Origin of the sequence: Caldalkalibacillus uzonensis (assembly GCF_030814135.1) — a bacterium.
Taxonomy (GTDB): Bacteria; Bacillota; Bacilli; order Caldalkalibacillales; family Caldalkalibacillaceae; genus Caldalkalibacillus; species Caldalkalibacillus uzonensis.
In genome coordinates this window covers 403,571-460,781 of the sequence record NZ_JAUSUQ010000001.1, presented here as the reverse complement: position 1 = coordinate 460,781, position 57,211 = coordinate 403,571, and the positions used below count along the sequence as shown (strand labels likewise).

At 47.4% G+C, this 57,211-nt stretch carries 62 protein-coding genes and 2 riboswitches (1 of these 64 only partly in view); of the genes, 56 read left to right on the top strand and 6 right to left on the bottom strand.

The annotated features are described in order from the left end of the window. The first annotated feature begins 191 nt into the window (after nucleotides 1-191). From J2S00_RS02340 to J2S00_RS02295, 10 genes are all read left to right on the top strand, one after another. Entirely contained in the window at nucleotides 192-1,046 is an 855-nt protein-coding gene (locus J2S00_RS02340; RefSeq protein ID WP_307334975.1) for a DMT family transporter, read from the top strand. A 135-nt stretch (nucleotides 1,047-1,181) separates the two neighbouring features. After that, on the top strand, nucleotides 1,182-1,445 hold the full coding sequence (locus J2S00_RS02335; RefSeq protein WP_307334973.1) for an HAD family hydrolase: 264 nt from the start codon (nucleotides 1,182-1,184) through the stop codon (nucleotides 1,443-1,445). A 143-nt stretch (nucleotides 1,446-1,588) separates the two neighbouring features. Then, complete coding sequence (locus tag J2S00_RS02330; protein WP_307334972.1) at nucleotides 1,589-2,500, top strand: DMT family transporter; 912 nt, start codon at nucleotides 1,589-1,591, stop codon at nucleotides 2,498-2,500. After that, on the top strand, nucleotides 2,497-3,738 hold the full coding sequence (comGA, locus tag J2S00_RS02325; protein ID WP_307334971.1) for a competence type IV pilus ATPase ComGA: 1,242 nt from the start codon (nucleotides 2,497-2,499) through the stop codon (nucleotides 3,736-3,738). Before J2S00_RS02330 ends, comGA begins: the two co-directional genes overlap by 4 nt. Further along, a complete protein-coding gene (locus tag J2S00_RS02320) occupies nucleotides 3,719-4,792 on the top strand; it encodes a type II secretion system F family protein (RefSeq protein WP_307334970.1) in 1,074 nt (357 codons plus the stop codon). The genes comGA and J2S00_RS02320 overlap by 20 nt, the downstream gene beginning before the upstream one ends. A 61-nt stretch (nucleotides 4,793-4,853) precedes the next feature. Next, a complete protein-coding gene (gene comGC / locus J2S00_RS02315; protein ID WP_307334969.1) occupies nucleotides 4,854-5,216 on the top strand; it encodes a competence type IV pilus major pilin ComGC in 363 nt (120 codons plus the stop codon). A 26-nt stretch (nucleotides 5,217-5,242) separates the two neighbouring features. After that, the gene (gene comGD / locus J2S00_RS02310; protein WP_307334968.1) at nucleotides 5,243-5,698 is read left to right on the top strand and encodes a competence type IV pilus minor pilin ComGD; all 456 of its coding nucleotides are present in this window, start codon (nucleotides 5,243-5,245) and stop codon (nucleotides 5,696-5,698) included. A gap of 4 nt (nucleotides 5,699-5,702) precedes the next feature. Further along, nucleotides 5,703-6,071, top strand: coding sequence for a prepilin-type N-terminal cleavage/methylation domain-containing protein (locus tag J2S00_RS02305; RefSeq protein ID WP_307334967.1), 369 nt, complete (start codon nucleotides 5,703-5,705; stop codon nucleotides 6,069-6,071). Nucleotides 6,072-6,136: 65 nt separating this feature from the next. Then, a complete protein-coding gene (locus tag J2S00_RS02300) occupies nucleotides 6,137-6,496 on the top strand; it encodes a ComGF family competence protein (protein ID WP_307334966.1) in 360 nt (119 codons plus the stop codon). 6 nt (nucleotides 6,497-6,502) lie between these two features. Continuing rightward, complete coding sequence (locus tag J2S00_RS02295) at nucleotides 6,503-6,913, top strand: hypothetical protein (RefSeq protein WP_307334965.1); 411 nt, start codon at nucleotides 6,503-6,505, stop codon at nucleotides 6,911-6,913. A 29-nt stretch (nucleotides 6,914-6,942) separates the two neighbouring features. Here the strand turns inward: J2S00_RS02295 and ilvA are convergent, their stop codons facing one another. Further along, complete coding sequence (gene ilvA, locus J2S00_RS02290) at nucleotides 6,943-8,151, bottom strand: threonine ammonia-lyase (protein ID WP_307334964.1); 1,209 nt, start codon at nucleotides 8,149-8,151, stop codon at nucleotides 6,943-6,945. Nucleotides 8,152-8,300: 149 nt separating this feature from the next. Here ilvA and J2S00_RS02285 point away from each other — a divergent pair, with 149 nt between their 5' ends. Continuing rightward, nucleotides 8,301-8,837 carry a shikimate kinase gene (locus tag J2S00_RS02285; protein ID WP_307334963.1) on the top strand — a complete coding sequence of 179 codons (537 nt, stop codon included), beginning with the start codon at nucleotides 8,301-8,303 and terminating at the stop codon, nucleotides 8,835-8,837. Between the two features lie 52 nt (nucleotides 8,838-8,889). Next, entirely contained in the window at nucleotides 8,890-9,114 is a 225-nt protein-coding gene (locus J2S00_RS02280) for a YqzE family protein (protein ID WP_307334961.1), read from the top strand. Nucleotides 9,115-9,195: 81 nt separating this feature from the next. Here J2S00_RS02280 and J2S00_RS02275 read toward each other — a convergent pair whose 3' ends face one another. Then, nucleotides 9,196-10,008, bottom strand: coding sequence for a YqhG family protein (locus J2S00_RS02275; RefSeq protein WP_307334959.1), 813 nt, complete (start codon nucleotides 10,006-10,008; stop codon nucleotides 9,196-9,198). Then, entirely contained in the window at nucleotides 10,005-11,711 is a 1,707-nt protein-coding gene (locus J2S00_RS02270; protein WP_307334957.1) for a DEAD/DEAH box helicase, read from the bottom strand. Before J2S00_RS02270 ends, J2S00_RS02275 begins: the two co-directional genes overlap by 4 nt. 137 nt (nucleotides 11,712-11,848) lie before the next feature. Continuing rightward, nucleotides 11,849-11,940: riboswitch (glycine riboswitch) on the top strand. A gap of 2 nt (nucleotides 11,941-11,942) precedes the next feature. Next, nucleotides 11,943-12,090, top strand: a riboswitch (glycine riboswitch). Nucleotides 12,091-12,218: 128 nt separating this feature from the next. Between J2S00_RS02270 and gcvT the strand changes: the two genes are divergently transcribed. The 4 genes from gcvT (at nucleotide 12,219) to lipM (ending at nucleotide 17,137) form a co-directional block, all read left to right on the top strand. Continuing rightward, nucleotides 12,219-13,322, top strand: a complete 1,104-nt coding sequence (gene gcvT / locus J2S00_RS02265; protein ID WP_307334955.1) for a glycine cleavage system aminomethyltransferase GcvT — start codon at nucleotides 12,219-12,221, stop codon at nucleotides 13,320-13,322. Nucleotides 13,323-13,412: 90 nt separating this feature from the next. Next, nucleotides 13,413-14,768 (top strand): aminomethyl-transferring glycine dehydrogenase subunit GcvPA, encoded by a 1,356-nt coding sequence (gene gcvPA / locus J2S00_RS02260; protein ID WP_307334954.1) that lies wholly within the window; start codon nucleotides 13,413-13,415, stop codon nucleotides 14,766-14,768. After that, a complete protein-coding gene (gene gcvPB / locus J2S00_RS02255; RefSeq protein ID WP_307334952.1) occupies nucleotides 14,761-16,236 on the top strand; it encodes an aminomethyl-transferring glycine dehydrogenase subunit GcvPB in 1,476 nt (491 codons plus the stop codon). Before gcvPA ends, gcvPB begins: the two co-directional genes overlap by 8 nt. Before the next feature lie 61 nt (nucleotides 16,237-16,297). After that, nucleotides 16,298-17,137, top strand: coding sequence for an octanoyltransferase LipM (gene lipM / locus J2S00_RS02250; protein ID WP_307334950.1), 840 nt, complete (start codon nucleotides 16,298-16,300; stop codon nucleotides 17,135-17,137). Between the two features lie 89 nt (nucleotides 17,138-17,226). Here the strand turns inward: lipM and dat are convergent, their stop codons facing one another. Beyond that, nucleotides 17,227-18,102, bottom strand: coding sequence for a D-amino-acid transaminase (dat, locus tag J2S00_RS02245; RefSeq protein ID WP_307334948.1), 876 nt, complete (start codon nucleotides 18,100-18,102; stop codon nucleotides 17,227-17,229). Nucleotides 18,103-18,490: 388 nt separating this feature from the next. Between dat and J2S00_RS02240 the strand changes: the two genes are divergently transcribed. Both J2S00_RS02240 and J2S00_RS02235 read left to right on the top strand, forming a co-directional pair. Further along, nucleotides 18,491-21,061, top strand: coding sequence for a vitamin B12-dependent ribonucleotide reductase (locus J2S00_RS02240; protein ID WP_307335221.1), 2,571 nt, complete (start codon nucleotides 18,491-18,493; stop codon nucleotides 21,059-21,061). 203 nt (nucleotides 21,062-21,264) lie between these two features. After that, nucleotides 21,265-21,744 (top strand): PCYCGC motif-containing (lipo)protein, encoded by a 480-nt coding sequence (locus J2S00_RS02235; protein ID WP_370875812.1) that lies wholly within the window; start codon nucleotides 21,265-21,267, stop codon nucleotides 21,742-21,744. Nucleotides 21,745-21,821: 77 nt separating this feature from the next. Here J2S00_RS02235 and J2S00_RS02230 read toward each other — a convergent pair whose 3' ends face one another. Next, a complete protein-coding gene (locus J2S00_RS02230) occupies nucleotides 21,822-22,223 on the bottom strand; it encodes a hypothetical protein (RefSeq protein WP_307334945.1) in 402 nt (133 codons plus the stop codon). Nucleotides 22,224-22,361: 138 nt separating this feature from the next. Between J2S00_RS02230 and J2S00_RS02225 the strand changes: the two genes are divergently transcribed. The 33 genes from J2S00_RS02225 to J2S00_RS02065 all read left to right on the top strand — a co-directional run bounded on the left by J2S00_RS02225 (nucleotide 22,362) and on the right by J2S00_RS02065 (nucleotide 52,108). Continuing rightward, entirely contained in the window at nucleotides 22,362-22,547 is a 186-nt protein-coding gene (locus J2S00_RS02225) for a DUF2768 family protein (protein WP_307334943.1), read from the top strand. Between the two features lie 24 nt (nucleotides 22,548-22,571). After that, a complete protein-coding gene (locus J2S00_RS02220; protein WP_307334942.1) occupies nucleotides 22,572-23,300 on the top strand; it encodes a YphF family lipoprotein in 729 nt (242 codons plus the stop codon). Between the two features lie 263 nt (nucleotides 23,301-23,563). Beyond that, nucleotides 23,564-25,042, top strand: coding sequence for a stage IV sporulation protein A (gene spoIVA / locus J2S00_RS02215; RefSeq protein ID WP_307334941.1), 1,479 nt, complete (start codon nucleotides 23,564-23,566; stop codon nucleotides 25,040-25,042). Between the two features lie 199 nt (nucleotides 25,043-25,241). Then, a complete protein-coding gene (gene hbs, locus J2S00_RS02210; RefSeq protein WP_307334938.1) occupies nucleotides 25,242-25,514 on the top strand; it encodes a non-specific DNA-binding protein Hbs in 273 nt (90 codons plus the stop codon). A 127-nt stretch (nucleotides 25,515-25,641) separates the two neighbouring features. Further along, nucleotides 25,642-26,271 carry a GTP cyclohydrolase I FolE gene (gene folE, locus J2S00_RS02205; RefSeq protein WP_307334936.1) on the top strand — a complete coding sequence of 210 codons (630 nt, stop codon included), beginning with the start codon at nucleotides 25,642-25,644 and terminating at the stop codon, nucleotides 26,269-26,271. A gap of 41 nt (nucleotides 26,272-26,312) precedes the next feature. Continuing rightward, a complete protein-coding gene (gene mtrB, locus J2S00_RS02200; RefSeq protein WP_307335219.1) occupies nucleotides 26,313-26,537 on the top strand; it encodes a trp RNA-binding attenuation protein MtrB in 225 nt (74 codons plus the stop codon). 145 nt (nucleotides 26,538-26,682) lie between these two features. After that, the gene (locus J2S00_RS02195) at nucleotides 26,683-27,213 is read left to right on the top strand and encodes a hypothetical protein (protein WP_307334934.1); all 531 of its coding nucleotides are present in this window, start codon (nucleotides 26,683-26,685) and stop codon (nucleotides 27,211-27,213) included. 53 nt (nucleotides 27,214-27,266) lie between these two features. Then, a complete protein-coding gene (locus tag J2S00_RS02190; RefSeq protein WP_307334932.1) occupies nucleotides 27,267-27,980 on the top strand; it encodes a heptaprenyl diphosphate synthase component 1 in 714 nt (237 codons plus the stop codon). A 22-nt stretch (nucleotides 27,981-28,002) separates the two neighbouring features. Then, nucleotides 28,003-28,737: a demethylmenaquinone methyltransferase gene (locus tag J2S00_RS02185; RefSeq protein ID WP_307334930.1), complete on the top strand. Its 735-nt coding sequence runs from the start codon at nucleotides 28,003-28,005 to the stop codon at nucleotides 28,735-28,737. A gap of 33 nt (nucleotides 28,738-28,770) precedes the next feature. Next, nucleotides 28,771-29,730 carry a heptaprenyl diphosphate synthase component II gene (gene hepT, locus J2S00_RS02180; protein ID WP_307334928.1) on the top strand — a complete coding sequence of 320 codons (960 nt, stop codon included), beginning with the start codon at nucleotides 28,771-28,773 and terminating at the stop codon, nucleotides 29,728-29,730. A 92-nt stretch (nucleotides 29,731-29,822) separates the two neighbouring features. Further along, nucleotides 29,823-30,272: a nucleoside-diphosphate kinase gene (gene ndk / locus J2S00_RS02175; RefSeq protein WP_307334926.1), complete on the top strand. Its 450-nt coding sequence runs from the start codon at nucleotides 29,823-29,825 to the stop codon at nucleotides 30,270-30,272. 85 nt (nucleotides 30,273-30,357) lie between these two features. Then, nucleotides 30,358-31,134, top strand: a complete 777-nt coding sequence (locus J2S00_RS02170) for a CheR family methyltransferase (protein WP_442319985.1) — start codon at nucleotides 30,358-30,360, stop codon at nucleotides 31,132-31,134. 114 nt (nucleotides 31,135-31,248) lie between these two features. Then, nucleotides 31,249-32,421, top strand: a complete 1,173-nt coding sequence (gene aroC / locus J2S00_RS02165; RefSeq protein WP_307334923.1) for a chorismate synthase — start codon at nucleotides 31,249-31,251, stop codon at nucleotides 32,419-32,421. Continuing rightward, nucleotides 32,421-33,530: a 3-dehydroquinate synthase gene (gene aroB, locus J2S00_RS02160; RefSeq protein ID WP_307334921.1), complete on the top strand. Its 1,110-nt coding sequence runs from the start codon at nucleotides 32,421-32,423 to the stop codon at nucleotides 33,528-33,530. The genes aroC and aroB overlap by 1 nt, the downstream gene beginning before the upstream one ends. A gap of 306 nt (nucleotides 33,531-33,836) precedes the next feature. After that, the gene (trpE, locus tag J2S00_RS02155; RefSeq protein WP_307334920.1) at nucleotides 33,837-35,417 is read left to right on the top strand and encodes an anthranilate synthase component I; all 1,581 of its coding nucleotides are present in this window, start codon (nucleotides 33,837-33,839) and stop codon (nucleotides 35,415-35,417) included. After that, entirely contained in the window at nucleotides 35,410-36,438 is a 1,029-nt protein-coding gene (gene trpD / locus J2S00_RS02150; protein ID WP_307334918.1) for an anthranilate phosphoribosyltransferase, read from the top strand. Before trpE ends, trpD begins: the two co-directional genes overlap by 8 nt. Further along, the gene (trpC, locus tag J2S00_RS02145) at nucleotides 36,431-37,210 is read left to right on the top strand and encodes an indole-3-glycerol phosphate synthase TrpC (RefSeq protein WP_307334915.1); all 780 of its coding nucleotides are present in this window, start codon (nucleotides 36,431-36,433) and stop codon (nucleotides 37,208-37,210) included. The genes trpD and trpC overlap by 8 nt, the downstream gene beginning before the upstream one ends. After that, complete coding sequence (locus J2S00_RS02140) at nucleotides 37,197-37,913, top strand: phosphoribosylanthranilate isomerase (protein WP_307334914.1); 717 nt, start codon at nucleotides 37,197-37,199, stop codon at nucleotides 37,911-37,913. The genes trpC and J2S00_RS02140 overlap by 14 nt, the downstream gene beginning before the upstream one ends. Next, nucleotides 37,897-39,117 (top strand): tryptophan synthase subunit beta, encoded by a 1,221-nt coding sequence (trpB, locus tag J2S00_RS02135; protein ID WP_307334912.1) that lies wholly within the window; start codon nucleotides 37,897-37,899, stop codon nucleotides 39,115-39,117. The genes J2S00_RS02140 and trpB overlap by 17 nt, the downstream gene beginning before the upstream one ends. After that, nucleotides 39,117-40,001: a tryptophan synthase subunit alpha gene (gene trpA / locus J2S00_RS02130; protein WP_307334910.1), complete on the top strand. Its 885-nt coding sequence runs from the start codon at nucleotides 39,117-39,119 to the stop codon at nucleotides 39,999-40,001. Before trpB ends, trpA begins: the two co-directional genes overlap by 1 nt. Nucleotides 40,002-40,064: 63 nt before the next feature. After that, a complete protein-coding gene (gene hisC, locus J2S00_RS02125) occupies nucleotides 40,065-41,156 on the top strand; it encodes a histidinol-phosphate transaminase (RefSeq protein ID WP_307334909.1) in 1,092 nt (363 codons plus the stop codon). After that, nucleotides 41,153-42,262, top strand: a complete 1,110-nt coding sequence (locus tag J2S00_RS02120) for a prephenate dehydrogenase (RefSeq protein WP_307334907.1) — start codon at nucleotides 41,153-41,155, stop codon at nucleotides 42,260-42,262. Before hisC ends, J2S00_RS02120 begins: the two co-directional genes overlap by 4 nt. A gap of 58 nt (nucleotides 42,263-42,320) precedes the next feature. Further along, on the top strand, nucleotides 42,321-43,667 hold the full coding sequence (aroA, locus tag J2S00_RS02115) for a 3-phosphoshikimate 1-carboxyvinyltransferase (protein ID WP_370875811.1): 1,347 nt from the start codon (nucleotides 42,321-42,323) through the stop codon (nucleotides 43,665-43,667). 202 nt (nucleotides 43,668-43,869) lie between these two features. Then, nucleotides 43,870-45,129: a tetratricopeptide repeat protein gene (locus J2S00_RS02110; RefSeq protein WP_307334903.1), complete on the top strand. Its 1,260-nt coding sequence runs from the start codon at nucleotides 43,870-43,872 to the stop codon at nucleotides 45,127-45,129. Between the two features lie 117 nt (nucleotides 45,130-45,246). Next, on the top strand, nucleotides 45,247-46,320 hold the full coding sequence (locus J2S00_RS02105; RefSeq protein ID WP_307334901.1) for a hypothetical protein: 1,074 nt from the start codon (nucleotides 45,247-45,249) through the stop codon (nucleotides 46,318-46,320). 85 nt (nucleotides 46,321-46,405) lie between these two features. Then, nucleotides 46,406-46,960, top strand: coding sequence for a ReoY family proteolytic degradation factor (locus J2S00_RS02100; RefSeq protein ID WP_307334900.1), 555 nt, complete (start codon nucleotides 46,406-46,408; stop codon nucleotides 46,958-46,960). Between the two features lie 78 nt (nucleotides 46,961-47,038). Next, on the top strand, nucleotides 47,039-47,494 hold the full coding sequence (locus J2S00_RS02095) for a DUF2487 family protein (RefSeq protein ID WP_307334899.1): 456 nt from the start codon (nucleotides 47,039-47,041) through the stop codon (nucleotides 47,492-47,494). Nucleotides 47,495-47,647: 153 nt separating this feature from the next. After that, nucleotides 47,648-48,166 carry a QcrA and Rieske domain-containing protein gene (locus J2S00_RS02090; RefSeq protein WP_307334898.1) on the top strand — a complete coding sequence of 173 codons (519 nt, stop codon included), beginning with the start codon at nucleotides 47,648-47,650 and terminating at the stop codon, nucleotides 48,164-48,166. Nucleotides 48,167-48,169: 3 nt separating this feature from the next. Continuing rightward, entirely contained in the window at nucleotides 48,170-48,841 is a 672-nt protein-coding gene (gene qcrB, locus J2S00_RS02085; protein WP_007505605.1) for a menaquinol-cytochrome c reductase cytochrome b subunit, read from the top strand. 33 nt (nucleotides 48,842-48,874) lie between these two features. Then, the gene (locus tag J2S00_RS02080) at nucleotides 48,875-49,669 is read left to right on the top strand and encodes a menaquinol-cytochrome c reductase cytochrome b/c subunit (protein WP_307334895.1); all 795 of its coding nucleotides are present in this window, start codon (nucleotides 48,875-48,877) and stop codon (nucleotides 49,667-49,669) included. Between the two features lie 116 nt (nucleotides 49,670-49,785). Next, entirely contained in the window at nucleotides 49,786-50,403 is a 618-nt protein-coding gene (locus tag J2S00_RS02075; protein ID WP_503128581.1) for a DUF1405 domain-containing protein, read from the top strand. Between the two features lie 93 nt (nucleotides 50,404-50,496). After that, nucleotides 50,497-51,348, top strand: a complete 852-nt coding sequence (locus tag J2S00_RS02070) for a sporulation protein YpjB (RefSeq protein WP_307334891.1) — start codon at nucleotides 50,497-50,499, stop codon at nucleotides 51,346-51,348. An 85-nt stretch (nucleotides 51,349-51,433) separates the two neighbouring features. Continuing rightward, nucleotides 51,434-52,108 (top strand): zinc metallopeptidase, encoded by a 675-nt coding sequence (locus J2S00_RS02065; RefSeq protein WP_307334889.1) that lies wholly within the window; start codon nucleotides 51,434-51,436, stop codon nucleotides 52,106-52,108. A gap of 108 nt (nucleotides 52,109-52,216) precedes the next feature. On the opposite strand, the gene J2S00_RS02060 is transcribed toward J2S00_RS02065, so the two are convergent. Then, a complete protein-coding gene (locus J2S00_RS02060; RefSeq protein WP_307334888.1) occupies nucleotides 52,217-53,080 on the bottom strand; it encodes a YitT family protein in 864 nt (287 codons plus the stop codon). A 100-nt stretch (nucleotides 53,081-53,180) separates the two neighbouring features. On the opposite strand from J2S00_RS02060, the gene dapB reads away from it, so the two are divergent. The 5 genes from dapB to J2S00_RS02035 form a co-directional block, all read left to right on the top strand. Further along, nucleotides 53,181-53,981 (top strand): 4-hydroxy-tetrahydrodipicolinate reductase, encoded by an 801-nt coding sequence (dapB, locus tag J2S00_RS02055; RefSeq protein WP_307334886.1) that lies wholly within the window; start codon nucleotides 53,181-53,183, stop codon nucleotides 53,979-53,981. 24 nt (nucleotides 53,982-54,005) lie between these two features. Then, the gene (gene mgsA, locus J2S00_RS02050) at nucleotides 54,006-54,410 is read left to right on the top strand and encodes a methylglyoxal synthase (protein ID WP_307334884.1); all 405 of its coding nucleotides are present in this window, start codon (nucleotides 54,006-54,008) and stop codon (nucleotides 54,408-54,410) included. Nucleotides 54,411-54,462: 52 nt separating this feature from the next. Beyond that, nucleotides 54,463-55,197: a bacillithiol biosynthesis deacetylase BshB1 gene (gene bshB1 / locus J2S00_RS02045; RefSeq protein ID WP_307334882.1), complete on the top strand. Its 735-nt coding sequence runs from the start codon at nucleotides 54,463-54,465 to the stop codon at nucleotides 55,195-55,197. Further along, nucleotides 55,187-56,338 carry an N-acetyl-alpha-D-glucosaminyl L-malate synthase BshA gene (gene bshA / locus J2S00_RS02040; RefSeq protein ID WP_307334880.1) on the top strand — a complete coding sequence of 384 codons (1,152 nt, stop codon included), beginning with the start codon at nucleotides 55,187-55,189 and terminating at the stop codon, nucleotides 56,336-56,338. Before bshB1 ends, bshA begins: the two co-directional genes overlap by 11 nt. Nucleotides 56,339-56,558: 220 nt before the next feature. Next, on the top strand, nucleotides 56,559-57,211 hold the 5' portion of the coding sequence (locus tag J2S00_RS02035; protein WP_307334878.1) for a CCA tRNA nucleotidyltransferase. Its footprint extends 562 nt past the window's final position; 653 of the gene's 1,215 nt are visible here — the first part of the coding sequence; the start codon lies at nucleotides 56,559-56,561; its stop codon lies off the right edge, out of view.

Here is a 57,211-nt window from a genome sequence, read left to right as displayed (position 1 = left end):
TTGACATGATTATACATATTTTGTGTTAACCAATGGTGAAAGCATGGCGAAATAATGCAGTTTTTGCGCTTGCTCGGGAAATATTCCATATGTTTTACTAATGAATGTGGTTGCCTTTAGACGAAGCAGGCAGTGGTCGTGATTTCTGCATAAATATATGGTCTCAGTATAGATTAGGAAGGGTTTTGCAGATGTGGTTCGTTGCTGCTTTGTTAAGTGCTCTCATTTTTGGTTTAGCCGGATTCACCATGAAATTTGGTTCCACCCGCCACGCCGCTTTGAACCATCTATTATTTGGACTGTATCTAAGCGGAAGTATGGGCTTTGCTTTCATCATGGCGGTTGATGGGAAATTCAGCCTCAACGGCTGGCTGATCCTTGCTGGCCTAGTGGTTGGTATTGGTTCAACATGGGGGAATTGGTTGTTTATGAAAGCCCTGGAGCTGGGCCCGGCCAGTTTAACCTCACCCTTCGTAAATCTGAACATTGTCTGGGTGGTCATCATGTCCGTTTGGGTTTATGATGAAGTGTTATCCGTGTTTGAAGTGGCCGCCATCTTGCTGCTGGTCGTGGCCGTCAGCTTGCTGCCCCTTGATCCACAGGAGTCCCTGTCTATCAGAGACAGGAGGTGGTATGGGCTGGTCTTCCTGGCCACTTTGCTTTTCTTTTTACGGAACGGGGGATTAAAAATAACGGAAGAGTGGGATTTAAACAACACGCTGGTTCTCTTTTACGCTTACTTGTTCGGTACCTTGTGGTCGTGGTGGATGATGAAGCGGGAACAAAGGGGATTTGACGATGATAACCGGCTCACACGGTTTGGTTTTTATTGTGGTATGGTGGCAGGCATTTTTTCGTTTGCAGGAATGCAGTTATATGCCCATGCCTTATCCACCGGACCGGCCAGCATTGTATCTCCTGTGTTTGCCACCAACAGCATGGTTGTTGCTATTTTATCCGTTTGGTTATTAAGAGAGCGTTTGTCTCTGCTGCAGGTTGGGGCTCTAACCTGCGTGATGGCAGGTATAGTCATGTTAAGAGTATGACCATCGGCTGGCATGTGTCGTTTCAAATCTCAATAGGAAATGTGATAACATTTATGGTAACTGTTACCTAGTAAAAGAACCTATAAGAATATCCCATTTACTTGACAAAATTAATTGGAAAAAGGAGAGAGGAATATGAAATATCGTCTTATTACGTTTGATGTTTTTAGTGCTCTTGGTGATATTCAAGGTACTTTTCTACCAATGATGCAAAAAATTGAGGAACTCCATGGTAAAGATTTAAGATCCATATTTCAGACATGGAGAAGTAAACAATATGAATACATGATTATTCATAATTCATTAGAAAAAGAGTTCATAAGCTTTGAAGAAATAACAAGGAAAACTCTGGACTACGCATTATTTGTAAATGCAAGTACATTTCGGTATTGCTTTTGATTATATTTTTTCAGCTGAACAAGTAAGAACATATAAGCCGAGTCCAAAAATTTATGAACTAATACTTTCCTTCCTTTAATTTGAAAAAAAACACCTCTATCATTGAAGCCGATCGTTATTATTGAAGAATGAAGGTGAATCTCATGAGCGATAGAGCTATAGCATATTTCAAAGTGATGACTGCTATGGTTATTGTTGGCAGCTCAGTTGTGGCAGGAAAAGTCATGGTACAAAGTATCCCTATATTTATTGCCTCAGAATTAAGGTTTTTAGTTGCATCAATCATACTAGTTCCATTATTGATTGTAAAAGAGGGTATTCCCTTGGTAAATAAGAATGATTTATTCATTCTCTTTTTACAATCTCTAACAGGTGTATTTTTATTTAGTATTTTTATGCTTTATGGCTTGAAGTTTACAACGGCAATGGAAGCAGGCATCATTACAAGTGCATTGCCCGCTATTGTTGCTCTTTTGAGTTTGCTAATTCTAAAGGAAAAGCTGAATAGTCATACTGTCATTGGTATTTTGTTTGCTGTTTCCGGAGTGTTGATTCTTAATATTTCTGATGTTTTTACAGAATTAGAACGGGGGGCACTCCCAATCTTGGGTAATACCCTTATTATCGGTGCCGTAATTGGAGAAGCTTTATTTATTATTTTAGGTAAATCAGTTTCACAGAGGTTAAGCCCGCTAGCAATTTCTACGTATGTATCCGTTTTTGGGACTATCCTGTTTTTTCCATTGGCTCTTTATGATATTAATCGGACAAATTTTTATAATATTTCTTTTAAAGAGTGGGGGCTTATCCTTTATTTTGGTATTATTGTAACCGTTTTGGCTTTTATTCTTATGTATCAAGGCATTGAAAAAATACCTGCAAATAAAGTGGGTGTACTAACGAGTGCATTACCTATAAGCTCGGTCATTCTTTCGGCTTTTTTTTTAAAAGAAATTTTTTCATATTACCATCTAATGGGGATAGGATTTGTATTAATTGCTATTTATTTAACGACAAAGGAAGAAAAATTACCGGCTAATGCAATGTCTAAGTGAACTACTCTCCTTTTGTCGAAAAATATTGTGGAAAAAATTTAAAAAATATACGAATTGTTGAAGGAAAATGGGATTATGCGTCGAAAGAACTATTTTTAGTACAGTCAGGAAGGAGGGATGGGGATGGAGTAGATATTAGTCATGCCGTCAACAAGATGCTGGATATGGCTATTCGGCGCAGGGCAAGTGATATTCACCTGCAGCCTCAGGAAAATCAAGCGCAGATCAAGTTTCGGATTGACGGCCGTTTGATCTTTTGGCAAAACATCACGCTAGAGCAGTTGAAAGCCATGGTCACCAGACTGAAATTTATCGCCGACATGGATATTGGTGAAACAAGAGTTCCCCAGGATGGTGCGTTGTATCATACTTTTAACCAAGACCGGCTTCAGCTCAGATTATCCACCATGCCCACTATTTATGGCGAGAAACTGGTCATCCGTATTTTTCCTCTGCAGCAAGAACGCCTCGCCTTAGCTCACCTGGGATTTACACCTCAGCAGTATGAACACCTTAAGCGTCTCATTCAGCTTCCACATGGTCTTTTTCTAATTACCGGGCCAACGGGATCGGGAAAAACCACCACTTTGTATAAAATCCTTGAAGTGTTAGCGGAGCAAAAAGACAAGAATATTTGCAGTCTGGAAGATCCGGTGGAAATGCGAATTCCGGGCTTGACACAAGTGCAAGTCAATCCTCACTACGGTTTGACTTTTGCCAAAGGGTTACGGGCTATGTTGCGCCAAGATCCTGATGTGATCTTTGTGGGCGAAATCAGGGATGAAGAAACAGCAGAAATTGCGGTTCGTGCCGCCCTTACAGGTCATCTCGTCCTGTCCACGCTTCATACTTATGACACCGTGGGAGCAATTGTCCGCTTGCTGGAAATGGGTATCAAACCTTATTATGTGGCTAGTGCTCTGATTGGCGTAATTTCCCAACGATTGTTTCGGCTGCGGTGCTTAACTTGCTATGGCCAAGGCTGTTATCAATGTTTTTATACAGGTTACTATGGCCGCAGGGGGGTTTTTGAAATGCTCCCAATTTTAAAGGAAATCAGAATAGTCATCCATCAAGGGGGAGAAGAGGAGCGTCTGCGCCAGGCTGCTGCTCAGCTAAAAATAGCATCTCTTGGGCAGCAATTGATCCGTTATCAGGCCATAGATTTGACGACAACAGAAGAGTGTTGGGGATCCTTGTTAGCAGATCAACATTTTCATGGCACGTTTCAAGTGTGAGGTGCGGGACATGTTTGCCAGGAATGATCAACGTCTTTCCTTAAAGGAGCAGGAGAGACTTTTAACCCGTCTGGGGCAATTGCTGAGTCAGGGTTATTCCTTTTTGCAAGCCTTGGATGTTATGTTTTCTTCATGCCAAGGTAAGGAAAGGGATGTCATCAAACGGTTAGAATACATGATCTCAGCCGGGATGTCTTTAATGGAGGCGTTTCACAAAAGTTCATTTTCCACAGATGTGGTGTTGATGATTGCCCAGGCAGAGACACATGGCAACTTAGCTCATGCACTTGAGAAGGCCAGTGAGTGGAAACGGCGTCAACTCCGGTTTAAAGCTGAGCTGCGTAAAGCATTAACATATCCGTTTATCTTGTTTGTTGTACTCCTTTTAATTGCCTATCTTCTCTTTCAAGTGGTCATTCCACAATTCTCATATATGTTTGATGTCTATAATATTGACGTGCCCATGTCTACCACAATCATCCTCTCTTTTGTCGGCACTGTGGAACAGCATTTTGTTCCTATTATTTTCAGCCTGTTGCTTGTTTTCAGTGCTGTGCTGATCAGCTGGAAAAAGGGAGTGGTACAAGACAGAATGGCCCAGGCCGTGGCCCGCTGTCCAAGGATCAAGCGCTGGTCAAAGATCTTTTTTACCATTATGTTTTGCAGCCAGCTAGGTTATTTATTGCAAGCCAATGTCCCTCTTTTTCATGCTATACACAAAGTGATACATACAACAAGTTCACAACACCTTAAAACAACACTGAAACACATTGAGGAAGCATTGATGCAGGGAAAACGCTTGTCTGAAGCTTTGAAACAGGAAAGTTTGTTTGTTCCGGAGTTAAGTGCAGTTGTCTATCATGCGGAGAAAAATGGACAATTGGCCCAGCAGTTGGTTACTTACGGACAATATTTGGAATCGGAGGTGCTTGACCGTTGGCTGGAGCAGCTAAAGTGGATTGAACCTGTATTACTCTTAGTGGTTGGCTTGGTGACCTCCTATTTGTTTCTGGCTTTGTTTAGACCTGTCTTTCAGTTAATAGAAGCCTTGTAAAGTGAAAGGGAGTTAATCTTAATCTAGCTATTTCATTAAGAATCAATGGGAGTGTTGAGAGATGAAATTGAACAGAATCGGTTCAAGGCATAAGGAAGGGGGGTTTACCTTAATTGAGATGTTGATCGTTTTGTTTATTATTGGTGCCTTGTTGCTGGTTATTATTCCCAACTTAACCGATTCAGGTGTCCAAGCCCAGCAAAAGGCATGTGATGCCAATAAGCAGATGATTGAAGCACAAGCAGAGACGTACTATCTGGAAAATAATCATCAGTATCCTTCGGTGAATGATTTGGTTCAGAGCAATTATCTTAAAGAAATTCCCAGATGTCCGCTTAAACCGGAAGATACGACGGCTTACTCCATTAACGAGGATGGAAGCGTAACGTGTGCATATCACGATAAGTCAACTAATGGCGAATAGATTCAATCGGGGGTTAAACGATACCCATGCTTAAAGCAAGACCTTTATCCCAGGACGGTTTAGCCCTAGCGGAGATGTTGATGGTTTTGGCTATTTTTTCAATCCTTATCATGATGGTTATTCCGGCGTATCATTCTCCCCACCAGCGTCTGGAGAAGGAAGAATTTTTTCAACAGCTGGAGAATGACTTGGTACTCGCCCAACAGGCAGCGATAACAGAGCTGCGTGTTGTTGAATTGGAGTTTAACCCGGTGAACAGGCTTTATCTTGTTCGCTATAGGGATGGGGATACCATTGTTGTGCGCAGATTTCCAGATGGGGTTTCCTTAAGCACCAATTTTTCCCGCAATCGTTTCCATTTTAATCGGCATGGACACATCAGCCAGGGAGGACGGTTGTTTTTCCACTATGAAACGCCAAACGGGACGGAAACAAGGACATATATTTTTCAACTGGCCTCGGGGCGTTATCGGGTGGAGTAAGCCGGTGGCGCGTCGCCAACAGGGTTTTTTTCTGGTTGAAGTGATCATCGCCTTGTTCGTTTTTTCCCTAGTCTGTGCCATGCTGTTTCCGATGTGGCAAGTTTTGCAGGAAAAAAGAATCGAACAGCAGCACAAGAGTTTAGCACTTGATATAGCCCAAAATGAGATGGAGCGTTTTCGAGCTGGTTTTATTGATGACGAGGAAACAGAACGGGAGATTATACTTCAGGAGCATCAGTTTCAGGTTAGGTGGCACCTGGACAAGCAGGTCAATTGGGAAGAAGGAAAGGTAGAGATTGAGTGGACTACGCTGGGAGAGGCAGGGAACAAGAACAGGTTAGTGTTTGTTGTCTGCAGAAACAGCAAGGATTAACCTTAATTGAACTGATGGTGTATATGGGGTTGCTTGGCATTGTGTGTCTATTAGTATTTCCAGTGTTGAATTATTTTCTTGCCGTGTCCCAATCATGGCAGAGTGCATTGCCTTTAGAAAGGGAGGCCCAAATTTTCTTTCAGCAGTTTGAACGGGAAGTACAGCAGGCACAGGAGTACAGTATAGAAGGTCAGCGTATACTTTTCTTCGATGAAAGTGACCGGATCACTTATGAAAAGCATGGTGATGTGATCAGACGCCAATTAAATAGTGAGGGGCATGTTGTGATGTGTCAATTTGTCAAGCAAGTTTCATTTTCGCCGGTTAACAACCAACTCTTTAGCATTGATATAACTCTAGAGAAGGATGGACAGCTGTTTCACACCCAACGCTGGATAGGATTACGAGCGGTAAAAGGGGAATGAATGACAATGGGAAGTGTGAGCTGGAACAAGGAAGAAGGTTATGCTTTATATTGGGTCATGGTCGCTTCCCTGTTCTTGTTTCTTATTCTCACCCATCTGCTTAGTACCCATGTTTATCAAGCGCAGATCATCCGGGCTAAGGAACTGGATGTGCGAGCGCAAAATATGGTTTTATCAGCAGTGGTGATCTGGACAGCGGAAGAGCGTCAAAATCAAGCAGGTAATAGCACAGCAAGGATAACGGAGAGGGTCATCGATCTGGAAGATGGCACAGTAACCATTAATCAAGTAACAGAGATTGGTGAGGATGTGGTCCTCACCGTTGAAGCACAGGTCAAAGACAGTGACGTCAAAAGGAGAGTGAGAGTGACTGTTGATCTTGGAACAGGGGAAATCACCGCCTGGCGAAATTTGTAACACAGAACTAAATGAGGTCAACTCATCCATTATACTTTCTTTATGAAATGATAGCCACTTTCAGTAAGCTTAGTCTCGATCGCCTTGATATGCTTATGGTCCCTTGTCTCCATAGCGATCTCAATTTCTGTTTGGCCAGGTTTGAGACGGGGGCTGATACGATAATGGTTAACGGAGATGACGTTTGCTTTCAGGTCCGCCAACAGGGTCAGCAGGCGGCTCAGGTTTCCGGGCCGGTCCGGTACAACTGTAACAATACTGAGATAACGCCCCGCTTCAATCAGTCCCAGTTCAATTATCCGGGAGACAAAAGTAATATCCACATTGCCGCCGCTAATAATCACAGCCACTTTTTGTTGCTTTAGGTTGAGCTTACCGTTTAACAGGGCCGCCAAACTCACCGCACCGGAGCCTTCAACCAGTAATTTGCTCCTCTCCAACAAATACAGCATGGTACGGGCGATCTCATCTTCACTTACGGTCACCACATCGTCTACATATTGTTGTACAAGGTCAAAAGTTAATTTCCCAGGTCTTTTGACTGCGATGCCATCGGCGATCGTCCCTTGGGTGGTGACTTGCACAAGCTGCTGGGCATTCAGTGACGAGAGCATGCTGGGACACTGGGCTGCTTGGACACCGTACACCTTAATGTGAGGATGAGATGCTTTTACCGCAAGGGCAATACCCGCAATAAGCCCTCCGCCTCCAATGGGGCAGACGATGCTGTCCACATTGGGAAGCTGCTCCAAAATTTCAAGTCCAATGGTTCCCTGACCAGCGATGACGTGGGGGTCATCGAAGGCGTGAACAAACACAGCGCCTGTTTGTTGCTGTTGCATCTGGGCAAAAGCAAGGGCTTCATCAAAGGTGTGCCCATGCAAAATCACGTTAGCCCCGTAGTTTTTAGTGGCTTCCACCTTGGCCAAAGGGGCACCTTCCGGCATCACTACCGTACAGTTGATTTGAGCCCGGCTGCTGCTATAGGCTACCCCTTGAGCATGATTGCCGGCTGAAGCAGCCACCACTCCCCGTTTTTTTTCCGCTGCTGTCAATGACATCAGTTTGTTGTAGGCCCCTCGGATCTTGAATGACCCAGTTTTTTGTAAATTTTCCAATTTTAAATAAACCTCGTTATTGGTCAATGTGCTGTATGTATGTGAAAAATCAAGGGGGGTCGTATGGGCAATGGCACTCACCACTTGACGGGCAGTTTTAATATCCTCTTGGGACAGCACAAGGGATCCCTCGCAATCCTTTACGTTTTTTTATTTTTACTTTATTAATATTATCGGATCTGTTATAGATTACTCAAGAGGCACTTTTGGGGTTCAAAAAGACGAGGGCCTATCACCTGTCCGCATGGCCCAGGAAAAGGGGTTTTGTTATGAACTGTATGACTATCTGGGGATTTATGGGAGCTGGCAAGAGTACGATCGGCCGGGCCTTGGCCCAAAGATATGCCTGGAAATGGATTGACAGCGATACGGAAATTGAAAAACAAGCAAAACTAACCATACCCGACATTTTTCAACGTTATGGGGAAAGTTACTTCCGGCAGTTGGAGACCCAGTTTTTAGAGGATTTGTGGCACCAAGTCCAGCGGAACCAACCAGCGTCTGAACTGTTGGTTATAACGACGGGTGGAGGTATGCCCATTCAGGAAGAAAACCGGCGTTGGTTAAAAAAATTAGGCATCAGCATTTACCTGCACGTTCCGTTTGATACCATTGTCGACAGGCTGAAGAGGGACAGTCAGCGCCCGTTATGGGACGGTACCCAGCTTGAGGCCATGAAGTGCAAATATGAAGCCCGTTTGCCCTACTACCGTCAAGCAGATGTGATCATTGAAACCCAAGGCAAATCTGTGGAAGAGATCGTCCAAGACATCGCGGCGGCGATTCGTCACTGGCGATCAAGCTGACGTATAACTGGAACCGTGTCGGGGTATGCTGATAATGAAGGAGGGTGACAGCATGTCCTCGCAGGAACTCATTAAATTTTTAACCCAAACATTGGTGAAGTATATGGACACTCCCAGCGATGAACGGAAGAAACGGAAGCACATGCGGAAGGTGCAGCGTGGCGAGTGGCATGTCCATTGGTTTGGCATGGTTCCGGCTGCTTTAAACATGTTGTTGCGTCCGCTGGTACAGCTTGTGGGTAAAATGCCTCCCTTGAATAAATGGTTAAAAGCATAAGCATGAACAGGACCCCTCTGGGAACATGTTATCCCGGTGTGTCCTGTTCTTTTTTATGGACAGAATTCGAGACCTTTTAGTTCATATGACATTCAGCTTTGTTCGGGGATGGGTTTTCAGGTAAAACAAGCCCATATTAATAGGAATCACTTCAATTTTGGGTCGGTATTCCTCAATTTCCTCCAACCGCCTCTGTAACACTTCTTCCTCATGATGGCTTTGTTGGAAAAAAGTACGGATCAGTTGTGCCTCGTTATCTAAGCGTGCGTTGGCCTCTTGGGCCCATGTTTTGTCCAGGCAATCAAGGTAATCATGGAGATACATTTCAATCCGCTTCAGCGCAGACTTAAGGGAAAAAATGGGCGTTATTGTAAAATGGTAGTCAGGAATTTTGGGTGTTAAACGGTATTGATCCAGCACTTGGTCAAAGGGGGCCATAATTTCCCCGTTGATCAGGTTAAAGCCCAGGGGATAAAATAAATCTTTTTTCTGATCACTGATAAAAGAAATTTTATAATTGATACAAATCCACGGGGTGAGTCCGCGGGTGGAAGAGGATTGTGATACTTCTTCATACAGGCGGATAAACTGGCCGTGCTTTTGACAGGACTGAAAGATCTGATGCAGGCGCCAGCACCCGAAATGAATCAATTCGGTGCGGCTGCCGGTGTTATCTGGCATCTGTTCCGGATCAAAACAGAAGGTGATGGTCATCGGTTCCGGTTCAGCACCGGTCCGCTCCACAAACATCCAATAATAATGACGTTCCATAATATCCTTATCGGCCTGCACAGACAATTGAACGGTCAGATGGGCAGGCCCTTTGTCAATAATGGTGCATTCTTGTGCCTGTACATATTGCTCCACATAGCGATACAGCTCTTCACTGGTCATACAGACTCCCCCTGTTCTGCACTTATTTGTGCTTGGTTTTTGATTCTGCCTTGAACCGATTGGATATAATGAGACAAGTTCTCTAATTTTATTTCCATTTCACGTGTGGATTCTGATTTCAAGACAATATCGGTCAAGTTATCCTCAAGGGATTGATTGAGCTCTAGACGGTCAATGATCTCGTCCAGCTCCCCGATCACCATTTCAAACAGATTAATTTTTTCGTACAGTAAATGTAAAATATACGCTTCGATGGTACCTTTGGTGGACAGGTTGTAGATGTACACATCCCTTTTTTGGCCTAAACGGTGCACCCGTCCAATTCGTTGTTCAACACGCATGGGATTCCACGGGAGGTCGTAATTAATAATATGGTTGCAAAACTGCAGGTTGATGCCTTCACCACCAGCTTCGGTGGCAATCAAAACTTGAGCCCGCTTTTCAAACAACTCGGTCATCCAATCCTTTTTGTTGCGCCTGAAACCACCCCTGAAGGGGACTGATGTAATGCCGTGTTCATACAAGATGCGTTGCAGGTAGTCTTGTGTGGCCCGGTATTCGGTAAAGACAATCACTTTATCCCCAATATCCTTAATTAGCTCGACCATTTTCTGGGCTTTGGTATGGGTTTCAATCTTTTTGATTAATGAAATAAGCTCCCAGATTTTTTGCCGTAAGGGAGAAAGTTCGCCGCATTTTTGAAACATGTTGTACAAGGTAAGGAACGTAGCTTCTTTGCTGGAGCAGACTTCTTTTTGGAGTGTGATCAAGGAAAAAATGTTGGCGATGCCCAATTCCTGCTGATAATGTTCCCGTACAAAACGGGTGACGGCATCATACAATGTTTTTTCCTCAGGAGAGAGATCCAGGTAAATATTATGGACAAACCGCTTGGTAAAATGGACCCCTCCGTCCTTGCGCATGTTGCGGATCATCACTTTAGAGAGCAGCGCTTGCAGTTGCTCGTTGTTTTTGGTTTGGCGTTTGCCCTTTACATAATGTTTCTGAAAAGCCGGAGCATCACCCAAAACACCAGGGCGCAGGAGGGAGACCAGGTGAAACAACTCGCTTATTTCATTTTGGACAGGGGTGGCAGTGAGCAATAGACAATATTTTTTCTTTAACTGCAGCATAAACTCATAATTCTTAGATTTTGGGTTTTTAAGCTTGTGGGCTTCATCAACAATGATCATGTCGTATTCCTGCTCCAGGACATGCTCACGGTGGGGAGGACGCTTGGCTGTATCAATCGAAGCGACGAGAATATCACACTGCTTCCACATATACTCCTTTTTTTGGGCTACGGCTGGGATGGCCAATTTTTGGGTCAATTCCTTGGTCCATTGGATGACCAGGGAGGCGGGCACGAGAATCAGGGCCTTTTTGACCAGCCCCCGCACCATATACTCTTTTAAAATCAACCCGGCCTCGATCGTTTTGCCCAGTCCCACTTCATCAGCCAAAATGGCCCGGCCATGCATCTCGGTCAACACTTTTTTGGCTGCCTCTATCTGGTGGGGGTAAGGCGTTAAATTGGGCAGATGATCGAGACAAGCCAGAGAATCAAAGTCAGGAATCATTAAGCTTTTTTCAGCTTGTAAGGCCAGTTGGAACAAATCAAGCTTATCCCAGGGTCCATCATCCTTGATTTTCTGTTCCAAGGTAGGAAGCCAGTCATGTTTAAAATAGATGGGGATGTTCATCTGTGTCCACTCCCCTTATCACTTTTGAGGTGGAAATCTTGTTGTGATCGTGGTACGATTAACATAGAACTCTGACAGACAGGTATCACTTAGTATAAACGGAACATCTGATACTTATAACAAGTTCAAATGGGCGAATGACTGTAAGGGGAGAGACTACCTTAGGGTAGCGCCGAAGGAGCAAGCCCGGCCGGGTGAATCTCTCAGGCAAAAAGACTCTTACAGGACGCATCTCTGGAGAGCGTTCAGCACCGTTTAAAGCCACCCACCCGACCAATTTATCCAGGCCAGTTTACAGCAAGCTGTCTTACAAGCAGGTGCTGAACCACCAAAGGGGAAACCCGGTAACAGGGCAAACTCTCAGGTTCAAGGACAGAGACCAAGTTACCCTTCATCCGTTAAGGGCTTGGTTGTGCTGTCCTTTTTCTGTGCAATCAACAGGGATAAAGGGGAATGAGGAAAAAGAGCAGAGTTATTACAATGAGCAGAATATAGGAGGTGGATGCTGTGGCTGGTTTGCGCAGGACGCCACTCTATCCAATTTATGAGAAATATGGTGCTAAAACCATTGATTTTGGTGGCTGGGAATTGCCTGTCCAATTTAGCAGTATCAAAGAGGAGCACGAGGCGGTACGTACCAAAGCGGGGTTGTTTGACGTATCCCATATGGGTGAGGTGACGGTCAAGGGACGGGATGCCCTGACCTTTTTGCAGAAGATGGTGACCAATGATGTCTCCCGCCTGGTTGACGGTCAAGCACAGTATACGGCCATGTGTTATCCTGACGGAGGAACTGTGGATGATTTGCTGATTTACCGCAAGGCAGAGGATGATTACCTCCTGGTGATTAATGCAGCCAACATTGAGAAGGATGTGGATTGGTTACAAAAACATGTGGAAAGCGACGTTGAAATCAAAAATATTTCGGCTGAAGTGGCCCAACTGGCGCTGCAGGGACCGGTGGCTGAATCTGTTTTGCAAATGATAACAAAAGAAGACTTAGGCCAAATTAAATTTTTTCGCTTTAAAGAAGACGTCGATTTAGATGGTGTTAAGGCCCTTATGTCCCGTACCGGGTATACGGGAGAAGACGGCTTTGAAATTTACCTGGACTCCAGGGATGCCATCGATCTGTGGGAGAAGATTATGGAAGCCGGCAAGGATCATGGGGTGCTGCCCTGTGGGCTGGGCGCCAGGGATACCTTGCGCTTTGAAGCTCGTCTGCCTCTGTACGGCAACGAACTGGGCCCGGATATTACGCCGATTGAAGCGGGGATCGGCTTTGCCGTAAAGGTGGACAAAGAGGTTGATTTTATCGGCAAAGAGACGCTCAAAGACCAGAAAGAAAACGGGGCCCCCCGCAAACTGGTCGGAATCGAGATGATCGGAAGGGGCATCCCGCGTCATGGTTATCCGGTCTTCGTTGGGGAGACACAAGTTGGCCATGTCACCACCGGGACCCAATCCCCTACTTTGAAGAAGAATGTAGGGCTGGTTCTTATAGACAGAGCGTATGCTGATCTGGGACAGGAAGTGGAGGTTGAGATCCGCCACAAGCGCATTCCGGCCAAAGTGGTGAAAACCCCGTTTTACCAGCGGCCAAAACAATAATAATGCCAAACCAATGAAGCCCTGTGTTAAAGGGAGCTTCGCAGCACAGACGGCTTTAAATTTAAACGGTGAGCTGAAGGAGGGTTTATGGTGAAGTTCCGCTATCTGCCAATGACAGAAGAGGATAAGCGCCAGATGTTAGAGGACATTGGGGTTAGCTCCGTAGAGGAATTGTTCTCGGACATTCCTGAACAAGTGAGATTTAAGGGCAAGATGAATCTCCCCAAGCCCATGGATGAAACTGCGTTAACCAAACACATGATGAGATTGGCTGAACAAAATGCCCATCAGTTGAAGTATACCTCTTTTTTAGGTGCTGGCACTTATGAGCATTACATTCCTGCCGTCGTGAACCATGTGATTTCCCGGTCTGAATTCTACACAGCTTATACCCCGTATCAGCCGGAGATCAGCCAAGGTGAATTGCAGGCTGTGTTTGAATTTCAGACGATGATTTGTGAACTGACCGGCATGGATGTGGCCAACTCTTCCATGTATGACGGTCCCACTGCGCTGGCTGAAGCAGCGGCCATGGCCTTTGGATTTGGCAAGGCCGACAAAATTGTGATCTCCCGTGGTGTGCACCCCGAGTCGCGCCACATTTTGCACACCTATGCCACAGGATTGGGTATGGAGATTGTTGAAATCGGCTTAGTCAATGGAGTGACCGATCTGGATGAATTGGCCAAGCAAGTGGATGAAAACACGGCTGCTGTGATTGTGCAGCATCCTAACTTTTTAGGGTACCTTGAAGATTTGGCACGGGTGGAAAGCATTGCCCACAGTATCAAAAAGGGGTTAATGGTGGTCAGTTCCAATCCCCTGGCTTTGGGCATCTTGGAACCACCTGGTAAATACGGTGCTGATGTGGTGGTCGGGGATGTGCAACCGTTTGGCATCCCGTCCAGTTTTGGGGGTCCTCACTGCGGTTACTTTGCCGTGACCAAGTCTTTCATGCGTAAGATTCCCGGCCGGCTGGTCGGTCAAACAACAGATGAAGAGGGAAGACGGGGCTTTGTCTTAACCCTGCAGGCCAGAGAACAGCATATCCGCCGTGATAAAGCGACTTCTAACATTTGTTCCAATCAGGCCTTAAATGCCATTGCGGCTTCAGTGGCCTTGTCTGCGCTGGGGAAAAAAGGCGTGCAAGAGATGGCCCTGCTCAATATTCAAAAAGCCCAGTATGCCAAACTGAAACTGAGTGAAGTGGATGGAGTACAACCGGCCTTCGACCAGCCCTTCTTTAACGAGTTTGTGCTTAAGCTGCCCCGTCCGGTGGCTGAGGTGAACAGCGAACTGCTGGAACATGACATCATCGGTGGTTATGACTTGGGACGTGATTATCCTGAATTGGCGAACCACATGCTGGTTGCTGTGACAGAAATCAGAACCCGGGAAGAGATTGACCGGTTTGCTGCGGTACTGGGAGGGATGATTAATGGTTAAATCAGGAGAAAAAGCCCTCATTTTTGAAATGAGCCAAGAAGGGCGTGTGGCCTATTCCTTGCCGGAGAATGATGTGCCTGAAGTGGACATCACCGAAGTGATTCCTGCCGAGTTCTTGCGCCAGAAGCCGGCTGAGCTGCCTGAGGTGTCGGAACTGCAATTGATTCGCCACTACACTGAGCTGTCCCGCCGCAACCACGGAATTGATTCCGGATTTTATCCTCTTGGATCATGCACGATGAAGTATAATCCCAAAGTGCATGAGGATGTGGCCCGTTATACCGGTTTTGCCCGCATCCACCCCTATCAGCCTGAGGAAAGTGTGCAAGGGGCTTTACAGCTGATGTATGAACTGCAGCAATACCTGAAGGAAATTACAGGAATGGATGCAGTTACTTTGCAGCCGGCTGCAGGCGCCCAGGGAGAGTGGACCGGATTGATGATGATCCGGGCTTATCACCAGTCCCGTGGCGAGGGAGAGCAGCGGACCAAAGTGCTTGTCCCCGACTCAGCCCATGGCACCAACCCGGCCAGCGCCAAGATGGCCGGGTTTGAAACGGTGACCATCCCGTCCAATGACAAAGGGTTGGTGGACCTTGAAGCTTTGAAACAAGCACTGGGACCTGATACAGCAGCATTGATGTTAACCAATCCCAACACCTTGGGACTGTTTGAAACGGAAATTGTGGAGATTGCTGATTTGGTGCATGCTGCTGGCGGCTTGCTCTATTATGACGGGGCCAATGCCAACGCCATTTTGGGCAAGGCACGGCCGGGTGATATGGGGTTTGACGTGGTGCACCTCAACCTGCACAAAACCTTTACCACACCCCATGGCGGGGGAGGACCGGGTTCCGGGCCGGTTGGTGTGAAAAAGGAGCTGGTCCCCTTTCTGCCCGTTCCAGTCTTGAAAAAAGAAGGTGACCGCTATACATTTGATTATGATTTGCCCCACTCTATCGGGCGTGTTAAGGCTTACTACGGCAACTTTGGCATTAATGTGCGGGCGTATGCTTATATCCGTACCATGGGAGACGAAGGCTTGCGCAAAGTATCGGAGTACGCTGTCCTTAACGCCAACTACATGATGCGCAAGCTGGCTCCTTATTTTGACTTGCCTTATGACCAGCATTGCAAGCATGAGTTCGTGCTCTCCGGCAAGCGGCAGAAGAAACTGGGTGTGCGGACGTTGGACATGGCCAAACGTTTGCTTGACTTTGGTTTCCATCCGCCAACCATCTACTTCCCGCTCATTGTGGAAGAATGTTTGATGATTGAACCAACGGAAACAGAGTCGAAGGAGACATTGGATGAATTTATTGATACGCTGATCCAGATTGCCAAAGAAGCTGAAGAAAAACCTGAGATCGTGCAGGAGGCGCCTCATCATACGGTTGTCCGCCGGCTGGATGAAGTGACTGCAGCGCGGAAACCGGTTGTCCGCTGGTATCCTGCTGCACAGGATTAAAGATCAACATCCGTCTAAGCATCGCCCTAAATTCTGGCAAAATACAGGAGCTGGAGCAATCATGTCTGGAAAAGAAACATGGCGGTTCTTGGATACCCCGGGTCTAGACCCGGCCACCAATATGGCCCTTGATGAAGCGGTACTGCTTTTGCACGGGGAAGGCAAAGTGCCTCCCACCATCCGCTTTTATACCTGGCAGCCACCCACCTTGTCGATTGGTTATTTCCAAAAGGTTGAGAAGGAAATCAACATGGAGGCGGTCCGCCAGCATGGCTTGGGCTTTGTGCGGCGTATCACGGGAGGGCGGGCCGTTCTTCATGATCAAGAATTAACGTATAGTGTGGTGGTTAAAGAAAGTCATCCCCTCATTCCGTCATCGGTCACAGAGGCCTACCGGGTACTCAGCACCGGCTTGCTTTTGGGATTTAAACGGCTGGGTTTGAACGCTTATTTTGCTACCCCGCAAACGGAAGAAGAGAAAAATGAGTTAAGGCATCCCCGTTCCAGTGTCTGCTTTGACAGTCCATCATGGTATGAGCTTGTTGTTGAAGGACGCAAAGTGGCTGGAAGTGCCCAGACCAGGCAAAAAGGGGTTGTTCTCCAACACGGCTCCATTCTGCTTGATGTAGATGTGGACCTGTTGTTTGAGGTATTCAATTTTGCCAATGAGCGGGTGAAAGAACGCCTCAAGCAGCAATTTTTACACAAAGCCGTAGCTATCAACCAATTACGGACAGATCCTGCTTCTATGGAAGAGGTGAAGGAGGCTTTTAAGGCCGGGTTTACGGAAGCTTTGAATATCCGGTTAGAGGAGGATGGATTAAGCAGGGAGGAAGAGAAGCTGGCCCATACCTTGATCCGGGACAAGTATGGCCAAGATGAGTGGAATTTTAGAAGATAGCAAGCTGACACATGAAACTGGTGTTCAGAAACTGAAGTTACTAGGGATTGGCAGATCGGAATAATAGCGGGCAACAGGAAAGGTAGGCTCTATGAGCCTACCTTGCTGCTTTGTCTTAATTTGGAAATTTGTTGGTCGAAAGCCTGCTGCAGCTCCTGTGTGATCTGGCCCCGCTGGCCATTTCCGATTGTTTGTTCGTCTACTTGAACGATGGGGATAATCTCACTTGTGGTACTGGTAATAAATACCTCATCTGCTTGTAACAAATCATTGACAGAGAACGTTTGTTCGTGTAGAGTAAAATTGAGTTTGGTGCACAAATCAATGATGTATTGGCGGGTAATCCCATTTAAGATCAGGTTGGTTGCTGGGTGGGTATATAACACACCCTGTTTAACCATAAACACATTGGATGAACTTCCTTCGGTCACAGTTCCGTTCCGGTGCTGGATGGCTTCAAACGCCCCATTCTCCGTGGCTTTTTGTTTAGCCAGCACATTTGGCAGCAAATTAACCGTTTTAATGTCACAGCGCAGCCAGCGGATGTCATCCACCAGGGCGGCCTTGACGCCCTCATGCTGCTGTTTGAGCGGCCGTTCCATACGCTTGGTGTAGGCCACCAATTGGGCTTCAACCTCCGGAGTGGGAAACCCGTGATAGCGCGGTGCCACTCCTCTGGTCAACTGGACATAGATCATTCCTTCAGCCAGGTCTGTGCGCTCAACCAGATCAAGCAGGCGCTGTCTTAGTTCCGGCAAAGATAAAGAAAGCTTTAATTGAATCTCAGCTGCGCTTCGTTTCAAACGCTCCAGATGCTGATCCATCAAAAATACTTGTCCCCCATAAACCCGGATCACCTCATAGATCCCATCGCCAAACTGGTAGCCTCGGTCTTCAATATCCACTTTGGCGTCTTGGCGGGAGACATAGGATTGATTTAACAAAACAATATCGGTTTCGCTCACTTGTTACCCCTCCTATCGATATCATCTATTTTACACAAAAGAATAAAAATTGAAAACCGGCAATGTCCTATCTTAAAAAGATAAAAAATGCAAGGCTTAAAATGATGCAAAAAATGAAGCATGAGGGAGCTTGGCCGATTAATGAGCATGCTAACCGTTAAAAATGAACGATTTGAAGAGTGGACGAATGAATCAAAATATGATCCATACAACAACATGTTGTATTTCTAAAAAAATAACACACAATATATTGTGTTTCGTTCTAAACTATGATAATGTAGAAGACACAACATGAATTTGTACATAATTTACTAATCATATGCTACAATCACCTGATTTATTCTTATCTGCTTAATTTAAAGGAGGCTTGTTCATGAGTACCATGCTGATCACATCAGCACAAGGGGAAGATATGCAAATCAATACAGCCCGTCTGAACGAGGATATCAAGCAATTCCCACAGGTTCACCCCATTACGCCAGACATGCACCGCACCTTAAAAGGGGTCTCCAGGCTGGTGATGCTGGACCGCTATGCTTTTAAAGACATCGAAAAGCGTACGTTGAAAAAAGGTGATTTTGTTGTTTTAACAGTAAAGGAGGATCCTAAATTTCCGGCTCGGGGCTATGGTTTTGTTCTGGATTTTGACCGGAGCCGGGGGGTGGCCAAAGTTTGCGTGGATGAATCGTTCCGCGGTGTGCTGGAAGACCCGCAAGAAATGGAAACCGGCATTATTGAGGTCTCCCTTGATGTGGTGGAAAAGCCGCTGGAAATTTTTTATGAACAAATTGCCAAGCGCGTCGCTACGGGACTGTCGGCTGTTGAGACGGATCCGGGACAACAAAAGAAAGCTTTTCATGATTTTTACGAGGAACTGGTCAATATGAATTTTGTTCCGGCCGGCCGTGTCCTGTACGGTGCAGGGGCGGATATTGACGTCACATTCTTCAATTGTTATGTGATGCCTTTCCCGCATGATTCCCGCGGAGGCATCGCTGAACACCGCAAAAAAGTGATGGAAATCATGAGCCGCGGCGGCGGAGTGGGCACAAACGGCTCCACTTTGCGCCCGAGAGGGGCTTTATGTAAAGGTGTGAACGGCAAATCAAGCGGCTCTGTATCCTGGCTGGATGATATTGCTAAACTGACTCACCTGGTGGAGCAGGGAGGAAGCCGCCGGGGAGCTCAAATGATTATGCTGGCCGACTGGCATCCTGATATCATTGAATTTATTATCTCCAAAATGCAAAATCCGCGTGTGCTGCGTTTTATTATCGAAAAGGCTGAAGACCCGCGCATCAAAAAGACAGCCAAAGAAAAATTAAAATTTACCCCACTTAAACCGACCGAAGTGGAGATGTACGAAAAGATCCTGGCTATTCACAGGGAAGCGGAGGATTCCCCGTTCAGCCGGGAGATCATTGAAGATGTGGAGAGAAAGCTGGCGGATGGTGGCGTCTATGACGTACATAATCCCGACTTTCTCACAGGGGCCAATATCTCTGTCTGTCTGACCAAAGAGTTTATGGAAGCTGTTGAGAAGGATGCGGAGTACGAACTGCGCTTCCCGGACATTGAAAATATGAGCGACGAAGAAATGGACATTTACAATCGCGAATGGCATAAAATGGGGGACGTCAGAGAATGGGAAGCACGGGGCTATAAAACCCGTGTCTATCAGCGGATTAAAGCAAGAGAACTGTGGAAGCTGATCAACATCTGCGCCACCTATTCGGCTGAACCGGGTATTTTCTTCATCGATAATGCCAATGAAATGACCAATGCTAAAGCTTATGGCCAAAAAGTGGTGGCCACTAATCCATGTGGGGAGCAGCCGTTGGCCCCGTACAGTGTTTGTAACCTTGCTGCTGTTAATTTGGCACAAATGGTGGACAAGGACACGAAACAGTTTAATTATGAAAAGTTGAAAAAGACAGTTCGCACCGGTATTCGTATGCAAGATAACGTGATCGATGCCACCCCCTATTTCCTGGAGGAGAACACCAAGCAAGCCAAAGGTGAGCGCCGCATCGGCATGGGGGTCATGGGGCTGCACGACGCATTAATTTATATGGAAAAAGTGTACGGCTCAGCAGAAGGCAACCAAATTGTGGATAAAATCTTTGAAACGATTGCTGTCACAGCCTACGAAGCCTCCATTGAACTGGCCAAAGAAAAAGGGAGCTTTCCATATTTAGTGGGTCAAACGGAAGAAGAAACCCGGAAGCTGAGGGAAGCGTTTATTAACACGGGCTACATGAAACGCATGCCCGAACATATCCGCCAGGACATCCTTAAGTACGGGATCCGCAACTCCCATTTGTTAACCGTAGCCCCTACAGGTTCGACAGGAACGATGGTCGGGGTCAGCACGGGCTTAGAGCCCTATTACTCCTTTACCTATTACCGTTCTGGGCGTCTGGGCAAATTTATTGAAGTGAAAGCGGACATTGTGCAGGAGTACCTTGAACGTCATCCAGAAGCCGACCCGAATAATCTGCCAGAGTGGTTTGTCTCAGCGATGGATCTGACACCGGAACAACATGCGGATGTACAATGTGTGATCCAGCGCTGGGTGGACAGCTCTTTAAGCAAAACGGTCAATGCGCCCAAAGGATATACGGTTCAGCAGGTGCAAACCATTTATGAACGCCTGCATAAAGGTGGAGCCAAAGGTGGCACCGTGTATGTGGACGGTTCCCGCGATGCTCAAGTGCTCACTTTAACGCCTGAGGACCAAACCTTTGAAGAAAATCAATCCCTCTTTGAAGATTGGGAAAAAGAAGAAAGCAAAAAGCAATACGTCGTTGAAACAATTCCGGACGTAAAAGCCACTAAGGTGACCTATGGGACCGAAATTGGAGAAACTTGTCCCATTTGCCGCAAAGGAACAGTAGAGGAGATCGGTGGCTGCAACACGTGCAACAATTGCGGAGCCCAGTTGAAATGCGGACTGTAAGCTTGTTATCCGCTCGCCTGTAAATGTGTTTGTTAATATGAGTGCCTTTCCGAAAACGGGCTGCCCCGCAGGGTGCTGATGCACTTCCGGGGCAGCTTTATTATCTGACGATTTTATGAACACTCTTGCCGTGTCTGTCCACTTCTAATACAATGGAGGCAGGGACAGAGGCTGTTCTTAGTTACATGGAAAGAGGTCACAACATGGCAAACAAATTTCCCAAAACAACGCTCATCATTGTTGTACTTGGCATCTTTCTGCTTTTAGCCGGATGTCAAGACAAGCAGGAACTGCAAAGTTTTGAACTTGATGGCGAGATCTATGAGTTTCCTGATTTTGTTTTTGCTCAAATTCCTAACGCCCCCCATGCCTATGCCTTTGCCACCGAGGCGAGGGATGTTTTAAAATATTTTCCTTGCTACTGTGGGTGTCATGTGGAATCTATCAACCACCGGAGTAATCTGGATTGTTTTTTTGATGAGGAACAAAGCACAGATGAGATGATCGTTTATGACGATCATGGTGCTGGATGAGGCATTTGCATTAACATTGCACTGGATGTGCAAGCAGGACTTGAACAAGGGTATTCACTGAGTGAGATTCGCGACTATATCGATGAAACCTATTCCCGTTTTGGGGGGGAACCGACCCCTACACCTTATCCCCCTGAAGAAAAGTCATAATCCGGATCGTCCCCTGTCGGTCTCCTGCACTGACCGGATTTTCTGTCAGATGCTGTGGCTGCCGGCGGGGGATTTATTTATACTGTTGCTGTTTGCTCATGTCCTGGATATAATTTGGCCTGGGTACCGGGCGTTTGTCCCGTGTCGGGTGCAAAAAGCTGATAAAACTCCGGATCGGTCAACATTCGCTGGATAAACGGAGATTGAAGCAGTGCCTTGATTTGCCTTAGATCAATGTGTTTCAATCCTGCGGCCAGCTGGGCCAACAAGTTTTGTCCTGATCCCCCCTTTAGCCCCTGCATGAGGCCGCTTTGGTGCAACAGATAAACGGCCTCTTGCACATTCTTCATGGCCTGTTCCAGCTCGACCAAGGTTTGATAGACCTGCTCGGCGTAATGGTGCGATTCGTTCGGATGGGAGGTTGACCTGTGCTGGCTGGCAGGGGTCTGGTTCCGACCAAGATGACGTTGAACGGACATGACACTCATCTCCTTTGGACATGATCTACGGGCAAGATCATGGTCTATACTCCAGCATATGTCCGTATATCTTATTCTGTTCCTGCACCTGGATATGGTATAATAGCTGACGGAATCTAAAGGAGTGAACCTGATAGAATGGATCCGTTAACAAAGATGCTGATTGCTCTCTTGTCCATGATTACTATGTTTATGGCCAACATGTTGATTCTGACGGCCCGTAAGAAATTAAAAGGTTTTTTTAAATTCCTGTTTTCTGTTTTCGCCTATCTTTTGCTAGGATTATCCTTACTCATGATCGTGGCCGTTATATTTTCCATTTAACGCAAGTGGCAGGGAGGAATAGTCATGAAGGTGAAATACACTTGGATCCTGCTGTTTGTTGTGCTTCTCAGCGGCTGTATGTATCCCTACGAACATAAAGTAAAGCAGGCTCCTCCCCATCCACAACAAATGGAGGCGGTGCAGCAAAGCGTAAATCAGTTTCGGGCAGAGACAGGGGTGCTCCCCATTTATACCACTGAAGCGGATACGCCCATCTACCACAAATATGTGATAGACTTTGGCCAGCTGATTCCCCGTTACATGAGCGAACCACCCGTCCATTCATATGAAGGAGGCGGTCATTACCGTTATGTGCTGATCAATGTGGAAACAGAGCCGGAAGTGAAGCTGATTGATCTGCGCCTGTCCCAAAAAGTGGCTGATTTGCAACGGCGGGTTAACTATTATTTAAGCCGCAATCCCTATCTGCCCATTGATCAAATGCTGGAGGGAGGCTACTTTACTCTTGACTATAAAAAACTTGGACTGAAAAGCCCGCCCACAGTGGAAAGCCCCTACTCTCAGCAGTCTCTGCCTTTGATTGTTGACCAGAGGGGACAGGTTGGTATCGACTATCGTATCGATCTGTACCAGGCTTTAGAAAACAGGGATGATGTACATCAGCTTCAAGAAGGGGAAGACATTCGTTTTGTGCTGACTGATATCTCTCCTTTTGTGCCTGCTCATTCCTTCCCGTATACATTGGAGGATGGGGAACCGGTCTTTATTGAAAGCTGGAAAAGGTACCGTTAACCGCCCGTATCACCTGTTGATCTCGAGATCAACAGGTTTTTTTATGTATAGGGAGGCAGGAATATAGCATAATTTCAATTTGGGCTCATATGTTTATCTTAAAGATGCCTTGTCTTGCCAAGCGTCAGCAAAGAATGAAATCTTGTCATAAATGATGGGGCGGCTCATATATTTATACTGTCCTAAGTCCATGTACAAGGCAGTAAATGAGAGCATATTGGCACAAGGGAGAGCGTTTTTGAGAACAAACAGGAGGGGATCGTGTGGAAAAGGTGGACATTTTTAAAGACATCGCGGAACGGACAGGGGGCGATATTTATATCGGTGTTGTTGGGGCTGTTCGCACGGGAAAATCAACCTTTATCAAACGTTTTATGGAGCAGGTTGTCATTCCCAATATCGCTTCAGAATCGGACCGGATCCGGGCCCAGGATGAAATGCCCCAAAGTGCGGCCGGACGGACCATTATGACCACTGAACCAAAATTTGTGCCCAATCAGGCGGTGGAAATTCACGTTGCCGAAGGTTTGAAGATTAACGTCCGTCTGATCGATTGTGTCGGCTATGTGGTGCCCGGTGCCAAGGGATATGAAGATGAAAACGGCCCCCGCATGATTACTACTCCCTGGTATGAAGAGCCCATTCCGTTTCAGGAAGCGGCCGAGGTCGGGACCCGGAAAGTGATCCAAGAACACTCCACATTAGGGGTTGTGGTCACCACGGATGGAACAATTGCCGACATACCCAGGGAAAATTATGTGGAAGCTGAGGAACGTGTTGTCAATGAATTGAAAGAAGTAGGTAAACCGTTCATTTTGCTGATCAACTCCACACAGCCACACAGCCCGGAAACGGAAGCGCTAAGAAATGAATTGGCTGAAAAATACGACATTCCGTGTCTGGCCACCAGTGTGGAGCAGATGGATGAGCGTGACTTTACCGATGTGATGCGTGAGGTATTATTTGAATTCCCTGTTCATGAAGTGAACGTCAACTTGCCCAGCTGGGTGATGGTGCTGAAAGAGGATCACTGGCTGCGCCAAAACTATGAGGAAGCCGTCAGAGATACCGTCAAAGATATTCGCCGCCTGAGGGATGTGGACCGGGTCATCGGCTACTTTAATGACTTTGACTTTATCGAAGAAGCGGCCTTGGCAGGTATGGATATGGGCACTGGTGTGGCCGATATTGATTTAAGTGCCCCGGACCAACTGTATGATGAAGTGTTAAAAGAGATTGTAGGGGTTGAGATCAGAGGCAAGGATCATTTGCTGGAGCTGATGCAGGACTTTGCCATCGCCAAACGGGAGTACGACCACATTGCCGAAGCGCTGAAGATGGTGAATCAGACGGGCTACGGCATTGCGCCGCCGCGGCTGGAGGATATGACCCTTGATGAGCCGGAAATTATTCGCCAAGGCTCAAGGTTTGGTGTCCGCCTTAAAGCAACGGCACCGTCCATTCATATGATCAAGGTTGATGTGGAGTCGGAATTTGCCCCGATTATCGGCACAGAAAAACAAAGCGAAGAGCTGATCCGTTACATGATGCAAGATTTCGAAGACAACCCGCTGGCCATTTGGCAATCAGATGTATTTGGCCGTTCGCTGCATTCCATCGTCAGAGAAGGTATCGCGGCCAAACTGGCCGGCATGCCTGAAAATGCCCGTTATAAATTGAAAGAGACATTAGAGAGAATCATTAACGAGGGATCTGGCGGATTAATAGCCATCATCCTGTAAAGATAGCCTTAAAGAGCTTCCATTAGTGGAGGCTTTTTTGCTGTGCAGAAAAAAATGGCATCTCGTTATTGCATTTTTGATTGGTCTGTATTACCATAAAGCCAGATAAATGCTGATAAATCAGTTTCAGCATGTATAAAAACAATTAAATCGGGTAATGAAGGAAAATAAGACAGCCTTGTGGAAGGGGGTGACAGACATGAATAAAACGGAATTGGTAGCTAAAGTGGCTGAATCAGCAGAGCTGACCAAAAAAGATGCGGCCAAAGCAGTGGATGCTGTCTTTGATGCCATTACGGAAGCACTGCAAAAAGGGGAAAAAGTCCAAATTATCGGTTTTGGTAACTTTGAGGTGCGTGAAAGAGCCGCCAGGAAAGGACGCAATCCTCAAACCGGTGAAGAAATTGAGATCGCTGCCAGCAAAGTGCCTGCTTTTAAACCTGGTAAAGGATTGAAGGAAGGTATTAAGTAGGTTCTTACATAGTCATGATGACGGAACGAACAAGAGTTGTGTGCTGCACACAACTCTTGTTTTTGCTTATGGGAGATAATTATGCTATATTTTCTGTAATGAGTCGAAACAAGGAGGACACTCAGGTATGTCAAAGGCTGATGTGAAAACAGACGCACAAACCCATGCTCACATAGATCCCCATTTTACTAAGCAGGAAGTGGATAAAGTCAAAATTGAGAAGGCAGTGCGCATGATTTTAGAAGCGATCGGAGAAGACCCTGCCCGGGAGGGACTCTTGGACACACCGAAGCGGGTGGCTCGCATGTATGAAGAAGTGTTTTCCGGTATGCGCACGGATCCGGGCCAATTTTTTAATGTGATTTTTGGGGAGGATCATGAGGAATTGGTCTTGGTCAAAGACATCCCTTTTTTCTCCATGTGTGAACACCATCTAGTCCCCTTTTTTGGTAAGGCACATGTGGCTTATATTCCCAGGGAAGGAAGGGTGACTGGGCTCAGTAAATTGGCCCGGGCGGTTGAAGCCGTGGCCAGAAGACCGCAGTTGCAAGAGCGGATTACCTCGACCGTTGCCGATACCATGATGGAGAAGTTAAATCCCCACGGCGTGGTCGTCGTTGTGGAAGCAGAGCATATGTGTATGACGATGAGAGGGGTTAAAAAACCGGGAGCCAAAACGGTGACATCCGCTGTTCGTGGGTGTTTTGAACATGATGCTGCGGCCCGGGCCGAAGTGTTTAGCTTGATTAAAGGCTAACGGTGTTAAAAGAACAATACAGAAAAGAATGGGGGGCAACCATGAATCAAGTGAATGATTTTTTTATCATTAAAGCGAAAGAGAATGGCGTTAACGTAATCGGTTTGACCAGAGGTAAGGATACCCGTTTCCATCACTCTGAAAAACTGGACAAAGGCGAAGTGATGTTGGCTCAATTCACGGAGCACACGTCGGCTGTTAAAGTTCGGGGCAAAGCCGTGATTATGTCACGCTACGGTACCCTGCATACCGATGACGTCGAATAAGCTAGACCAAAGAAGATGCTTTTCAGATTCATCCCCAGGTCGATTGTGTCCAGAACGGCTGTCTCACACACTTGAGACGGCCTTTTTCTTTATCCCTTCTTTTCCTCAGTGAGATGGAATAGATATAAGTGAGGGAGGGATTGTCTTGAAGGTAGCCAGAGGCTTAATCATTGCCACACTTCTGTCTGTGGGGCTGGTCACCATTTTTAATACGTGGCTTGCACCGCAATCAGTGTTTTCCGGACACAGGGCTGCGGGAAAGCCAGTCTTTCAGGCGATGAAACCTGTTGAGCTGGACCAATCGCTGATTGTGCCTTTTTTCAAACAAATCCCTTTAAATTATCAATACAAACGGGTTAAAATAAAGGATAATGAACTATTTATCGATCTTGTCTGGCCAGGAACCGCAGGGGATAAACAGAAATACGATGCTACTTATACTGATGCCTGGCAAGTCATCGCGTCGGTATTCACCCAAACCAGCAATATGGATCAGCTCTATCTCCGTTTTATTCAGCAAAGGGGAGAGCAGCCTGAATTGATCTTGGCCGTAAGCTGCGAACGGACTGAAGGATTGATGACCGAGCTGGCCCAAGCCGAGGAGACCTTGGCTCGTGCCGAGGAATTTTTAGGGCAGTTTGCCAGTTTGGTTTACGGAACCGGCTGGAGGAAATAAAAATTTATGTTATACTGTAGAGAGGAAGCGTGTCTGATAAGTGGAGGTAAACGATGATTTTACGGGATTCAGTTTATCGCGATGAATTGGAATCAATGCTCAATGAAGTACAGCGACGGGCTTATCACCCTTATGCCCAGCGATATGTCACCTTTCCCGATGTTAATCTGTTCCAGCTGCACTTTTTGTTTCTTTTTTTGAATCACAGCGGTATTTCCCCTACGTTGCGCAACCACTATTGTATTTCCCAGATCTTTATTCAACTGGGTTTAGACAGTCATGATGATGTTGATAACCGGCCAGTGACAGACGACCGTTCCATCAAACACAGACAGCTTACTATTTTGTCTGGTGACCATTTTAGTGGTCATTACTATCATTATTTGGCCGAACAAGGAGAAGTGGAACTGATCCACAAATGGGCACATGTGGTCAAAACGATCAATGAGGACAAGACCCGCCTGTACATGGAACAGGAGCAACTTTCCAAACAGGAGCGGATACACTTAAAACAACGGATCAAGCGCTTGATACCGGAAAGTGTATTAACCTGGTTTGGGGCACCTGCGCTTTGGTTTGACATTTTACATACCTTTGTCGATATTTTTATACGGATTGAAGAAGAGATTTCTCCTGACGGGGAATTTGAAGCCAAAGTGGAACGGCTGAAGACGTTAATCCAGCGGCTCAGTGATCATGTACTCTCTTCTGAATTCACCCTTTGGTTGGACAAGATTGAACAGGCCTATTTGGTGATCGAGCCTTAGCGGGAAGAGGAGATTTATGCAGATGAACAAACAAACCAAGGAACAGTATGTTCACCAGGTCTTTGAAAGTATCGCCGATAAATATGATATGATGAATACATTGCTCAGCTTCAGGAGGCACAAAGCTTGGCGTAAGTTTGCCATGAAAAAATTAGCTGTTCAACCAGGCCAAAGCGCCATTGACGTGTGCTGTGGCACAGGAGACTGGACGCTCAGTTTGGCTGAACAGGCAGGCCCTCAAGGGCGTGTGGTTGGCCTGGACTTCAGCCACAATATGCTGGAGATGGCCCAGCAAAAGAAAATCCAAAATCAATATGATCACATTGAACTCGTCCACGGCAATGCCATGAGCCTGCCCTATGAGGACAATACTTTTGACTATGCCACCATTGGTTTTGCCTTGCGCAACGTTCCTGACATTGATCAAGTTTTGTCGGAAATGACCAGGGTGGTCAAGCCTGGGGGTGTTGTCGCCTCACTGGAATTATCCAAACCGGTCTGGCCGGGTTTTAAGCAACTGTATTATCTTTATTTTAATCAGTTGCTGCCACTCTTGGGCAAAGTTTTTGCCAACCGCTATGAGCAGTACAGCTGGCTGCCGGAATCATTGAAACAGTTTCCTGACAGCAAGGAGCTGGGCCGCATGTTTGAATTGGCAGGGCTGGAGAAGGTGGAGATCTATCTTTTGACCGGTGGTATTGCCGCGCTGCACATCGGCTATAAACCCCCATCGTCAATTAACCAGATCAGGGAGTAGAGCAGCAGATTGAAATAAGGTGGATTCAGCACGATGAATTTAATGGACATCTATCAGGAATTAAAAGACGACATTACTGCTATTGAACAGGAATTATACCGTTCTATTGACAGCAATTATGCGCTGATATCGGAAACATCATCCCATCTGTTAAAAGCAGGTGGCAAACGCATCCGTCCAGTCTTTGTTTTGCTTGGTGGAAAAAGCGGGGCATATGATATTGAACGCTTAAAACATGTGGCTGTTGCTCTGGAGCTGATCCACATGGCCACTTTGGTTCATGATGATGTCATCGATAATGCGGAAACAAGAAGGGGAAAACCAACTGTGAAGGCCAAATGGGACAACCGTGTGGCCATGTACACAGGTGATTTTATCTTAGCTCAAGCTTTGGCCCGTGTTACGCATTTGGCCAACCCCCGTGTACATCAGATTCTGTCTAAAGCCATGGTTGATATGTGTGTCGGTGAAATTGAACAGATTCAGGCCCTCTATCAATGGAATCAATCCTTGAAAACATATTTTATGCGCATTAAGCGCAAAACGGCTCTCCTGATTGCGGTTAGTTGCCAGTTGGGAGGCTTGGTCTGTGATGCACCGGAACGGGTGGTACACGCTCTGTATCGTTATGGGTATTACGTTGGCATGGCCTTTCAGATTACCGATGACATCCTCGACTTTACCGGCAGTGAACAGCAGCTGGGCAAGCCGGCCGGCAGTGATTTGAGACAGGGTAACATTACCCTGCCTGTCCTTGCTTCGTTTAAGGATCCAGCTATTCGGGAAAAGATTATCAGTGAATTTAAATCGGGCACACCTGACATGCCCAAGATCATTAATTTGATTAAGCAGAGCGGGGGGATCGCCGTTGCTAAAACCATCGCCCAGCGCTACTTGGAAAAAGCCAGACAGTCCCTTGAGGACCTGCAGGCAGTGTACAGTAAAAAAACATTGATCAAAATTACTGATTTCATTGAACAGCGTACCTATTAAGCTCTGCTGCAGGTTTGCTCACAGCGGAATCATTTGATACAATGTTGCCTGTTGACATACGCATAACCATAGAGATAGGAGTTGACGTCAAAATGGCTGTTGAAAAAACATTTCTCATGGTCAAACCAGATGGGGTCCAGCGGGGACTGATCGGTGAGATCGTACAACGCTTTGAACGGAAGGGTTTTCAACTGGTTGGTGCCAAGCTGATGCATGTCTCCCGTGAATTGGCTGAACAACATTACGGTGAACACAAGGAAAAGCCGTTCTTTGGCGAACTGGTGGAGTTTATCACTTCAGGCCCTGTATTTGCCATGGTTTGGCAAGGGGAGAATGTGATTCAAATCGCCCGTGACATGATGGGCAAAACCAATCCTGCTGATGCTGCACCTGGCACCATCCGTGGGGACTACGGCGTTCAAGTCAGCATGAATGTCATTCACGGTTCTGACTCTGCGGAAAGTGCCGAGCGGGAAATTAACCTGTTTTTCAAACCTGAAGAGCTCTTGGAATACACGCGCGATATTAACAAATGGGTCTGAGCAAGCAGTATAAGAAGCAGGTATGGCGTTGTTCTCATGTAAGCCCTTTACAGGGCTTTTTTCAATATGGAGAGGGGATAGTGGTGTGGTGGATAAGGACTTTGAATGGTTTGTCAAACAGTTTAAGCGGAAAACAGGCGTCGATCTGAGCCTGTACAAAGAAGCCCAGATGAAGCGGCGCTTAACCACCTTGCGCGACATGAGAGGGTTTGATTCCTTTACCCGTTTTCTTAAAGAAATGGACACTAATCCTGAACTGGTTAATGATTGTTTGGACCGCTTAACCATCAACGTCTCCGAATTTTTCCGCAATCCAGAACGATGGAGAGTGCTGGAACAAAAAATACTGCCCCGCCTGCTCAGTGAACGGCGTTTGCTTAAAATATGGAGTGCGGCCTGTTCCACAGGGGAAGAGCCTTATACCCTGGTGATGCTCTTGGATCAGCTGTTGCCTGGAAAGCAGGTCAAGGTTCTGGCCACGGATATTGACAATCTGGCTCTAGCCAAAGCGAAGCAGGGGATCTATCCCTCACGAGCGGTTAAAGAAGTGCCGCAAGCATATTTAAAAACCTACTTTGTACAGCGAGATGGGCTCTATTATGTGAGCGACGATGTGAAAAGCAGAGTTATGTTTAAAAGGCACAACCTTTTGGCCGATCCTTTCGAGAGTGGCTTTGATCTGATTCTGTGCCGCAATGTCATAATTTACTTTACAGACGAAGCTAAGGATCTCTTGTATCATAAGTTTAGTGAGGCCTTGAATACGGGCGGGGTGCTCTTTGTGGGCAGCACTGAACAAATTTTTTATCCTCAAAAGTACCGCTTAGAGACGGAGGATACGTTTTTTTACCGTAAAATATAAAAATCCACTGCTCATTCTATCTTTTTTTTAGAAGATTAGGTATAATAAATTTTATTATCTCACCGCTTAATTGTAGTAAAGTGACACGTAGCAAGGGGCAAGGAGGTCATCCACATGAGATATTTGACTGCCGGGGAATCTCACGGTCCCCAGTTAACTGCGATTATTGAGGGTGTTCCCGCTCATCTTCCCCTCTTAAGAGAAGATATTAATCGTGAACTGGCCCGGCGCCAAAAGGGGTACGGCCGGGGACGCCGCATGCAGATTGAAAAAGATCAGGTGCAGATCAAGGCCGGGGTGCGTGATGGAAAGACGACCGGCGCACCCATTTGCCTGGTCGTTGAAAATAAAGATTGGCAACATTGGCGCAATATGATGAGTGCTGATCCGCTAGATGAAACCCATGTGGGGCGTAAGGTTCTCACCCGTCCCCGTCCGGGACATGCCGATTTGAACGGAGCTATCAAATATGCTCACAGAGATATGCGTAATATTTTGGAGAGATCAAGTGCCAGAGAGACTACGATCCGGGTAGCCTGCGGGGCGGTCGCCAAAATATTGCTGCGCTACTTTGGCATGGAGGTTGTGGGGCATGTCAAGCAAATTGGCCCTGCCGAGGCGAATACTGAGCAACTGGATCAACTTACACCCCAAGAGATTCAGCGCATCACGGAAGAGTCTCCCGTGCGCTGCCTTGATCCGGAGGCGGCTCAAAAAATGATCAAAGTGATTGATCAGGCCAAAGCAGAGGGGGACAGTGTGGGCGGCATCGTTGAGGTGATGGTGTTCGGTGTTCCTATTGGCCTTGGCAGCCATGTACACTGGGATCGGAAACTGGATGGGCGGCTGGGACAGGCCGTGCTCAGCATCCAAGCCTTCAAAGGGGTGGAGATTGGCATCGGCTTTGAGGCAGGCAAACGTTTTGGCAGCCAGGTTCATGACGAGATCGCCTGGTCTCGTGAACGGGGCTATTACCGCAAAACCAACCGTCTGGGCGGGTTTGAAGGAGGCATGACCAATGGCATGCCGATCGTCGTCCGCGGGGTAATGAAACCTATCCCTACCTTGTACAAACCCTTGCAAAGCATTGATATAAACACAAAAGAGCCTTTTGAAGCCAGCGTGGAGCGTTCGGACAGCTGTGCCGTGCCAGCGGCGTGTGTGGTGATGGAAAACGTGGTCGCTTGGGAAGTGGCCAAGGCATTTTGTGAAAAATTTGCCCATGACCATATTTTTGAAATGAAGGCCCATTATGAGCGTTATTTGGAGGAGGCGAAAACATTTTAATGGAAGGTGTCAAGACACTGACAGTTGAGCTGGGGGAACGTTCCTACCCGATTTGGATCGGCCAGGGATTGTTATCGTCAGTAGCGAGGTATTTGCAAGAAATAGGCATTAGCCATAATCAAACCTTGCTGGTGGTCACCGATGAGCATGTTGGTTCTCTGTACCTGGCACCAGTGGTTCAAAGTTTGCAAGAGGCCGGATTCCGTGTATTTTCCTATACCGTGCCGGCCGGAGAGCAAGCTAAATCCCTGGCCTGCTATGAAAAGATCATGACCTATGCCTTGGAGCACAAGCTGGATCGCCAAAGCGTGATTGTGGCCTTGGGCGGGGGTGTGGTGGGTGATTTGGCCGGCTTTGTGGCCAGTACCTTCATGCGCGGTATTCCCTTTATCCAGCTGCCCACGACACTGCTAGCCCATGACAGCAGTGTGGGAGGCAAGGTGGCTATCAACCATCCCTTGGGAAAAAATATGATCGGTGCCTTCCATCAGCCTTTAGCCGTCATTTATGATACAGCCACTTTGGCCACGCTGCCTGCAAGGGAAGTGGCTTCCGGTTTTGCTGAAGTGCTTAAGCACGGTTTCATCTGGGATGAAACCTTTGTTCAGTGGCTGCAAGACAACGCTGAGGCCTGCCGCCGCTTGCAGGAACCTTTCTTGGCAGAGGCCTTGTACCGAGCCTGCCAGGTTAAGAGTCAGGTGGTCAGTCAAGATGAGAAAGAGAACGGGCTGAGAGCTATTTTAAATTTTGGCCATACCTTTGGCCATGCTTTTGAAGCGCTGGGCCATTACCAGCGCTTGACCCACGGTGAGGCGGTAGCCATTGGCATGGTGCTGGCTGCCCATGTCAGTGAAGTGGTTTATCAGCAGCGAGGATTGGCTGAGCGCGTTACCCGTGTGCTTTCCACCTATGGTTTGTCTGGTGAGTGGCATACCCTGCCTTGGTCTTTTGAGGAAGTGCTGCAGAAAATGTATTCGGACAAAAAAGTGATCGCGGGCAGATTAAGGCTGGTGCTGTTGGAGCGTATGGGAAAGGCTGTGCTTACCGACCACGTGGATGTAGAGATTCTGCGGGCAGTGTGGTCCCTTCCGTTTCAAAGCCAGGTATAATGGCAACAGTGATAAACGGCAGGCAGGGGCAAACAACATCCCGGGGAAAGAAGTCCTTGACGGACAAACCCAAGGTGCGTTATGATAAATGGCAATTAGTGATAGCATTTTTTGTGTATGATCGTGATAGCTATATAACGGCACGAGTGAGTTAAGAGTTGAGCTGAGTTGAGCAAGAGGAAGTTAAGTGGAGAAGAGCCTGAGTGGAGATGTGTGCGCAATTCCCCCACAGGGCTGTTCCAGCCCTGTTTTTATTTTTCCTCCCCACTTAATTCCTCTTCAAGTCCACTTGAAGGGGTTGATCCTATGGCCTATCCTTCCTTATCTGAAGTGCTCTCTTTACGCCAGGAGTACACTCTGATTCCCATTGCTGAAAGCATTTGGTCTGACAATTTTACACCCACCCGTCTTTTTCAACATGTTAAAGGTCCTTATTCATTTTTGCTGGAAAGCGTAGAAGGCGGGGCCATGTGGGCCAGATATTCATTTATCGGTCATGATCCGTTTCTGGTGTTCAGGGTTAAGAGCGGGCAGGCCTATCTTGAATACTTTGAGCAAGAGCAAACAACTGACGGTGACAGGGAGAGGCGGGCCAAGCGTCCGGTGCGGACAGAGAAATTGCCCGGCGATCCACTGCTCCATCTGCAACAACTCTTGTCACGCTACAGAGCACCAGCCAGCTTGGATTTACCCCGCTTAAGCGGCGGGGCCATCGGTTACGTTGCTTATGACGCTGTTTCGTTGTTGGAAAAGGTACCGCCCCACCAGCAACCGGTGCTGGATCAGGATGAGATCCGCCTCCTGTTTTGTGATGAAATGATTGCTTTTGATCATCTTAAACAGGAAGTCACGGTTATGGGTCACTTGCAGCTGGCAGCAGATATGGACGAACAAACCGTCCGCCAAAAATATGAGCAAAAAGTGAATCAGCTGCGCCAAAAAATTGAGCGGCTGTGTGTATTGATGAACCGTGATGAGCCTCAAGCTTTCAGGTTGCCAGAGCGAAGGCCGGATGTGGATTGGGACCGCGTCAGCTCCAACTTCAGTAAAACAGCTTTTACCAGAGCTGTTGAAAAAATAAAAAGTTACATCACAGCAGGGGATATTTTCCAAGCAGTGCTTTCCCAGCGTTTCACCGTAGAGACCAGTGTAGAGCCGTTTGATATTTACCGGGTGCTGCGCATGGTTAACCCATCACCTTATCTCTACTACTTGGATTTGGGTGACGGTGTGCAGGTGGTGGGCAGTTCCCCGGAACGCCTGGTTCAAGTGGAAAATGGGAAAATTTTAGTCAATCCCATTGCAGGAACGCGCCGGCGGGGACGTACGCCAGAGGAGGATCAAGCTCTGGCCGAGGAACTGTTGGCTGATGAAAAAGAGCGGGCCGAGCATCATATGCTCCTTGATCTGGGGCGTAATGATGTCGGGCGGGTGGCCCGCTACGGCACGGTTACCGTGCCCAAGAAAATGGTCATTGAGCGCTTTTCCCATGTCATGCATATTGTTTCCACTGTTGAGGGACAAGTGAAGCCGGAGTGTCATCTGGTTGACTGTCTGGCCGCCTGCTTCCCGGCAGGCACCGTGACGGGGGCACCGAAAGTCAGGGCAATGCAAATTATTGCTGAGCTGGAAAAGGAAGTACGGCACGGCTATTCCGGGGCGATCGGCTACTTTTCTTTCACCGGCAACATGGATGCCTGTATCAGCATCCGCACCATTTTTATGCAAGAGGGGAAGGCCTTCATCCAGGCCGGGGCCGGTGTGGTGGCTGACTCGGTACCGGAACTGGAATGGAAAGAGACCCGCAACAAGGCAAGGGCTCTATTGGTGGCAATTCAATTGGCCGAGCAGATATTTCAAGGGGAGGGGCATATTGTTCATGCTTAAAGAAATCTTGAAAAAATTAATGGACCGTCAAAGTTTAACAGAACAGGAAAGCTATCAGGTGATGCAAGAAATCTTAAGTGGCAGGGCCACAGATGCCCAAATCAGCAGCTTGATCTCTATTTTGACCTTCCGCGGGGTGGAAGTAGAGGAGCTGACAGGGATGGCCCGGGCCATGCGGGAGCGGGCCACACCGGTCCGCCTGGCGGTCAACCGTCCTGTCGTTGACACCTGCGGCACGGGCGGAGATGGAGCCAAAACATTTAACATTTCCACAGCCAGTGCCATTGTGACTGCCAGCGGGGAGGTCCCAGTGGCCAAGCACGGCAACAGGGCCGCCTCCAGTTTGAGCGGAAGTGCTGACGTGCTGGAAGTGCTGGGGCTGCCTGTGGAAATGACGCCAGCTGCCATCAGCAAAGCTCTGGAGCGGTTCAACATGTGCTTTATGTTTGCTCCCATCTATCACCAGGCGATGAAATATGCGGCTGGTCCGCGGAAGGAGATCGGCTTCCGCTCTGTGTTTAATCTCTTAGGGCCTTTGACCAATCCTGCCTTGACCAAGCATCAGGTGATCGGCCTGTTTGATGACGGGTATAGTGAAAAAGTGGCCCGCACCCTCCAGCGGCTGGGTGCTGAGCACGTTTTAATCGTTGCCGGTGAAGACGGCCTGGATGAATTGTCTGTTTGTGCGGCTACCAGGGTGACGGAACTGAAAGACGGCCGGATTAACCGCTTTACAGTGACACCGGAAGAGACAGGGCTTCGCCGCCATCCGTTAAGGGCCATTCAAGTGGAGACGCCCCAAGAGAGCGCAAAACTGATTGTAGATGTGTTGAGTGGCAAAAACAAAGGAGCGGCCTATGATATTGTCTGCTTCAATGCCGGGGCGGCGCTGTATGTGGGACAGAAAGCTCCGACGCTGGCCCAGGGTGTTGAACTGGCCAAGACCTTGATTGATTCAGGCCAGGCTTACAGGCATTATCAATTGATGAAAGAAAACAAAGAGGCGATTCGTTATGCTTAACGCAATTTTGGATTCCAAACGGGATGAAATTAAGCAGCTGTCTGCCAAGAGAGCAAATTGGCTGTCCAGCAATGAGCAAAGGGATATTCCCCGCTACCCCTTCTTGGAGGCACTGCGTGCTCCCCGCCGTTCCTCAGCTTTAATTGCCGAGGTTAAAAAGGCATCTCCTTCTAAAGGGGTCATCCGTCCCGATTTTCATCCGGTGGAGATTGCCCGTGCCTATCAAGCAGCTGGTGCGGATGCCCTGTCTGTATTGACAGACGTGACTTATTTTCAAGGCCATCCGGATTATATCAGACAAATTAAAGAGCAGGTTTGTTTACCTGTGTTGCGCAAAGACTTTATTATCGATCCGCTGCAGATAGCTGAAAGTGTGGCATTGGGGGCGGATGCCATTTTGCTGATTGCCAAAGCTTTGCCCATCTCCTCACTGGTCCAACTTTACCGGGAAGCAGAAGCAGCAGGATTGGAGTGTTTGATTGAGGTGGCTTCCACAGAAGAGCTGGAAGAAGTGCTGGAACATTTGCATCCGCCTTTGATCGGCATAAATAACCGGGATCTCTCCACTTTTACTACTGATCCGGAGCGGACCAAAAGTCTGTTGCCCTATATACCTGAGGATATACTGGTGATCAGCGAGAGTGGCATTAATTCCCCTCAGGTTGTTAAAGATTTGGAAGCGCACGGGGTTAGCGGATTTCTTGTCGGTGAACATTTTATGCGCCAGGATGACATAGAAAGCGCGGTGCGGAAACTGTATGGTGAAGCTTAAAATTTGCGGTAATCATCATGCTCAAGATATACAGGCGGTAGCACCATTTGCGGGAGAGATTGACTACCTGGGCTTCATTTTTACCACACACAGCAAACGCTATGTCCCACCCGAGAGGGTCAGGGGATGGCTGGAACAAGATCCCCGTCTTTTGCCCAAGGCGGTGGCTGTTTTTCTGGACCAGCCACTGACAGAGGTCTGCCAGGTGCTTGAGATGACAGGGATTGGTCAGGTGCAGCTTCACGGCACAGAACAGGCAGCCTATTGCCAGCAATTGCGCCAGCGTTTGCCCCACTTGTTAATTTGGAAAGTGATCCCTGTACCAAATCAAGGAAATGAAAGCATCACTGGCGAAAGGCTTGTTCAACTCGAGAGACAGATCAATACCTATCTTGATCTGGTTGATGTGGTGCTGCTGGATACCAAAGTACAGGGGCAGGCAGGAGGAACTGGCCAAACATTTGACTGGCGCCTCGTCCCCCACGTCGCTCTTCAGGTACAGCGCTGGAACGAAACCGGGGGCCGCCAGGTGAAACTGTTTGTGGCCGGTGGTCTGACGGCAGACAATATAGGGCTACTGTTGGCCATGGATAGTATTGATGGTATTGATCTGGCCAGCGGGGCGGAAACAGAGGGAAGAAAAGATATGCGTAAAATAGAAGCTGTCATAAATGAGGTGAAACAGTATGCCAAAAATCGATGAGCAAAGCTCAACCTACCCGGACGCTTACGGCCGCTTCGGTTCGTTCGGGGGAAAATATGTGCCGGAGACATTGATGAGCGCCTTGGAGGAGCTGACCGGGGCGTATGAAGAAGCGAAGCAAGACCCGCAGTTTAAAGAGGCCTACCGTGAGCTTCTGCATCAGTATTCCGGCCGTTCTACCCCGCTCTACTTTGCTGAGCGGTTAAGCGAAAGCTGGGGCGGTGGAGCTAAGATCTATTTAAAACGGGAAGATTTGAATCATACTGGTGCTCATAAAATTAACAATGCCATAGGGCAGGCACTCTTGGCCAAACGGATGGGCAAAAAGCATTTGATTGCTGAAACCGGTGCCGGTCAGCATGGCGTTGCCTCGGCCACTGTGGCTGCCCGTTTCGGTCTGTCCTGCACAGTATTTATGGGGGAAGAAGATGTGCGCCGCCAGGCCCTCAATGTGTTTCGCATGCAACTTTTGGGCGCTGAAGTGGTCCCTGTTACCTCCGGCTCCCGTACGTTAAAAGATGCGGCTAATGAAGCGATCCGTTACTGGGTCAGCCATGTGGACACTTGTTACTACCTGATCGGATCGGTGATCGGGCCCCACCCTTATCCCCACATGGTGCGCGATTTTCAGCGAGTAATCGGTGACGAGACTAAGGAACAGGTACAGGATCAGCTTGGTCGCCTTCCCGATACCGTGATTGCCTGTGTGGGTGGGGGGAGCAATGCCATGGGCATGTTTTATCCCTTCCTTGAGGATAGCAGTGTCCAATTGGTGGGTGTGGAAGCGGCAGGGAAGGGAATAGACAGCGGCGCCCATGCAGCCACTTTAACTAAGGGGCGTCCTGGGGTGATCCATGGGGCGATGACTTACTTGCTTCAAGATGAGGAAGGACAAGTACTGGAAGCTCATTCCATTTCAGCTGGCTTAGACTATCCTGGTGTAGGACCGGAACACGCGTATCTAAAGGACAGCGGACGGGTCACCTACTGTACGGCGACAGACGCAGAAGCACTGGACGCTTTACAAGATCTTTGCCGTCTGGAGGGAATTTTGCCCGCTCTGGAAAGCGCCCACGCCTTGGCCGAGGCCAAGAAGAGAGCCAGGGAGGCCAGTGCAGGAGAAGTAATTGTCGTCTGCCTGTCGGGGCGCGGAGATAAAGATGTGCACACCATCCGGGAGTACTTGACAAAGGAGAGGGAATGATGAGGAACGAGCAACAAGTTCTAAGCGAGGAGGAGCATTTATCGGTGACATTTACTGCGGATGGCCAGGAGCAACTAGCTGCTGCGTTCGGGGAACGGAGGCAAGCAGGACAGCCTGCTTTTATTCCTTTTATCACCGCCGGTTATCCAACGGCTGACGCTTCAGTTGACATTGCCTTAACACTGCAAGAGGCAGGGGCTCATGTGCTGGAGGTGGGCTTTCCCTATTCCGATCCCCTGGCTGATGGACCCATGATCCAATATTCCAGCCAGGAAGCGATAAAAAAAGGGATGACACTGACGAAAGGCTTCGACCTTATTCAGACCATGCGGCAGCGGGGCGTGCACATTCCCATCATTATATTTTGTTATGTCAACCCGCTGTTTCAAGTTGGCCTTGACCGTTTTGCAGAGCGGGCACAGCAGGCTGGGGCCAGCGGGGTTTTGATTCCCGACTTGCCTTATGAGGAAGCAGGCCCGGTTAAGGAAGCATTGAACAGGAAAGGGTTGCCCCTTATTTCACTGGTGGCTCCCACGTCACGGGAGAGGATCAAACAGATTGTGAGAGAGGCCCAAGGATTTGTCTACTGTATCTCTTCCTTGGGTGTCACCGGTGTGAGAGACACCTTGCCACCCGAGTTAGATTATTTTATTTCGGAAGTAAAGCAATATGCCCGAGTTCCCGTTGCTGTTGGGTTTGGTATCTCCAAGGCAGAGCATGTGCGGCGTTTGGCAGGCAAAGTGGACGGGATGATTGTGGGCAGCGCCATTATCAAGCAATTGAGAGCAACAGAAGATCTGTTCACTGACCCGGCCCATAGAGAAAAAGGGCTTGACCAATTAAAAAATTTTGTCAAAACGCTATGTTTGCAGCACGATTCATAGTATGATAATGGTTAAATAATTTTATTTTAAAAAATCATTCTTTTAGGAGTGGTGAGGTGTTCGATGAAACCAAAAGAGCAGATTATCGGTCTCTCCCCTTATCATCCGGGAAAACCGATAGAGGAAGTAAAAAGAGAATTTAAGTTGACAGAAGTCATCAAACTTGCCTCCAATGAAAATCCTTTTGGACCGACTCCTAAGGTGAAGCAGGCTATTCTGGAAGCAAGTGACAACCTGGCCTTGTATCCAGATGGAGCAGCGTTTGAATTGCGTCAGGCACTGGCCGAATATTATCGGGTCAATCCAGATCAATTGATTTTTGGCAATGGTTCGGATGAAATTGTGCAAATCATTTGCCGTACCTTTTTAACACCGGGAAGCAACGCTGTTATGGCTGAGCCCACATTCCCACGCTATAAAGCTAACGTGATTATTGAGGGGGCTCAGGCTGTTGAAGTGCCCTTAAAAGAAGGTGTTTATGACCTTGAAGCGATGGCAGCAGCGGTAAACGAACATACCCGACTGGTGTGGGTCTGCAATCCAAACAACCCGACAGGCACGCATATCAGTGAAGACGAATTGGTCAGTTTTTTAAGACAGGTTCCTGAAGACGTGCTGGTTGTGGTGGACGAAGCCTATTATGAATATGTCACCGCCGAAGACTATCCCGATACCACCCGACTTCTTAATCAATATCCCAATATCCTGATTTTGCGCACTTTCTCCAAAATTTACGGACTTGCCGCTTTGCGGATCGGATATGGGATAGCCCGTCCAGAAGTGGTTGATTGGTTAAACCGTGTCCGTGAACCGTTTAATACTTCCCGGGTGGCCCAAAAAGCGGCGCTAGCGGCTTTGGCTGATCAAGACTACCGGGCAGTATGCTTTGAAAAAAATAAGCAGGGAAAGGAGTATTTTTACCGGCAATTTGAGGTGTTAAATCTTGCTTTTTATCCGACTGAAGCCAATTTTATCATGGTTGACCTGGGCCGACCCGCCCAGCCTGTATTTGATGCTTTACTCCGCCAAGGTGTGATCGTGCGTTCCGGAGAGGTGCTGGGGATGCCGACATGTCTAAGGATCACAATCGGATCTCAGGAGCAAAACGAGAAAATTATCCACCTTCTTAGTCAGACGGTGCACAGCGTGTCATGAAGCGCATTGCCATTATTGGAATCGGCTTGATTGGAGGTTCGATTGCCCTCAGCATCAAGAAACATGATCCCAATGAGGTGTTCATACAGGCCTATGATCTGAAAGAATCACAGCTTCAGTTGGCTCGTGCCTTGGGTGTTATTGATCACGGGACCACGGATCTGGATAAGGCTGTTGCCGGGGCAGATGTGGTTTTCATTTGCACCCCAGTTCAGTCTGTGTGCCACTTGCTGGAGCCCATTTTGCTCTCTCCGGCATTAAAAGAAGATGCCATCGTAACCGACGTAGGCAGTACAAAAATGAAAATTGTGCAGCGGGCTCAAGAATTGTCAGCCCGGTCAAAGGGTGTATTTATCGGTGGGCACCCCATGGCGGGTTCCCATAAGTCCGGGGTGGAAGCAGCCACAGAACGCCTGTTTGAAAATGCCTATTATGTGTTAACCCCTTCGGAAGAGACGGAGGATGCCTACACACAACGCCTGAAAGCATTGCTTGCCTCCACCCGGGCCAAAGTGGTTGAAATGAAACCGGACGAGCATGACAGGGTAGTGGGCGCAATCAGTCATTTCCCCCATGTCATTGCTTCTGCCCTTGTGGAGCATGTGTATCAATATCAGCAAGAAAGTGAATGGTACTTACGGCTGGCTGCGGGTGGGTTCCGGGACATCACCCGTATTGCCTCCAGCAATCCCAAGATGTGGAGAGATATTGTTTTAAGCAATCATTCGTTTATTGTGCAGCAAATGAAGGACTGGCTCAAACAGATGGAACACGTCTTGGACATGATTGACTCGGGTGACGAAGAAAGAATTGAACACTTTTTCCGCCATGCCAAAGAAGTGCGTGACGGTCTGCCGGACACCAAACGGGGGGCAATCCCCAGCTTCTATGATCTTTATGTGGACATTCCCGACCATCCGGGTGTCATAGGGCAGGTGACAACATTGTTAGGGATCCATCAGATCTCCATCACCAATATTGCTATATTGGAAACACGGGAGGATATTATGGGTGTTCTCCGTTTAACGTTCCGGCATGAGTGTGATCTGGAAAAAGCAGAAAAAGTGCTGCGTGATGCAAACTTTCCGGTTTATCGCCGGGACTAGAGCGTAGTTAGACAAGCCTTTTTTTTGGATAACAGCTTTATCGTCAACAAAAGGGGGTATGTTTGTGCAACAGAAGAGCTCACGTTCCCCATGGTCAGAGGCCACTCATTTCCGCTTGGCGGAAGTGATGCCTCTTGACCGGCCGGTTGATGCCCGTCTAAGGGTGCCGGGTTCCAAAAGTTTTACCAACCGTGCGATTGTGATTGCTGCCTTGGCTAAGGGAGAGTCCGTCCTGTCGGGCATTTTGAAGAGCGATGATTCCTATTGGTGTTTGGATGCCTTACGCCGGTTGGGGGTGGCGGTCTCCGTGGAAGAGGATCAGGTACGTATCCAGGGTGTACAAGGGGACTGGCCAAACAAGGAAGCACAGCTGTTTATCGGGGCAGCCGGTACTATTGCCCGTTTTCTACCCGGTGCTTTGGCGGCAGGAAGGGGCGGCCGCTACGTGGTAGATGGCATTGAACAATTGCGCAAACGTCCTTTGCGGCCCTTGATTGATGCACTGGGGGATTTGGGAGCCAGGATTACTGTTCAAGGTGAATCGGGAGGCCTTCCCTTGATTATTGAAGGAACAGGCTTGACAGGTGGAGAGATTCGCATTGAAGGGCATGTGTCCAGTCAGTTTTTGAGCGGATTACTCCTGGCCAGCCCGATGGCAGCTGGATCGGTTCAGATTCAAGTGGAGAATGGTTTGGTTCAGCCTGCCTATGTGGGGATCACCGTTCAGTTAATGCGCCAGTTTGGAGCACATGTTGAACATGATGACCACTATCGGTCTTTTGTAGTAGAACCAGGCGGTTATACGGGACAAACAGCTGTGCTGGAGGCAGATGCGTCTACTGCTTGTTATTTTTTGGCAGCCGCCGCCTTAACACAGGGAACGGTGCGCATCACCAATGTGGGCTATTCCTCTTTTCAGCCTGATGCCAATTTTATCGATGTGCTGGAGCGTATGGGTTGTCAGTGTGAAAAGACACAGACCTATTTGCAGGTGACAGGCCCAGCCCAATTAAAAGGCGGTTTTACCGTTGATATGAAACCCATGTCAGATCAAGCCATTACCATCGCTGCGCTTGCTCCTTTTGCAGACGCACCTGTCAGGGTCACCAATGTCGCCCATATCCGCCATCATGAATCAGACCGCATTGCCGTAATTTGTACTGCCTTGCGCAAGACGGGCATACAGGTAGAGGAGCAGGAGGATGGGTTTACTGTGTATCCGGGAGAGCCCCATGGAGCGACACTGGATCCCCATGATGATCACCGGCAAGCGATGACATTTGCCCTGCTTGGCTTAAAAGTACCTGGCATAAAGATTGAAAATCCAGGTTGTGTGTCCAAAACCTGCCCGATGTTTTATGAAGAGCTGAAAAAATTAGGTGTTTCAGTTAAATTTTTTGAGTAAAGAGGCTTGACAAAAGGAGTGGAGAGGGTATAATAGTAATCACAGTATGGTTTCTCTCCACTCCTATCCATTGATAAATATTTTCTTTGCCGCATATTGAAAGCCCTTACACAGACTTCGATATGCGGTCTTTTTTTTGTTTGATTAACTATTTTCACATATACTTCTTATAGGTAAGTAAGAGCAGAAAGGATGAAAGGAAATGGATGTCATCTTAAAAAAGGCTGAAAGAGCCTTGCGTCAATTGGAGCAGGGAGATGTGGACCAAGGCTTAAATGCCATAAATGAGCTGTTAGATCATAGGGACATGACCGATGAATTACGTTTTGAGCTGGCCACAGCCCTCTATTCCCAGGGGTTTGTCAGTGAGGCCATTGCCATTTTACGGGATTTGTATACCCGCTATCCGGCCGAATCTGAACTGATGGTCACTCTGGCCGAATATTATGCTGAGGACGGGCAAGAGGATGAAGCCCTCTCCCATTTAAGAGAGGTGCCGGCAGAGGATGATAACTATTTACGGGCCGTACTTCTTTCTGCAGAAATCAGTTTAAGGCAAGGGCTGACTGAAGTGGCTGAACATAAAATCAGACAGGCGCAGAGCGTTTATCCGGAAGAAAAAGTATTGTACCAAGCATTAGGGGAAATCTATTATGAACAGGAAGAATATGCTTTGGCCCTACTCAACTTTCAAAAAGGTACGCACACGCCCTTGGCCAAATTGGCCGACTGTTATGCCCATCTCGGTCAGCTGGAAGAAGCCCTCACTCATTATGAACTGGCCTTAAAGCAGCACAGAACGCCAGATGTGCTGTTTGGAGCCGGGTTTGTTGCTTTCCGGCTGAAGGAGTGGGAAAGGGCGGTAAATTATTTCCGCGACCTGTTAGACATAGATCCCTATTACGCATCAGCATATGTTTACCTGGCCCAGTCCTACTTAAAACTGAATGATATTGGCCAGGCATTGGCGACGATTGAACAGGGACTACGGTATGATGAAACAAACCCCCAACTTTTTTACCTGCATGGAGAGGTCCTGCTCAAACAGAAAAAATATGAAGAGGCTGAAAACGCGCTGCGCTATGCCTTGGAGCTGGAACCTGGACATGCCCAAGTACTGGAAGCATTGATCCAGCTTAGTCAGGAAACAGGGGATCTCAGACAATGCCTGGCTTATCTCCGGCAGCTGCTTGACATCAGCCCCGAACGGCCGGACTTGTGGATTGAGCAGGGGCGGCTGTATGAGGAATTGGAAGAATGGCATGAAGCTCGGGATAGCTACCGGCAAGCGCTAACGCTTGTTCCTGATGACGTCAATGTATTGAACAGGCTGGCTTATTTGCTCCGGGACGAAGGCCAATTGACAGAAGCGGTTCGGTTGTGGAAGAAATCCTTAGTGCTTCAACCTGACCAGTGGGAGATCATGGACATGATAGAGCGTTATGAGCAAGATATGAAATAGTTGAAGGTGGAAGGAGGAGTATAATTTGCTCAGTGTGCTCTCATACTATCTTTAACACATCAACTAGAGACTCGATGTAGCAGAACATAGAGCAACAGGTATGTGAGGGTTGAGACGATGAAATTAATAGATTGTTTGCTCCAGCAGGATATTGGCCAATTAAACCGTCTGGCTTCATTTTACCGTTGTGAGTGTAACCGTCACTCAAAATTAGAATTGGTTCAGTCTATTCACTTTCAGCTGCTTAATAAACAGGCCTGCCAAGCAGCATTACAGGAACTGGGGGATAACCTCCTTCCCTTTGTGCAATTTCTCATCTTTCAGCCTAAGCGGACGTATTCTATTGAAGAACTCATGGCCAAAGGCCGCTTTGTTCAATCTGTTACCGGGATCGAAGCTGAACCTGAGCAATGGTTGACCCAGCTTATTAAACGGGGCTGGCTGTTTATCATTCCAGATCCCTGCCACAAGCAAATCGAAATCCCGCTTGATATCCATCACCTGTTGCGTCAAGTGCTGAAAAACCGGTTTCTTCATCTGGTTCAGCCTGTGCCAGATGAAGAACTACAGGAGCAAGACCAGTTTAAGTTACGAGACGAGCGGCAGGCAATTGTTGGAGACCTGTTCTGTTTTCTGCGTTTTGTGGCGGCTGACCCGGTTCCTTTAACCAAAACAGGTGTGATTCACAGACGCTTCCAACAACGGTTGCTCAACTCTTTTGCCGTACCCGAGGATCCACTGGGCAAACAGCGCTGGCGGTTTGGCTACGGCCGGCGCTTCCCCGCATACCCCAACCGTTTTGCTTTGATCTATGACTTTTGTTATGCCCAGGGATGGATTATGGAGGGGGAGCACTGTTTGTCCCTTACTCCGAAGGGAGAACACATTGTGGCTGCCCCGTCCAATCAGGCTCAGCTAATAGAGCAATTAACCCGCTATTGGCTCATCCTTTACCAGAAACCTATTCCTTCTCTCCCATTTCTGTTTGAACTGCTCACATCGGGTTTAAATGGTCAGTGGATAAGAGCAGACAAACTGGCCAGCCTCCTTTCACCGTGGCTTAAAGCTTATTATTTTGACGATGTGAGCACACTGATCCAGGAGCGCATACTGGGCATGATGTCTCACCTGGGGCTGGTGATGTTGCTGGCAGATGAGTCAGCTGGTCGCTACTATGTGAAAATAAAGTGAAGATTTAAAAAAATTCCCGCTCTTCAGCAGGGAATTTTTTTGTGAAAGCGAATATGTATAGTATAAACAAGAAGGAGGGGTAGACATGAAGCCGTTGATCACCAATGCAGAAAAGAAACGTTTTTTGGAATGGTTTCTTCAAACCTATGAGCTGCAAAAGCGGGAAGGCGCTTGGCTGTTGACTTACATGATGTCTGACGACAAGCTGTTAGGGCGGGTTCGGTTTGTAGATGAAATTGATGTAACGGAACGTTCGATTATCATGTCTACCACGTGTTTAGACGGTGTCTCATTCCAATTTCAAAAAGGGAAGTTGTTAACAACCGATGTTGAAAAAGCGTTTCATGACTTGAGGCAACATCCTCATCAAACCATACAAATCAAATTAAACTTTAAAGCGGCCAAAACTTCTCCTGAGTATGCCGCGGTGAGGGAGGACGGTCTGATGAAAAAACAAAAACTTCCCTCTAATGGATTGTATGCCCTGTTTGCGGAGATGATATTGGACGAAGCCATGTATCAATATAAAAAGCAGCAATTGTATAGGCAAATAGATGAAGCTTTGGACCAGCAAGATAAGAACCGTTTTTTACAATTAAGTGAACAATGGATGAAATTAGTTAGTGAGCATGAAGAATAGTGTAGAATAGAGTATAATTGAAAGATAAGTTGCCCGGTCACCTGATCGGGTCTTATTTATTGCACAGGTGGTGAAAGTATGAAATGGGATCGTTTAACCATTGATGACTATATTGAAAACAAGGCCTATATCGATACGGCCCTGGTCCCTCTTTTTAAGGTCAAGCTTGGGCCAAGCACCCGGGAAAGTGCCTTACAGGCAACCTGGCTTTCGGGAGTGATCAATCATATTGAAGAGCAGCTGGCAGGACGGGTTCTGCTGCTTCCTCCGGTGACCTATGCGGAATCCCATCAAGAAGAGGAGCTTGTGACTTATTTAAACCGCTATACGGATGATGTGTTGCAAAACGGTTTTCAACATCAAGTGTATATTACAGTTGATGACATGTGGAAGAAGAAGAGCGAGATGCTTACTGCCAGTTTGTTATATATTGATCTGCACGAAGTGGATGTTGAGGACCAATCTAGCCAGACTTTGTTCAACTGTGCGCAAAAATATGTGCCCAAGCTCATTAGTTTATGGAAAAGAGGGTAAAATGTGAATGTATGCCGAACAATGGTTGGAAATGGCCGAAATTGATAATTCTTGACGTGATTTTCCGCATGAGCTATCATGATTATGTCCTAGTCTATTGTTTGTTATCGGCTTCATTGAATGGTCAGTCTATGTGTGTAGGGAGGTTAAAGGATGAGTGACAAAGAGAAACAGCAGGTGTCCAGACGGCAGTTCCTTAATTACACTTTAATGGGCGTCGGCGGTTTCCTCGTCTCAGCGACGGTGGCTCCGATGATCCGCTTTGCCATAGACCCTGTTTTAAAAGTCGGTGCGGAGCAGGAGATGGTTCCTGTTGGCGACATCTCCGAATTCGGCAAAGAGTACAAACGGGTCGATTTTAAATTATTGATCAAGGACGGTTGGACAGAGTATGAAAGATTGTACTCCGCCTGGGTCAGAGTGTTGGACAACGGTGAAGTGCAAGCCTTGTCTCCCGTCTGTAAGCACTTAGGGTGCACTGTGCAGTGGGACACCAACGACGATTATCCCAATCATTTCTTCTGCCCGTGTCATAACGGACTATACGATGAAAACGGCATTAACATTCCCGGTACGCCGCCTATTGCCCCACTTGATGTTTATCAATATGAAGTGGGTGAAGACGGCAAACTGTATTTAGGCCGAGCAGTGCCACGAGAGGAGTTGGGATAAGCCATGCTGCAAAAGTTATATGATTGGGTTGATGAACGGGTTGATATTACCCCGATGTGGCGGGACTTGGCCGACCATGAGGTCCCCGAACATGTGAACCCGGCACATCACTTCTCGGCGTTTATTTACTGTTTCGGTGGCTTAACCTTTTTCATCACCGTGATCCAAATTTTATCCGGGATGTTTCTCACCATGTACTATGTTCCGGATATTGTTAATGCATATGAATCAGTTAAATATCTGCAAAATGAAGTGGCTTACGGGCAGATTGTGCGCGGCATGCACCACTGGGGTGCCAGTGTGGTTATTGTCATGATGTTCCTACATACACTGCGCGTCTTCTTTACCGGCTCATATAAAAAGCCCCGCGAGTTGAACTGGGTTGTAGGTGTGATGATCTTTGGGGTGATGCTGGGTCTTGGCTTTACCGGCTATTTGCTGCCCTGGGATATGAAAGCGTACTTTGCCACTGCGGTTGGGATTGAAATTGCCTCAAGTGTGCCGCTTATTGGGGGAATGATTGAAACATTCCTGGCTGGCGGTGATGTGTTGGGTGCCCAGACATTGGCACGTTTCTTTGCCATTCATGTCTTTTTCCTGCCTGCCGCATTGCTGGCCTTGATGGGGATCCACTTTATCCTGATTCGCAGACAGGGAATCTCTGGACCACTATAAAATGGAGTTCTCTCCAACTGAGGGGGGTAAAACATGGCAAGTAATCATGACAATCACCATAAAGAGGTTAAATATGTGGAAGATTCACGTATCCTGGCCCGGCGTGTACCAAACATTCCCAAAGACTATTCGGAGTTTCCGGGCAAGACTGAGCCCTTCTGGCCTAACTTTCTTTTAAAAGAGTGGATGGTTGGGGCCGTTGTTTTGATCGGATTTCTTGTGTTGACGGTTGCCCATGAACCGCCATTGGAACGTCTCGCTGACCCGACCGATACCGGTTATTCCCCGGTGCCAGACTGGTACTTCTTATTTCTCTTTCAGCTCTTAAAATACAGCTTTGCTTCTGGTCCCTACACCGTGATCGGAACCGTTGTGATACCTGGTTTGGCCTTCACAGCTTTGCTGTTGGCTCCATGGCTGGACCGCAGCAAGGAACGGCGACCGATTAAGCGGCCTATTGCTTCTGGGATCATGCTACTTGTTATCGTATCGCTGTTTGTCTTAACTTATGATGCGTATAAAGGGCATGACTGGTCCCAAAACGAAGTGTACGCTTGGGACAGCCCATATTTTGATGTGGAGATCGATACCACCCATCCGTCCTATGAGTTATATGCCCAATATACATGTATCAACTGTCACGGTGAAAATCTGGAAGGTGGAGCAGTTGGTGTTCCGTTAAACCTGGTTGGGGCTGAGCTTTCAGAAGATCAAATTAGAAATGTAATTATTAACGGACAGGGTGCTATGCCAAGTGGTCTTGTTGACGATGAAGAAGATTTGCAGGCACTTGCTGAATGGCTTGCTTCACTGGATGGTGAAGAATAATGTACTGAAGCAAAAAGCTGGCTGTTTAGGTCAGCTTTTTGCCTTTTACAATGAAAATGAGCTTAACAAACACAATAAGATATTTAAAAAGGGGCGCATAGTGTGTGAATGCGGTCATGTTGTGGTTTAAATGGCTGACAAAGTGGCTGGGTCAAAGATCAGGCTTATGGACGTTACTGGTCATCAATACACTGGGAACGATATACGGCTATTACTGGTACAAAAACCAGCTGGCAGCAACTGAGTGGTACTTATTACCCTTTGTTCCGGATAGCCCGACGGCCAGTTTATTTTTCTGCTTTGTACTGGTGGCTTTTTTAATGGGCAGACAGTGGCGGTTCGTGGAAGCTTTTGCAGCAGTCACTCTCTTCAAATATGGGGTCTGGGCTACGGTGATGATTGTTTGGACAGGTTTGCTCGGTGGGGAATTGACCTGGCAGCATTATATGCTCATTTTTTCCCACATTGGGATGGCCGTTCAAGCTTTGTTGTACATCCCTTATTTCAGCTTCAAGCTGCACCATCTGCTACTGGTTGCCACATGGACCCTAACTAATGATGTGTTAGATTATACGCTGGGTATTTTTCCGTGGTTGAATTACCGGCTACATCCCTTTTTGCCCCAAATTTATACCTTCACCGTCTGTTTAAGTTTGGTCGGACTCCTGATTTTTTATCTGTCGGTGGTTTGCAGGGGGAAAAGGGTCGCCCGCCACGTCCCCAAACGTCATTAAGCATCGCTGGGCGTCTGACAAGTGATCCCCTAGACAAAAAAATGGTCTAAACTTGTCCCTTGTCCCATAGGATGTGTTAGGGGAGGGGATAAGATGAGAAGACGTATGGTTCGTGACCACTGGGCAGTTAAAATGTTCATTTTGGTTATGTTTGTCACGATTGGCTTGAATATTGGTGTCACATATGCGGACAGCCATAACAATACCAGAGATGAACAATTGCGTAAGTGGCTTGAAATAGATGAACTGGCAGATAAAGCATTCCGCTTGGTTGAAGAGAAACAGTATGATCAAGCCCGTCAAACAGTGCTGGAGATTTCTGAACGTCTGCTAACTGTACAATTGGGACAATACCTGCAACATGTGGAACAGGCCAATATTTTGACGGAAACGGTCGTACAAGCCCAAGGAGCCCTTACCCAAGTGAAGCTCAACGAGAATCAGGTCTACCAGCAGGTTTTACGGATGCGCTTAACGATCAACGCTGTGAGTCATACTGAGCAGCCGCTATGGATTAATTTTTATCCTAAGCTGGCCGAAGACTTGACTGCTCTGAAACAAAGTATAAATAAGGGGGATCGGGACCAATTTTTCCGGTATTTAAATCGCTTGTTCAATCATTATGAATTTATCCGCCCGGCCATCGTTGTGAGTCATCCTCCTCAAGTATATACCCAGCTTGATTCACTTGTTGCCTATCTGGACCGGTATTCGGCTGAACTGTGGCAAAAAAAAGAACAGACAGCGCAAGTACTGGATCGATTAGAAAAACAGATTGACCTCGCATTTTTCCAAGAGTCAGGAGAGCAGCAAGGCGCTTTCATTCTGTTATTGGTAGGGATATCCTTACTGATTGTTAGCGTATTAAGTTATGTGGGCTGGAAAAAATATAGGGGTGAGCAGGAAGCCGAAACCGTTCCTTGGCGCAAGGCGAGAAGTATGTAGTGCAGATGTAATTGACTATATTTGACCTTTGCCCTATAATAAATAGTACAACAGGACTGAACGAGGTGGAGAAGGAGGCGGTCAAATGACAATTCTTATCTATTTTCTGCTCATTATTACTATTCCTATTTTAGTCCAGTTTTATTTGAGACGGACTTTTGCGGACCATTTGCGCATTGCTGCCGCTTCCGGTTTAACAGGGAGAGAAGTGGCCCGCAAAATACTGGATGCTAACGGTTTGTATGACGTCAGAGTGGAAGAAGTCAGGGGAAAACTGACAGACCATTATGATCCGACGACAAAAACGGTCCGCCTTTCCAGTGATAACTACTATGGTTCATCCATTGCCAGCGTATCGGTGGCTGCCCACGAGGTCGGCCATGCCATTCAAGATGCAGAGCATTATGCCTTTTTGCGCTTCAGACATGCGCTGGTTCCGCTGGCCACATTTGGTTCCAACGCGTCTTTCATTTTTATTTTCCTAGGCCTTCTGCTATACTCAACGAACATGATCCTGCTTGGCATCCTCACCATGGCCTTTGCTGTGCTGTTTCAAGTTGTCACTCTGCCGGTTGAATTTAATGCCAGCAGCCGGGCCTTGAACCAAATGGTGAGCCTCAATGTCATTGGCATGAACGAAGAGCATGCCGCCCGAAAAGTGCTCAATGCAGCTGCTCTCACTTATGTTGCCGCAACCGTGGTCGCTGTACTGGAACTGTTACGCTTTATTATGGTATATGCCGGTATGAACAATGATTAAGAACATGTACCAACATAGATCCAAACAGCAGGTCAGCGATGTGATTGGCCATCAGGCATCATCTGACCTGTATAGCTTGCAGACTGCATGTGTCTGCAAGCTTTTTTGTTACATGTCATCCCGTAACGGTTTTTTCTGCTCATCATGGGTAAAACCTTCCCCCAGCACATCTCTGACATCATGAACGGCCACAAAGGCGTAGGGGTCAATCTCCCGGATCAAGTTTTTCAAGCGGACCAATTCGTTGCGGCTGATGACGCAATAAAGCACTTCTTTCTGGCTGCCGGTGTAACCGCCTTTTCCCTTTAACAGCGTGGCTCCCCTGTCCAATTTTTTAAGGATCATTTGGGCAATTTCAGGGGCCGAGTCTGAAATAATCATCACCGCTTTGCCAGCGTAGGCCACCTCCTGAACGAAATCGATCACCCTGGCCCCGATATAGACGGCAATGATGGTGTACATGGCCAGTTTGTGATCCAGATAGATGAGGGACAGGGTGATCACGCCCACATCGAAGGCGAACATCGTTTTGCCCATGCTCCAGCCCAGATATTTTTTGGCCAGGCGGGCAATGATATCCACCCCTCCAGTCGTCCCTCCGTAGCGGAAAACAATACCCAAGCCAATGCCTGCTGTGACACCGGCATACAGGGCAGCAAGCAGCAAATCCTCACCAAGGTATAGATGAAAGCCTGCAAACAGCCACAAAAATAATGACAAGGAAAGGGTACCTAAAATGGTGTAAATGAACGCGGTGCGCCCAAGCACCTTCCAGCCGATGAAGAACAGCGGAATATTAAGCACGAGGTTAGTGATAGCCGGACTAAAACCAAACAGATAATTAAGCAATAAAGTGACGCCTGTAAACCCGCCTTCCACCAATTGGTTAGCAATGTTAAAATAGTTTAAGCCGAAAGCATAGATGGCACTGCCCAGGATAATCATGGCCATGTTTCTTACTTTCAGTGGCATGTCTCTCCCCTTCTTTCCTCGTTCGCAAAATAAAGGGCCATATAGTAAAATTGTAGTAGTATTGTAACCGTGATTCAACAATTCAATAGGAGTGATTTTAATGGCGATCCGTGTCATTGTGGTAGGAGCTAAAGGAAAAATGGGATCGGAAACAGTAAAAATGATTCATAGTGATGATGAGCTGCAATTGGTGTGTGGGGTCGACTCCGCATTAAACGGTACCGATGTGGGGGAAGTGATTGGCCTAGGCCCTATAGGCGCTCCCTTTGTTAACGATCTGGAACGGGCCTTGACTGACTTTAATCCAGACGTCATGGTTGACTTTACCACCCCCCAGTCAGTCAAACGGCATGCCCAATTGGCCATCCATTACCGGGTCAGACCCGTGATTGGCACAACAGGGTTGACACAAGCGGATATTGAAGAGCTCTCACAACTGGCCGAACAAAATAAAATGGGTGCCATTATTGCGCCCAACTTTGCCATTGGTGCTATTTTAATGATGAAATTTGCTCAAATGGCAGCCAAATATATGCCGGAGGTGGAGATTATTGAGATGCATCATGATCAAAAATTAGATGCTCCTTCCGGTACGGCGATTAAAACAGCAGAAATGATCGGGGAAGTGAGGGAAGAACATCGACAGGGTCATCCGGAGGAAAAAGAGGAACTAGAGGGGGCACGTGGTGCTTTTTACCAAGGATTCCCCATACATAGTGTGCGTTTGCCCGGCTTAGTGGCGCACCAGCAAGTGATATTCGGTAGTGAAGGGCAAACATTGACCATCCGCCATGACTCCATCAACCGGACCTCTTTTATGCCTGGAGTCAATCTGGCGATCAAAAAAGTGGTCAAACTGGAGCGGTTGGTGTATGGTCTAGATAAGTTGCTGGATGAATAAGTACAGTAAGAAGGGGGCTAGTTGATGAACATTGCCTTAATTGCCCATGACAAAAAGAAGCAGGACATGGTCAATTTTGCCATTGCCTATGAGTCTGTGCTGAACAGATACGATCTGTATGCCACAGGTACCACCGGCAAGTTAATCATGGAACATACCGGACTGAAGATCACCCGCTTTTTATCGGGCCCTCTGGGTGGTGACCAGCAAATTGGGGCACTCATTGCTGAAAACAAAATGGATCTGGTTATCTTTTTCCGTGATCCATTAACAGCTCAACCTCACGAACCGGACATTATTGCCTTGCTGCGTCTCTGTGACGTTCACCAAATTCCGTTAGCTACCAATATGGCTACAGCAGAGATTATTCTACGGGCCATGGAAGCGGGCTATCTGGACTGGCGGGAGTTGCGCAAACATACGTCATAAGACGGTATATAAATATAGGAGCGGGAGAGACGATTACAGGGAGGGAATCAATGTGGGAGAAGCCCTTGACTTACTTTGTTTTGGAGCCCACCCGGATGATGTGGAAATCGGCATGGCCGGAACGATCGCCAAGCATGTGGCTCAAGGTTATGCAGTTGGCATCATCGATTTAACTATGGCTGAGTTGTCCTCTAACGGGACCGTGGAAGCAAGGCAGGAAGAAGCAGCGCAAGCCGCCCGGGTGCTGGGCGTCAAACAGCGCTTCAATCTAAAATTTCCTGACCGCGCCTTGACGGACAGAGAATCAATTATCGGTGCTGTTGTAGAGCTTATCCGTCGGCATAGGCCAAGGGCAGTTTTTGCTCCATATGACCATGACCGGCATCCGGATCATAACCAAACAGCACAGTGGATTGAAGAAGCGGTCTTTACGGCCAATATTGGTAAGTATCAGTGGGGCGAGAAGAGACAAGCCCCCCATCAAGTTGCCCAACTTTATTATTATTTCATTAACAGTGTAGCCAAACCGGATATCTTGGTCGATATTACGCAAGAGATGAAGATTAAAAAACAGGCTTTGAAGGTATACCGGTCACAGTTTGAGCAAACGGAAGGCAGTATTGCCACCAGGTTAAATACAGGGTTTATGGAAGCGATTGAAGGAAGGGAACGGTGGTTCGGGAGCATGATTAAGGTCCCTTACGCGGAAGGGTTTATGGTTAAAACTCCTCTTTCTTTACCAAGTCTAGTTTGGCCTGAAGCGGAGGCTGACCGGCGTGAAGGTTAACTGTCCCTTACCAAATCGCTCACTAAAAATCGGGATTACCTGTTACCCGACGCTGGGCGGTTCAGGTGTTGTGGCCACTGAACTGGGCAAACTTTTGGCTGAACATGGTCACCAAATTCATTTTATTACCCCTGGTGTCCCATTCCGGCTGGGAAAATTTTATCCTAATATTTATTATCATGAGGTGGAAGTGAACCAATATGAGGTCTTCCGTTATCCCCCTTATGATTTAACGCTGGCTAGCAAAATGGCTCAAGTGGCAAACCGGGAAAAATTGGATCTCTTACATGTCCATTATGCTATTCCCCATGCAGTGTGTGCCATTTTGGCCAGACAAATGGTTGATCACCCCTTAAAAGTGGTCACCACCTTACATGGAACGGACATTACCGTTTTAGCCTATGATGAGACACTGAAAGAGATGATTCGCTACGGCATCGAACAATCGGATCTGGTGACAGCCGTATCGGACCATTTGATTAATGAAACGTATGAGCTATTACACATCAATAAGGATATATATAAAGTATATAATTTCGTTGATCTTCGCCAGTATGAACGGTCTGTACATCCCTTATTCAGAAAACAATATGCCCCCAACGGGGAAAAATTAGTGGTTCATATTTCCAATTTCCGGCCAGTGAAACGGGTATTGGATGTGGCTAAGGTTTTTCAGTTGATCCTGAGGGAGATTCCGGCCAAGCTGATTTTTATTGGTGAAGGCCCTGATTTTCCAAGAGTGTGCCACTGGCTAAAAGAACACCACCTTGATTCGTATGTCCATTTTTTGGGCAAACAGGATGATGTGGCTGAAATCTTGTCCCAAACCGATCTGATGCTATTGCCTTCCGAAAAAGAAAGCTTCGGTCTGGTGGCTTTGGAGGCAATGGCTTGTGGCGTGCCTGTCATTGCCTCTAATACAGGTGGTATACCGGAGGTCATTGCACAAGGTCAAACAGGCTTGATCTATCCGGTGGGAGATATTGAAGGGATGGCCCATGGTGCCGTCACATTACTGAGCCAGCCAGATGTTTACAGGCGTTTCTCACAAGCAGCATTGGAGCGAACCCGGACCCAGTTTGCCGCAGATATCATTTTGGAGCAATACCTCACCCTGTATCAAAGGGTGTTAAACGGATAACAACCTGGGTTACACAGCGGTCAACGTGTTCGCTTTCGTCCTTGAAGTACTTTGGCAATGAGGATAAATAAGCCATATAATGTACGCAACAGCGACTCCCCTTTCTTTCTGTTCAATCTGATAAAGACACTGTGTTAATCACAACATCATGCTTTGACCGTAATTAGTGTCAAACATTCTTAGTATATGGTATATGAAGCTGAATATGTGAAAGTGTGTGATGGGGATGCAACTCGTGATGACGGCCAAACGGATACTGGAAAAACTTGAATCGAGCGGGTTTGAGGCTTACATGGTGGGAGGCTGTGTACGGGATATGTTGTTAAACCGTCCCCTGCATGACATCGATATTTGTACCTCGGCCAGACCGGAGGAAGTGATCAGTCTCTTCGAAAGGACAGTGCCTACCGGTTTGAAGCACGGGACTGTCACAGTTGTAGAAGATGATGTTCCTTTTGAAGTGACCACTTTCCGAACGGAGGAAGGCTATTCGGATTATCGCCGGCCGGACCGGGTTCAATTTGTGGATTCCCTCAAGCAAGACCTGAGTCGGCGGGATTTTACCATTAATGCCATGGCGTTAGACCGTTTTGACCGCTTATATGATTACTTCGGGGGCCGGCGTGATCTTGAGCGCCAAGTGATCCGTACAGTGGGGGAACCCCGGGAACGTTTTGCAGAAGATGCTTTGCGGATGTTTAGAGCGATCCGCTTTAGCGGGCAATTGGGTTTCAGTGTGGGAGAAAAGGTATTATCTGCCATACGGATTCACCGCCGCTTGCTGGAGAAAGTAGCCCGGGAGCGGATCACCCATGAATTTCAAAAACTTTTGCAAGCGCCCTATGTTGAGCAAGGGTTGCGTCTCTTATGGAG

Bases quoted from the DNA above. Each gene is read 5' to 3' on its own strand.
- J2S00_RS02295 (WP_307334965.1), top strand. From the start codon at position 6,503: ATGGGAAGTGTGAGCTGGAACAAGGAAGAAGGTTATGCTTTATATTGG.
- qcrB (WP_007505605.1), top strand. From the start codon at position 48,170: ATGCTGCAAAAGTTATATGATTGGGTTGATGAACGGGTTGATATTACC.
- J2S00_RS02185 (WP_307334930.1), top strand. From the start codon at position 28,003: ATGAACAAACAAACCAAGGAACAGTATGTTCACCAGGTCTTTGAAAGT.
- J2S00_RS02275 (WP_307334959.1), bottom strand. From the start codon at position 10,008: ATGACCAGTGAAGAGCTGTATCGCTATGTGGAGCAATATGTACAGGCA.
- hbs (WP_307334938.1), top strand. From the start codon at position 25,242: ATGAATAAAACGGAATTGGTAGCTAAAGTGGCTGAATCAGCAGAGCTG.
- J2S00_RS02230 (WP_307334945.1), bottom strand. From the start codon at position 22,223: ATGTCCGTTCAACGTCATCTTGGTCGGAACCAGACCCCTGCCAGCCAG.
- J2S00_RS02080 (WP_307334895.1), top strand. From the start codon at position 48,875: ATGGCAAGTAATCATGACAATCACCATAAAGAGGTTAAATATGTGGAA.
- J2S00_RS02340 (WP_307334975.1), top strand. From the start codon at position 192: ATGTGGTTCGTTGCTGCTTTGTTAAGTGCTCTCATTTTTGGTTTAGCC.
- J2S00_RS02225 (WP_307334943.1), top strand. From the start codon at position 22,362: ATGGATCCGTTAACAAAGATGCTGATTGCTCTCTTGTCCATGATTACT.
- J2S00_RS02070 (WP_307334891.1), top strand. From the start codon at position 50,497: ATGAGAAGACGTATGGTTCGTGACCACTGGGCAGTTAAAATGTTCATT.
- J2S00_RS02065 (WP_307334889.1), top strand. From the start codon at position 51,434: ATGACAATTCTTATCTATTTTCTGCTCATTATTACTATTCCTATTTTA.
- lipM (WP_307334950.1), top strand. From the start codon at position 16,298: ATGTCTGGAAAAGAAACATGGCGGTTCTTGGATACCCCGGGTCTAGAC.
- trpB (WP_307334912.1), top strand. From the start codon at position 37,897: ATGCCAAAAATCGATGAGCAAAGCTCAACCTACCCGGACGCTTACGGC.
- J2S00_RS02090 (WP_307334898.1), top strand. From the start codon at position 47,648: ATGAGTGACAAAGAGAAACAGCAGGTGTCCAGACGGCAGTTCCTTAAT.
- trpD (WP_307334918.1), top strand. From the start codon at position 35,410: ATGCTTAAAGAAATCTTGAAAAAATTAATGGACCGTCAAAGTTTAACA.
- J2S00_RS02075 (WP_503128581.1), top strand. From the start codon at position 49,786: ATGTTGTGGTTTAAATGGCTGACAAAGTGGCTGGGTCAAAGATCAGGC.
- J2S00_RS02330 (WP_307334972.1), top strand. From the start codon at position 1,589: ATGAGCGATAGAGCTATAGCATATTTCAAAGTGATGACTGCTATGGTT.
- comGD (WP_307334968.1), top strand. From the start codon at position 5,243: ATGCTTAAAGCAAGACCTTTATCCCAGGACGGTTTAGCCCTAGCGGAG.
- trpA (WP_307334910.1), top strand. From the start codon at position 39,117: ATGAGGAACGAGCAACAAGTTCTAAGCGAGGAGGAGCATTTATCGGTG.
- dapB (WP_307334886.1), top strand. From the start codon at position 53,181: ATGGCGATCCGTGTCATTGTGGTAGGAGCTAAAGGAAAAATGGGATCG.
- J2S00_RS02270 (WP_307334957.1), bottom strand. From the start codon at position 11,711: ATGAACATCCCCATCTATTTTAAACATGACTGGCTTCCTACCTTGGAA.
- J2S00_RS02140 (WP_307334914.1), top strand. From the start codon at position 37,197: ATGGTGAAGCTTAAAATTTGCGGTAATCATCATGCTCAAGATATACAG.
- trpE (WP_307334920.1), top strand. From the start codon at position 33,837: ATGGCCTATCCTTCCTTATCTGAAGTGCTCTCTTTACGCCAGGAGTAC.
- J2S00_RS02100 (WP_307334900.1), top strand. From the start codon at position 46,406: ATGAAGCCGTTGATCACCAATGCAGAAAAGAAACGTTTTTTGGAATGG.
- ndk (WP_307334926.1), top strand. From the start codon at position 29,823: ATGGCTGTTGAAAAAACATTTCTCATGGTCAAACCAGATGGGGTCCAG.
- J2S00_RS02320 (WP_307334970.1), top strand. From the start codon at position 3,719: ATGGCACGTTTCAAGTGTGAGGTGCGGGACATGTTTGCCAGGAATGAT.
- J2S00_RS02110 (WP_307334903.1), top strand. From the start codon at position 43,870: ATGGATGTCATCTTAAAAAAGGCTGAAAGAGCCTTGCGTCAATTGGAG.
- J2S00_RS02285 (WP_307334963.1), top strand. From the start codon at position 8,301: ATGAACTGTATGACTATCTGGGGATTTATGGGAGCTGGCAAGAGTACG.
- trpC (WP_307334915.1), top strand. From the start codon at position 36,431: ATGCTTAACGCAATTTTGGATTCCAAACGGGATGAAATTAAGCAGCTG.
- J2S00_RS02105 (WP_307334901.1), top strand. From the start codon at position 45,247: ATGAAATTAATAGATTGTTTGCTCCAGCAGGATATTGGCCAATTAAAC.
- aroC (WP_307334923.1), top strand. From the start codon at position 31,249: ATGAGATATTTGACTGCCGGGGAATCTCACGGTCCCCAGTTAACTGCG.
- J2S00_RS02095 (WP_307334899.1), top strand. From the start codon at position 47,039: ATGAAATGGGATCGTTTAACCATTGATGACTATATTGAAAACAAGGCC.
- J2S00_RS02335 (WP_307334973.1), top strand. From the start codon at position 1,182: ATGAAATATCGTCTTATTACGTTTGATGTTTTTAGTGCTCTTGGTGAT.
- folE (WP_307334936.1), top strand. From the start codon at position 25,642: ATGTCAAAGGCTGATGTGAAAACAGACGCACAAACCCATGCTCACATA.
- comGC (WP_307334969.1), top strand. From the start codon at position 4,854: ATGAAATTGAACAGAATCGGTTCAAGGCATAAGGAAGGGGGGTTTACC.
- J2S00_RS02120 (WP_307334907.1), top strand. From the start codon at position 41,153: ATGAAGCGCATTGCCATTATTGGAATCGGCTTGATTGGAGGTTCGATT.
- J2S00_RS02190 (WP_307334932.1), top strand. From the start codon at position 27,267: ATGATTTTACGGGATTCAGTTTATCGCGATGAATTGGAATCAATGCTC.
- J2S00_RS02060 (WP_307334888.1), bottom strand. From the start codon at position 53,080: ATGCCACTGAAAGTAAGAAACATGGCCATGATTATCCTGGGCAGTGCC.
- mtrB (WP_307335219.1), top strand. From the start codon at position 26,313: ATGAATCAAGTGAATGATTTTTTTATCATTAAAGCGAAAGAGAATGGC.
- hepT (WP_307334928.1), top strand. From the start codon at position 28,771: ATGAATTTAATGGACATCTATCAGGAATTAAAAGACGACATTACTGCT.
- hisC (WP_307334909.1), top strand. From the start codon at position 40,065: ATGAAACCAAAAGAGCAGATTATCGGTCTCTCCCCTTATCATCCGGGA.
- J2S00_RS02220 (WP_307334942.1), top strand. From the start codon at position 22,572: ATGAAGGTGAAATACACTTGGATCCTGCTGTTTGTTGTGCTTCTCAGC.
- mgsA (WP_307334884.1), top strand. From the start codon at position 54,006: ATGAACATTGCCTTAATTGCCCATGACAAAAAGAAGCAGGACATGGTC.
- aroA (WP_370875811.1), top strand. From the start codon at position 42,321: ATGTTTGTGCAACAGAAGAGCTCACGTTCCCCATGGTCAGAGGCCACT.
- J2S00_RS02280 (WP_307334961.1), top strand. From the start codon at position 8,890: ATGTCCTCGCAGGAACTCATTAAATTTTTAACCCAAACATTGGTGAAG.
- aroB (WP_307334921.1), top strand. From the start codon at position 32,421: ATGGAAGGTGTCAAGACACTGACAGTTGAGCTGGGGGAACGTTCCTAC.
- gcvPB (WP_307334952.1), top strand. From the start codon at position 14,761: ATGGTTAAATCAGGAGAAAAAGCCCTCATTTTTGAAATGAGCCAAGAA.